Source organism: Pseudoalteromonas gelatinilytica, assembly GCF_001641615.1.
GTDB lineage: Bacteria > Pseudomonadota > Gammaproteobacteria > Enterobacterales > Alteromonadaceae > Pseudoalteromonas > Pseudoalteromonas gelatinilytica.
On sequence record NZ_LRRU01000022.1, the window covers coordinates 489,581 to 547,251 of the forward strand.

The 57,671-nt window shown below is 40.9% G+C and carries 39 protein-coding genes and 13 tRNA genes (1 of these 52 cut by a window edge); 21 read left to right on the forward strand and 31 right to left on the reverse strand.

Annotated elements, in window-relative coordinates:
• Nucleotides 1-100: 100 nt before the first annotated feature.
• From NH153_RS19580 to NH153_RS19595, 4 genes are all read right to left on the reverse strand, one after another.
• A tRNA-Val gene (locus tag NH153_RS19580) sits at nucleotides 101-176 on the reverse strand.
• A 38-nt stretch (nucleotides 177-214) separates the two neighbouring features.
• Nucleotides 215-290 (reverse strand) — tRNA-Val (locus NH153_RS19585).
• Nucleotides 291-316: 26 nt separating this feature from the next.
• Nucleotides 317-392 (reverse strand) — tRNA-Val (locus NH153_RS19590).
• A 36-nt stretch (nucleotides 393-428) separates the two neighbouring features.
• Nucleotides 429-504, reverse strand: a tRNA-Val gene (locus tag NH153_RS19595).
• 642 nt (nucleotides 505-1,146) lie between these two features.
• Between NH153_RS19595 and NH153_RS19600 the strand changes: the two genes are divergently transcribed.
• The 10 genes from NH153_RS19600 (at nucleotide 1,147) to NH153_RS19645 (ending at nucleotide 8,735) form a co-directional block, all read left to right on the forward strand.
• Nucleotides 1,147-1,222 (forward strand) — tRNA-Ala (locus NH153_RS19600).
• A gap of 39 nt (nucleotides 1,223-1,261) precedes the next feature.
• Nucleotides 1,262-1,337, forward strand: a tRNA-Glu gene (locus tag NH153_RS19605).
• A gap of 130 nt (nucleotides 1,338-1,467) precedes the next feature.
• A tRNA-Glu gene (locus NH153_RS19610) sits at nucleotides 1,468-1,543 on the forward strand.
• A 169-nt stretch (nucleotides 1,544-1,712) separates the two neighbouring features.
• Nucleotides 1,713-1,788: transfer RNA gene (locus tag NH153_RS19615), tRNA-Glu, on the forward strand.
• Nucleotides 1,789-1,955: 167 nt separating this feature from the next.
• Nucleotides 1,956-2,031, forward strand: a tRNA-Glu gene (locus NH153_RS19620).
• A 216-nt stretch (nucleotides 2,032-2,247) separates the two neighbouring features.
• The gene (locus NH153_RS19625; protein ID WP_063707014.1) at nucleotides 2,248-3,195 is read left to right on the forward strand and encodes an HlyD family secretion protein; all 948 of its coding nucleotides are present in this window, start codon (nucleotides 2,248-2,250) and stop codon (nucleotides 3,193-3,195) included.
• Nucleotides 3,192-4,118: an ABC transporter ATP-binding protein gene (locus NH153_RS19630; RefSeq protein ID WP_062567026.1), complete on the forward strand. Its 927-nt coding sequence runs from the start codon at nucleotides 3,192-3,194 to the stop codon at nucleotides 4,116-4,118. The genes NH153_RS19625 and NH153_RS19630 overlap by 4 nt, the downstream gene beginning before the upstream one ends.
• A gap of 2 nt (nucleotides 4,119-4,120) precedes the next feature.
• Nucleotides 4,121-5,269 (forward strand): ABC transporter permease, encoded by a 1,149-nt coding sequence (locus NH153_RS19635; RefSeq protein WP_105181625.1) that lies wholly within the window; start codon nucleotides 4,121-4,123, stop codon nucleotides 5,267-5,269.
• Nucleotides 5,270-5,337: 68 nt separating this feature from the next.
• A complete protein-coding gene (locus tag NH153_RS19640; RefSeq protein WP_063707016.1) occupies nucleotides 5,338-6,501 on the forward strand; it encodes a sugar ABC transporter substrate-binding protein in 1,164 nt (387 codons plus the stop codon).
• Entirely contained in the window at nucleotides 6,498-8,735 is a 2,238-nt protein-coding gene (locus NH153_RS19645; RefSeq protein ID WP_063707026.1) for an ATP-binding protein, read from the forward strand. The genes NH153_RS19640 and NH153_RS19645 overlap by 4 nt, the downstream gene beginning before the upstream one ends.
• A gap of 10 nt (nucleotides 8,736-8,745) precedes the next feature.
• On the opposite strand, the gene gloA is transcribed toward NH153_RS19645, so the two are convergent.
• Both gloA and NH153_RS19655 read right to left on the reverse strand, forming a co-directional pair.
• Entirely contained in the window at nucleotides 8,746-9,144 is a 399-nt protein-coding gene (gene gloA / locus NH153_RS19650; RefSeq protein ID WP_063707028.1) for a lactoylglutathione lyase, read from the reverse strand.
• Nucleotides 9,145-9,363: 219 nt separating this feature from the next.
• Entirely contained in the window at nucleotides 9,364-11,271 is a 1,908-nt protein-coding gene (locus NH153_RS19655) for an aminotransferase class V-fold PLP-dependent enzyme (RefSeq protein WP_054553700.1), read from the reverse strand.
• A gap of 241 nt (nucleotides 11,272-11,512) precedes the next feature.
• Between NH153_RS19655 and NH153_RS19660 the strand changes: the two genes are divergently transcribed.
• A complete protein-coding gene (locus tag NH153_RS19660) occupies nucleotides 11,513-13,048 on the forward strand; it encodes a S10 family peptidase (protein WP_063707032.1) in 1,536 nt (511 codons plus the stop codon).
• Between the two features lie 99 nt (nucleotides 13,049-13,147).
• On the opposite strand, the gene nth is transcribed toward NH153_RS19660, so the two are convergent.
• The 12 genes from nth to NH153_RS19720 form a co-directional block, all read right to left on the reverse strand.
• Nucleotides 13,148-13,780 carry an endonuclease III gene (gene nth, locus NH153_RS19665; RefSeq protein WP_054553695.1) on the reverse strand — a complete coding sequence of 211 codons (633 nt, stop codon included), beginning with the start codon at nucleotides 13,778-13,780 and terminating at the stop codon, nucleotides 13,148-13,150.
• A 38-nt stretch (nucleotides 13,781-13,818) separates the two neighbouring features.
• Complete coding sequence (locus tag NH153_RS19670) at nucleotides 13,819-14,517, reverse strand: electron transport complex subunit E (protein WP_063707035.1); 699 nt, start codon at nucleotides 14,515-14,517, stop codon at nucleotides 13,819-13,821.
• Entirely contained in the window at nucleotides 14,517-15,152 is a 636-nt protein-coding gene (gene rsxG, locus NH153_RS19675; RefSeq protein ID WP_063707037.1) for an electron transport complex subunit RsxG, read from the reverse strand. Before rsxG ends, NH153_RS19670 begins: the two co-directional genes overlap by 1 nt.
• Nucleotides 15,152-16,207 (reverse strand): electron transport complex subunit RsxD, encoded by a 1,056-nt coding sequence (gene rsxD / locus NH153_RS19680; RefSeq protein WP_063707040.1) that lies wholly within the window; start codon nucleotides 16,205-16,207, stop codon nucleotides 15,152-15,154. Before rsxD ends, rsxG begins: the two co-directional genes overlap by 1 nt.
• Nucleotides 16,204-18,678, reverse strand: a complete 2,475-nt coding sequence (rsxC, locus tag NH153_RS19685) for an electron transport complex subunit RsxC (RefSeq protein WP_063707042.1) — start codon at nucleotides 18,676-18,678, stop codon at nucleotides 16,204-16,206. The genes rsxD and rsxC overlap by 4 nt, the downstream gene beginning before the upstream one ends.
• A gap of 8 nt (nucleotides 18,679-18,686) precedes the next feature.
• Nucleotides 18,687-19,241, reverse strand: coding sequence for an electron transport complex subunit RsxB (gene rsxB, locus NH153_RS19690; RefSeq protein ID WP_063707044.1), 555 nt, complete (start codon nucleotides 19,239-19,241; stop codon nucleotides 18,687-18,689).
• Nucleotide 19,242: 1 nt separating this feature from the next.
• The gene (gene rsxA, locus NH153_RS19695) at nucleotides 19,243-19,824 is read right to left on the reverse strand and encodes an electron transport complex subunit RsxA (protein WP_063707046.1); all 582 of its coding nucleotides are present in this window, start codon (nucleotides 19,822-19,824) and stop codon (nucleotides 19,243-19,245) included.
• Between the two features lie 439 nt (nucleotides 19,825-20,263).
• Nucleotides 20,264-22,207, reverse strand: coding sequence for an EAL domain-containing protein (locus NH153_RS19700; RefSeq protein WP_063707050.1), 1,944 nt, complete (start codon nucleotides 22,205-22,207; stop codon nucleotides 20,264-20,266).
• A 182-nt stretch (nucleotides 22,208-22,389) separates the two neighbouring features.
• Nucleotides 22,390-22,466, reverse strand: a tRNA-Asn gene (locus tag NH153_RS19705).
• 29 nt (nucleotides 22,467-22,495) lie between these two features.
• Nucleotides 22,496-22,572, reverse strand: a tRNA-Asn gene (locus tag NH153_RS19710).
• A 19-nt stretch (nucleotides 22,573-22,591) separates the two neighbouring features.
• A tRNA-Asn gene (locus NH153_RS19715) sits at nucleotides 22,592-22,668 on the reverse strand.
• A gap of 21 nt (nucleotides 22,669-22,689) precedes the next feature.
• Nucleotides 22,690-22,766 (reverse strand) — tRNA-Asn (locus NH153_RS19720).
• 1,063 nt (nucleotides 22,767-23,829) lie between these two features.
• Here NH153_RS19720 and NH153_RS19725 point away from each other — a divergent pair.
• Genes NH153_RS19725 through NH153_RS19740 form a run of 4 tightly spaced genes read left to right on the forward strand, consistent with a single transcriptional unit; the run spans nucleotide 23,830 to nucleotide 28,791 of the window.
• The gene (locus NH153_RS19725) at nucleotides 23,830-25,209 is read left to right on the forward strand and encodes an MATE family efflux transporter (protein ID WP_063707052.1); all 1,380 of its coding nucleotides are present in this window, start codon (nucleotides 23,830-23,832) and stop codon (nucleotides 25,207-25,209) included.
• Nucleotides 25,206-27,200 carry an excinuclease ABC subunit UvrB gene (gene uvrB, locus NH153_RS19730; RefSeq protein WP_063707054.1) on the forward strand — a complete coding sequence of 665 codons (1,995 nt, stop codon included), beginning with the start codon at nucleotides 25,206-25,208 and terminating at the stop codon, nucleotides 27,198-27,200. Before NH153_RS19725 ends, uvrB begins: the two co-directional genes overlap by 4 nt.
• Before the next feature lie 5 nt (nucleotides 27,201-27,205).
• Nucleotides 27,206-28,135: a class I SAM-dependent methyltransferase gene (locus NH153_RS19735; RefSeq protein WP_063707221.1), complete on the forward strand. Its 930-nt coding sequence runs from the start codon at nucleotides 27,206-27,208 to the stop codon at nucleotides 28,133-28,135.
• Nucleotides 28,135-28,791, forward strand: coding sequence for a tRNA (adenine(22)-N(1))-methyltransferase (locus tag NH153_RS19740; RefSeq protein WP_063707056.1), 657 nt, complete (start codon nucleotides 28,135-28,137; stop codon nucleotides 28,789-28,791). The genes NH153_RS19735 and NH153_RS19740 overlap by 1 nt, the downstream gene beginning before the upstream one ends.
• Before the next feature lie 15 nt (nucleotides 28,792-28,806).
• On the opposite strand, the gene NH153_RS19745 is transcribed toward NH153_RS19740, so the two are convergent.
• From NH153_RS19745 to NH153_RS19780, 9 genes are all read right to left on the reverse strand, one after another.
• Nucleotides 28,807-29,049 (reverse strand): hypothetical protein, encoded by a 243-nt coding sequence (locus tag NH153_RS19745; protein WP_058583760.1) that lies wholly within the window; start codon nucleotides 29,047-29,049, stop codon nucleotides 28,807-28,809.
• Between the two features lie 232 nt (nucleotides 29,050-29,281).
• Nucleotides 29,282-30,169 (reverse strand): DMT family transporter, encoded by an 888-nt coding sequence (locus NH153_RS19750; RefSeq protein ID WP_063707058.1) that lies wholly within the window; start codon nucleotides 30,167-30,169, stop codon nucleotides 29,282-29,284.
• A 72-nt stretch (nucleotides 30,170-30,241) separates the two neighbouring features.
• On the reverse strand, nucleotides 30,242-30,400 hold the full coding sequence (locus tag NH153_RS21685) for a YbaM family protein (RefSeq protein WP_082874113.1): 159 nt from the start codon (nucleotides 30,398-30,400) through the stop codon (nucleotides 30,242-30,244).
• A complete protein-coding gene (locus tag NH153_RS19755; protein WP_063707060.1) occupies nucleotides 30,397-30,669 on the reverse strand; it encodes a late competence development ComFB family protein in 273 nt (90 codons plus the stop codon). The genes NH153_RS21685 and NH153_RS19755 overlap by 4 nt, the downstream gene beginning before the upstream one ends.
• Nucleotides 30,670-30,715: 46 nt before the next feature.
• Nucleotides 30,716-31,609: a histone deacetylase family protein gene (locus NH153_RS19760; protein WP_205630238.1), complete on the reverse strand. Its 894-nt coding sequence runs from the start codon at nucleotides 31,607-31,609 to the stop codon at nucleotides 30,716-30,718.
• Nucleotides 31,606-32,214, reverse strand: coding sequence for a primosomal replication protein (locus NH153_RS19765; RefSeq protein ID WP_063707067.1), 609 nt, complete (start codon nucleotides 32,212-32,214; stop codon nucleotides 31,606-31,608). The genes NH153_RS19760 and NH153_RS19765 overlap by 4 nt, the downstream gene beginning before the upstream one ends.
• Nucleotides 32,215-32,991, reverse strand: a complete 777-nt coding sequence (locus NH153_RS19770; RefSeq protein WP_063707070.1) for a TSUP family transporter — start codon at nucleotides 32,989-32,991, stop codon at nucleotides 32,215-32,217. It lies immediately after the preceding gene.
• Nucleotides 32,991-35,066, reverse strand: a complete 2,076-nt coding sequence (gene dinG / locus NH153_RS19775; RefSeq protein WP_063707072.1) for an ATP-dependent DNA helicase DinG — start codon at nucleotides 35,064-35,066, stop codon at nucleotides 32,991-32,993. The genes NH153_RS19770 and dinG overlap by 1 nt, the downstream gene beginning before the upstream one ends.
• Nucleotides 35,067-35,151: 85 nt before the next feature.
• Nucleotides 35,152-36,867 (reverse strand): tetratricopeptide repeat-containing sulfotransferase family protein, encoded by a 1,716-nt coding sequence (locus NH153_RS19780; RefSeq protein WP_063707075.1) that lies wholly within the window; start codon nucleotides 36,865-36,867, stop codon nucleotides 35,152-35,154.
• 68 nt (nucleotides 36,868-36,935) lie between these two features.
• Between NH153_RS19780 and NH153_RS19785 the strand changes: the two genes are divergently transcribed.
• From NH153_RS19785 to NH153_RS19795, 3 genes are all read left to right on the forward strand, one after another.
• A complete protein-coding gene (locus NH153_RS19785) occupies nucleotides 36,936-39,284 on the forward strand; it encodes a DNA polymerase II (protein WP_063707077.1) in 2,349 nt (782 codons plus the stop codon).
• A 255-nt stretch (nucleotides 39,285-39,539) separates the two neighbouring features.
• Entirely contained in the window at nucleotides 39,540-42,398 is a 2,859-nt protein-coding gene (locus NH153_RS19790) for a TonB-dependent receptor domain-containing protein (protein ID WP_063707079.1), read from the forward strand.
• 75 nt (nucleotides 42,399-42,473) lie between these two features.
• Nucleotides 42,474-44,120, forward strand: a complete 1,647-nt coding sequence (locus NH153_RS19795) for a tetratricopeptide repeat-containing sulfotransferase family protein (protein WP_063707081.1) — start codon at nucleotides 42,474-42,476, stop codon at nucleotides 44,118-44,120.
• A 44-nt stretch (nucleotides 44,121-44,164) separates the two neighbouring features.
• Here the strand turns inward: NH153_RS19795 and NH153_RS19800 are convergent, their stop codons facing one another.
• The 4 genes from NH153_RS19800 to NH153_RS19815 all read right to left on the reverse strand — a co-directional run bounded on the left by NH153_RS19800 (nucleotide 44,165) and on the right by NH153_RS19815 (nucleotide 49,602).
• Nucleotides 44,165-45,955 carry a putative 2OG-Fe(II) oxygenase gene (locus NH153_RS19800; protein WP_063707083.1) on the reverse strand — a complete coding sequence of 597 codons (1,791 nt, stop codon included), beginning with the start codon at nucleotides 45,953-45,955 and terminating at the stop codon, nucleotides 44,165-44,167.
• Nucleotides 45,956-46,008: 53 nt separating this feature from the next.
• Nucleotides 46,009-47,154: a DUF547 domain-containing protein gene (locus tag NH153_RS19805; RefSeq protein WP_063707085.1), complete on the reverse strand. Its 1,146-nt coding sequence runs from the start codon at nucleotides 47,152-47,154 to the stop codon at nucleotides 46,009-46,011.
• Between the two features lie 62 nt (nucleotides 47,155-47,216).
• Nucleotides 47,217-48,368 carry a DUF547 domain-containing protein gene (locus NH153_RS19810; RefSeq protein ID WP_063707088.1) on the reverse strand — a complete coding sequence of 384 codons (1,152 nt, stop codon included), beginning with the start codon at nucleotides 48,366-48,368 and terminating at the stop codon, nucleotides 47,217-47,219.
• A 58-nt stretch (nucleotides 48,369-48,426) separates the two neighbouring features.
• Complete coding sequence (locus NH153_RS19815) at nucleotides 48,427-49,602, reverse strand: DUF547 domain-containing protein (RefSeq protein WP_063707090.1); 1,176 nt, start codon at nucleotides 49,600-49,602, stop codon at nucleotides 48,427-48,429.
• A gap of 640 nt (nucleotides 49,603-50,242) precedes the next feature.
• Here NH153_RS19815 and NH153_RS19820 point away from each other — a divergent pair.
• The 3 genes from NH153_RS19820 to NH153_RS19830 all read left to right on the forward strand — a co-directional run.
• Entirely contained in the window at nucleotides 50,243-52,906 is a 2,664-nt protein-coding gene (locus NH153_RS19820) for a TonB-dependent receptor (RefSeq protein WP_063707093.1), read from the forward strand.
• Nucleotides 52,907-53,021: 115 nt separating this feature from the next.
• Entirely contained in the window at nucleotides 53,022-54,962 is a 1,941-nt protein-coding gene (locus NH153_RS19825; RefSeq protein WP_082874115.1) for a S9 family peptidase, read from the forward strand.
• A gap of 291 nt (nucleotides 54,963-55,253) precedes the next feature.
• Nucleotides 55,254-57,671, forward strand: the 5' portion of a protein-coding gene (locus tag NH153_RS19830) for a TonB-dependent receptor (RefSeq protein WP_063707096.1). 249 nt of this gene lie beyond the right edge of the window; only the first 2,418 of its 2,667 coding nucleotides appear in the window; its start codon is at nucleotides 55,254-55,256; its stop codon lies off the right edge, out of view.

Below are 57,671 nucleotides of genomic sequence, written 5' to 3' on the forward strand. Positions count from 1 at the left end.
TGAACCAGTGACCCTCGCCTTGTAAGGGCGATGCTCTCCCAACTGAGCTAACGACCCGCGAAGAATAATCTAAATGAAAATACCATCAAAGTTTATTTAATGGTGGGTCGTACTGGACTTGAACCAGTGACCCTCGCCTTGTAAGGGCGATGCTCTCCCAACTGAGCTAACGACCCATTTAGATTTTTGTAATATGAAACACCACTTTAAAAAATGGTGGGTCGTACTGGACTTGAACCAGTGACCCTCGCCTTGTAAGGGCGATGCTCTCCCAACTGAGCTAACGACCCATATTACATACAGCAAATTTTCTTAATGGTGGGTCGTACTGGACTTGAACCAGTGACCCTCGCCTTGTAAGGGCGATGCTCTCCCAACTGAGCTAACGACCCATTAAGAATTTAGATATGAACACCATTAGGGAATAATGGTGGGTCGTACTGGACTTGAACCAGTGACCCTCGCCTTGTAAGGGCGATGCTCTCCCAACTGAGCTAACGACCCATATCTAAAACAACTCATTGCTGCGTTGTTGTGGGGCGCTATTATAGATAGAGTTGTAATTGTGTCAACACTTGAATGAGTAAAAATGTGTTAGATGCAGCTTTTATAAACAATGACATGGCATTTAAGCATTTTTTGACGAACAAATATGCAATTTATATTCATAAGCTTATATTCAGTGCTTGATCTATAGCTCTATGCCTGTGCAAATCATTCCAAAATGATATGAATACAGTAAATCTTTAAAACGGTTTTTCATATCAATAAATTTGCATCAGTTAATTGCACTCTAGTTAGCACGATTAAAAACAAAGTAGGGTAGGGCGAAGTTGTTTTATTTAAAGCTTTAGGTAACGAACTTTATTTTGCATATAAATGTATACCTTTTTTAAGGGAGTAAATTCAAAAGCAGAGAGCCTTTGATAACCAACCAGCAATGCAATTAGCCCAAAATAGCTAATTTGATAGCGCTTTGTATAAAATACCTCCGTAACGGATTGATATTTAGTCAGCTTGTTGAAATTTAAATCATTTAAATAAACTTAGATAAAAAACTGTTGACTTTATTTGGGGGGCTGCATAGAATGCGCCCCGCACTCAGCGATACACAACCAACATTAATTGGTGGTGTGTATGCAAGTCGGGGCTATAGCTCAGCTGGGAGAGCGCTTCGCTGGCAGCGAAGAGGTCTGCGGTTCGATCCCGCATAGCTCCACCAGATTTGCATAGTGTTTGTCCTAGGGTTGCAGTTTTCTGCGTCCCCATCGTCTAGAGGCCTAGGACACCGCCCTTTCACGGCGGTAACAGGGGTTCGAATCCCCTTGGGGACGCCATTTACTTTAAGTAAGTGAGCAATTGCCAAGAAAATAAATATGTTAGTCTCGAGTACTTACATGTTATTTTAGTAACCTTAACTCCGATATGAGTAAAACTATCATTTAATGTCCTAGTGACACATTTTGTGTCCCCATCGTCTAGAGGCCTAGGACACCGCCCTTTCACGGCGGTAACAGGGGTTCGAATCCCCTTGGGGACGCCACTTATTTAAGTAGGTTATGTGTAGTGGGGCGGTGAACACCGCGCAATCTATGCACGACGTTATCAAGAGTACGAATCTCTTGGGGACGCCACTTACTAAAAGTGCTGTGTTATTAAAAGCTCGTCTGAATCGAGTCTAACTATTCAGTTGTCCTAGTGACACACTTTGTGTCCCCATCGTCTAGAGGCCTAGGACACCGCCCTTTCACGGCGGTAACAGGGGTTCGAATCCCCTTGGGGACGCCACTTAGTTTAAGTGCTGTGTTATTAAAAGCTCGTCTGAATCGAGTCTAACTATTCAGTTGTCCTAGTGACACAGAAACTTTCTGTTTAAGCTAAGGCCATTCGCCTCGCAGGCTCGGTCTCATCTTACGCAGGAATAGCAAATCAGTGATTTGCAAACCAATTTCTGCGTCCCCATCGTCTAGAGGCCTAGGACACCGCCCTTTCACGGCGGTAACAGGGGTTCGAATCCCCTTGGGGACGCCACTTACATTAAGTAAGTTAATGTGTTGGAAAGACTATCTTTTAAATCATTTCAAATAGAACTAAGGTTTTTTGACTTAAGATTCCTTATTCTCATATATCTTTACGATATAGACTCCATATATTTATAAAACTTTAATTCCTATTGAACACTTTTACTGATCATTTTATTACTTTATAGTATTTAGCAACTCATCAGCTAACCATAAGGAAATTAAAATGTTAGCTAAACGTGTTGTACTCATACTAATTTCTTTAGTCATTACTGCTTGCTCTGACTCAAATGAGGGAGTAGCGCTAGGAACGCTTGAGCGTGAGCGTGTGATCCATCCTGCAACGACTAACGAAATACTGATTGATTTACCCGTCTCAGCAGGGCAGTTGGTCGAAAAAGGGCAGGTGATTGCAAAGTTTGATGCCGAACTACAACAAGCGATTGTTGCTAAAGCACAAGCTCAACTAGCTCAAGCCACTGCATTTCTTGAAAAAACCTTGAATGGTGCTCGCCCCGAAGAAGTTGCTTCCGCATCAGCCAAAGTAGCAGCTGCCAATGCCGCATATACGCAAAGCGAAGCTAATTTTCGCCGTGCAAAAACCTTAGTTAAAGATAAACTCGCAAGTCAAGAAACCTTAGACAGTGCTACCGCTGCACGAGATGAGACTTTTGCTAATTTAGAATCAGCAAAGCAGAACTTAAATGAGTTAACAAATGGTTCTCGGGTTGAAGATATTAATAGTGCGAAAGCGCAAGTTCAGGCGGCAGAAGCAGAACTAAAAGTACAGCAAAAATACCTCTCAGATCTGTCAATTAAAGCGATGCGTGCTGGCAGGGTCGATAATTTACCTTGGCACGTAGGTGAGCGAGTTACTAAAGGCAGCCCTGTCGTTATTATCCAAGCAAACAGCGCACCTTACGCACGCGTATATATCCCTGAACCATATCGTGCCAAGCTCAATCAGGGGATGACACTTACGGTTCGCGTCGATGGCATAGATAAAGATATTCAGGGTGAACTGACCTGGATTGCTACAGAGCCAGCGTTCACGCCTTTTTATGCCCTTAATCAGGAAGAGCGTGCGCGATTAATGTATCTTGCTGAGGTAACACTACCTGCAAGTGAAAATAATTTACCGACAGGCGTACCTGCTCAAGTGATTATGCCATGACTGAATCGGTAATCCATGCCAAAGGTTTGGTAAAACAATTTGGCGACTTAAAAGCGATTGATAACCTTGATCTAGACGTTGAGCAAGGGCAAATTTATGGCTTTTTGGGCCCTAATGGCTGTGGTAAGACGACCGCAATCCGTATGCTTACGGGGCTATTGAAGCCAACCTCAGGTGATATCAATGTGCTTGGCTTGAGTCTGCCAAAAGATGCTGAAAAGCTCAGAACACAACTCGGTTATATGACGCAAAAGTTTTCACTTTATAGTGACTTGACCGTACTTGAAAACCTAAAGTTCATGGCGGCGCTTTACCCGTTTAAAAAGCAGCAAAAACAACAAAGAATTGACGAATTGCTCCATACCTATGGCCTTGATCAAAGAGTCGATCAAATGGCCGGAAGTATGAGTGGGGGCCAACGGCAGCGCTTAGCATTGGCTGCTGCAGTGATTAATAAACCGAAAATTTTATTTCTTGATGAACCAACATCGGCTGTAGATCCACAAAATCGCCGTGACTTTTGGGAAACACTGTTTGATTTAAGTAATGCCGGTACCACGATATTAGTCACCACTCATTACATGGATGAAGCCGAGCGTTGTCATCGTTTAGCCATTTTAGAGTCTGGTATTAAACGCGCGGATGGCTCTCCAAAGCAATTAATGACAGACATGCACGCTCATGTTGTAGAAATCGCAGGGGCGCAAACCAGAGAATTAAAAAAACAACTCGCAACAATCGACCATGTTATCTCGGCAACTCAGCTAGGTGCACAGCTGCGAGTATTAGTAAAAAAAGATGTTCAAGACCCCGTTGAGTTCATAAAACAGCAATCATTCTGCCAGGATACATGGCAAGTAAATAGTGTGCGTCCAAGCCTTGAAGACGTGTTTGTTACCTGCACAGGGCAGGGCCGACAATGAGTATTGTGACTTCATTAAGCCGCATAAAAGCAATTGTAAGCAAAGAATTATTACAATTACGTCGCGATAGAATGACCTTTGCGATGGTGGTGATGATCCCCCTTATCCAACTGATTCTATTTGGTTACGCTATTAACACCAACGTTAAAGATATCCCTGTTGCAGTGGTCGATCATAGTCAAACTGCGCTCAGCCGCATTTTAGTACAAACAGTATCGGCGACAAATGTGGTTAAAGTGACTGATTATTACGACAGTATTGAACAGGCACAAACAGCAATCGCCAGTGCGAAAGTGCGGGCTGTGCTGTTTATACCCCACGATGTGGCAAACCGACTTGCTCAGCACCCAACCGTTGGTTTTGGTTTGCCTGATGGCAGTAATGAGTCGTTAGTCAGGCCAATTGCGCATTGGTTAGTTGATGGCTCCGATACAATGGTCGCGTCGAGCATAAAATCGCTGCGCAATATGCCGCTTGCAGAGCTTCTCGATAAACCTGCGAATCGAACTTACCCTACCTTTGAGACGACCTTATTTTATAACCCAGAGCAACGCTCTGCGGTGAATATTGTGCCAGGTCTAGCTGCTGTCATTTTAACCATGACGATGATTATGTTTACCTCTGCTGCCATTGTTAAAGAGCAAGAGCGAGGTAATATGGAGCTCTTAATCACCTTACCATTAAGCTCACTTGAATTAATGATTGGTAAAGTGGTGCCTTATATCTTCATTGGTTTTATTCAGTTATTTATTATATTAGGTATGGGTAAGCTATTGTTTCATATTCCTTTTGGAGGTGGTTTAGTCGCATTGGTTGTCGCAACCTTTGCCTTTATATGTGCCAGTTTAGTGCTTGGCTTAGTACTTTCGACAATCGCTAAAAACCAGCTTCAAGCAATGCAAATGACAATTTTCATTCTATTACCTTCTATTTTATTGTCAGGTTTTGTATTTCCCTATGAAGGTATGCCAAAGGCAGCGCAATGGCTTGCTGAGTGCCTGCCCGCAACGCATTACCTAAGATTAATACGCGGAATCGTGCTAAAAGATGTTAATTTAATAAGTATGAGCAGTGACTTACTTTGGCTTTTAGTTTTTACTATTTTGGGCTTGGCTGTGGCTGCATTTAGGTTTAAGAAAACCCTTGATTAGGCTGGGCAATTTAAGGCATATGTGCTTAACTAAAAAGTAATTTTAATTCATTTTGAGTAGACATTAGCGTGTGGCGAGTATTTTGGCTGGCGGTGCTATTAGTTACGTTTGATGGCTATGCAGCAACGATAAACCTAGCCCATACCATGAAGCATGAACATTTTAACCAATTGCTTAGTGAGTTTGCAGAGCAAAGCGGTTTAACGGTTAACTCTGTATTGGTTGACCAAAAGGCGCTAAAAGTCAGGCTGGTGCAAAATACCAGTACCAGCACCTCAACAGACGTTGTTATTGTACCCGCTGATCACTTAGGCCTTGATAAATATGCCAACTACAGCACCATTCCAGACTCACTCATAGCTGATACCACAGACAAGCGAACCTTAGAAACTGCAAAGTTAAACAATGAGCTCTTAGGTATACCCATCATTCAAGGGAATCACTTGCTACTTTTTTATAATAAGCAGTTTGTTAAAGAGCCAATAGAAAATTGGCAGGATATATACCAAATTCAACCAACATTGCCTGAAAAAATGAAACTCGTTACATGGAGTTTTATGGAGATGTATTGGTTTATCCCGTTCTTATCAGCTTTTAATGGCGACCTAATTGTAGATAATCAAGTTCAACTTAATACACCGGCTATGCAATCGGCTCTCAAATTTGTTTGGGGTTTAAATAAACAAAACCTGGTTGATAGGCAGTGCGATTACACTTGCTCAAATAATGCATTTAAAGCGCAGCAAGCCGCTTTCACCATTGATGGTGCATGGGCATTAAAAACTTATGAAGAGGCATTGGGTAATAATTTAGGAATACAACAATTACCGAAACTCAATGGTGAGTATATGCAGCCTTATTACTCAACCTTTGTGCTGGCATTTCCAAACCATGCTTTAAATGGCGCAAATAAAGAGAGCTTGATCAAATTTGCTAAATTGGTTCAAGCAGAAAAATTCCAAACACTGGTTTGGCAAAAGCTTCAAGATATCCCAGTTAACACTGAGGTTTTAAATAACCTTAAAGCACAACAAGGCACTGAGTTATCAACCTTAATTGATGCCATACAATTCACAAAGCCTATGCCTTCAACCGCATCTATGATCATCGTATGGGAAGTATTAAATAAAGGATTTATTCGCTATGGCAGTGGGGCCTTAACTGCTGAGCAAGCGGGGCTTTTTATGCAAGGGTTGGCAGAGCGTTCGATTGCCAATGAAGGGGATGAATGAGTAGTCCACGCTTTAGCCGCGCCTTATTTATCAGTGTATTACTACTGGTCATTATTCCCTTACTGATCCTTGCTGCTTTGATGATAGGGCGTTTCTATTTAAGCTCAATTGACCAAGCAAATACGAGTTTGCAATGGCAAGCTAGAAATAATGCAGCCAGTCTTGAACAACTCTTATTTAAGCTTGAGAAAAATAGCCAATTACTAAGTAGCACTAAGGCGATAACTGAGCTGCCAAATAAAGTGGTGTACTCACAGTTCGCGCTTGTGCAGCTACAAGAGTTTGTTGCCCAAAATCCACAAATAAAAGCCTCGATAGTAATTGATAAAAATGGGTTTATAGTTGAAGGGTATCCGATCACTTCTTTAAATTTGAATTTTAAACTCACTAAAAGCATTCTCGACAGCGCTCAAACATCAACAGAGCAAAACACAATTCAAATCATTGATAATCCACAAGTTACTGAGCTGCTAGCACCTTTACAGGCAAAACAAAATGCTTTACTGGCAATTACATCTACATTGCTACATGAGCAAGATTCTCTCAGTGAGCCAATAATTAAAACGGGCGTGTTAGTGTCTTTTGTGCCTTTATCAGAGGCGTTAAAGTGGCTTGCAATACACAATGAGCAACCGGTTTATCAAGCGGGTAAGCAGGTACAAATTACAGCACAAGATAACATTTTATATAGCGTGGGCGATGCTGGCGATAACGGCAAATTAATGGGGCAGGCCTCTATCAGTAATGTTTTTTTTGCAGGTAAGCCAACCAGTTTACAGTTCCAAATTAATGAAGCAAAAACCACCTACACCAGCGCTGTAAAGCAAACGGCTATATTGGCAGGCCTTTTAATTGTAGGACTCTCTATTATTTCATTTATCTTAGTGCGTTGGTTGACGGCACGACTCCATAACCCGCTAAATCGCATTACTGCTCTTAGTCGAGAATATGCATTAGGTAATTACAAACAAGATACCGACGATTTTCATTATCAAGAGTTTAAAGATATTGCAGATTCGCTTAGCAGCATGGCTGATACCATTGATATACAAATTACTTCATTACAATTAGAAAAACTTCGCGCTGAGCGCTCTGAGCAAGTTAAAAGCCAATTCTTAGCCAATATGAGCCATGAGATACGCACTCCGATGAATGGTATTGTGGGCTTTTTGCAGCTACTCAATAAAAGCACGCTAACACAAGAGCAAGCAGAGTTTGTAAGGCAAATTAATAACTGTAGTGATGTGTTATTAACCGTGATTAACGATATTCTCGACTTTTCAAAAATAGAGGCCAATAAAATAGAGCTCGAGTCGCGACAATGTGATTTAGTCGCGCTTTGCAAGGACCTTATCTTACTATTTAAACCGAGTTGTGATGCCAAAGGGGTTGGCTGCCGGCTTGAGGTCTCCTCATTACATTCGCTGAATGTAGAATGTGATGAAATACGTGTTAAACAAGTGCTGATTAACTTGCTCTCTAACGCCGTTAAGTTTACCAATCAAGGAGAGATAATTCTTTCGCTTACTCTGCAAAGCCGAGATGAACACCAGACAGCCGTCGTGTTATCGGTAAAAGATACAGGCATAGGTATCGCTGAAGATAAAATAACGGCCCTGTTTAATCCCTTTGTCCAAGCGCAAAATAGCACCACTCGTGAATATGGAGGGACCGGTCTTGGGCTTGCCATCAGTAAGGGGATGATTGATTTGATGGGAGGCACTATTGCTATCGACAGTGAGCTTGGCAAAGGCACCGAGTTTACCATTAATGTTAATTTTAAATCACTAAACCCACAGGATGCTAGCGCAAAAGTACTCCAATCAGATGAAGACACTCAGTTCGATTTTAAAGCCGTCGACAAGCCAATATTAATTGCCGAAGATAACCCGATTAATCAAATTGTTATCACTAAGTATTTAACTCAATTAGGTCTAAATTATGAATTGGCAGAAAACGGACAAATTGCCTGTGAGAAAACCCTAACACAAGATTACGCGCTGATTTTAATGGATATCCAAATGCCGGTGATGGATGGATTAACTGCCAGCGAAAACTTACTTGCAAGGCCAGATTTTGATACGCCGATTATTGCGGTTAGTGCTAATGCTATGAAAGACGACATCGAAACAAGCGCAAAAATTGGTATCAGTGACCATATCGCAAAGCCAATTAATTTTGCTGAACTTGAAAAAGCACTCGCAAAATGGCTATCTCAGCAATCGCTGAAATAGCCGGTATGAATCAAAAAGTGGTGTTATCTTTTTTCTGAATTAACTCAATCGCATAACCGTCAGGGTCTTTAACAAATGCAATTTCAGTTGTGCCGCCTTTTACAGGACCCGGCTCACGACTCACATTACCGCCAGCAGCTTTAATGTCTTTGCAGGCTTTATAAATATCATCAAACTCGATAGCAATATGACCGTATGCATTACCCAAATCATAGCTGTCAGTATCCCAGTTATAAGTAAGCTCAAGCACGGTCGAATCTTTTTCGTCACCATAACCGACAAAAGCAAGGGTGTAGCGGTACTCTTCGTTGTCTGCACGGCGCAGCTCTTTCATACCTAATACCTGCGTATAAAATTCAATTGATTTATCTAAATCAGCAACGCGAAGCATTGTGTGTAATAAGCGCATTATTAGCATCCTCTTTTTTGTCTTTAAATTCGCACAATTTCAATAACGCAGCATGGTTTAAGGCTGCGCATTAGAATTATCAAAAACGGATTATAAATTATTTCGATTGCATGCACAGTAGCATTGAGACAAAGTGTTTGATATGAAAAGGGTGATGTTATGCAGCAATAAATAGGGATTGCTGCATAACAATGAGGTATTTCAGGTTTAAACGTACGTTTAGCTTTTCACTTTACCTTTTAGTACATAAATTTCGCCATCAAAGCTCCCTTGAATTGTCAGGCCCTGACCCGCCAACTCTTTAAGATATTCGATATGCTCATTAGTGATATGTTGCCCCGGCACTAAAAGCGGGATACCAGGAGGATAAGGCGTCACTAATCCGGCACAAATTCGGTTGTTACTTTTGCTAATTGGTACAGATTCACGTTCGCCATAGAATGCATCACTAGGAATACAGGCTAAGTCTATAGCGGGTAGATTCTCTGGTAGGCGTGTGCGCCTCATTGAAGTGGCAAGTTTTACTTTACCGCTATCGAGTTTCTTCAGCGCATTGTAAAGGCGAATGATCTTTGAGCGTGTGCCACCAAGAGTTAGCAAAACTAAAATGGTGCTGTGTGTGTACTTTTCGATTTCAAGGCCAATTTCATCTAATAGAAATTTATGAATATCCTTTAATGAATACGGTAACTCACTAATATCGATGAGGATCTTCAGTGGGTCGTGACCCATGTTATCGCCACTAAAATGTGGGAATATATCCATGAAATCTTGCTTATCGAGTACTTTAATATGTTTTAGTGAAGCCATTTGTTGCTTAAACTCAGCAACGTGATTCAGCAGAGCATTCAGTAATTTATAACCTTCCATTTCTAATTGCTTTTGGCATACATCCAGCGATGCAATGAGCTGATATTTTGGCGAGGTACTGGCGTAAATACTGTAGATCTCACGGAAGAAATCGGCATCGAAATCCGGGTCGTTAACATGAATATAAGACGCCTGAGAGAACGCTGAAACCACTTTATGTGCCGAATGGGTAACATAATCTGCGCCAGCATTAATAGCCGAATAGTGTCGTAAGCTCGGGTGGAAAAGCGAGTAAGCAAACCACGCTTCGTCGATAAACACTTTAATACCGTGCTGATGTGCAAATTCCACTACTTGTTTTAAATCGCTAAGCAGACCATCGTAGGTACAGCCAGTTAAAACCAGTAATTTAGCATCGCTATTTTGTTCAATCGCCTGCTTGATGTCAGCCAGTGAAGGGGGCGCGAAGATACCATATTTAGGGTTTAAAATACTCGATAAGTAAATAGGTAAACTAGCCGATTGCAAAATGCCATAATGTACTGATTTATGGCAGTTTCGGTCGATGATCACCTTATCGCCTTTACGCAGTAAAGTTTGCAAAATAATCTTATTTGAAGTCGATGACCCATTGGTAACAAAGTAGGTATGTTTTACTTCAAATGTCGCCGCAGCTGATTCTTGAGAGCGGCCTATGGTGTTGGTGCTGTCAGACAGTGAGCCAAGCGAGTCGACAGAAACCGATAGGTCGCCAACAAATACGTTACGGCCATAAAACTGATAAAAGTCTTTAATATACGGAGAATTTCTAAAGCTAGCACCGCCACTGTGACCAGGCGTGTGCCATGAATCGTTCGATTCACCGACATAACGACGATAGGCGGTCCAAAATGGCGTTTCTGAACGGTCATCAAAGTCATTGATCATATAGCCCAAGATTGCTTCAGGGTCTGAAATGACCTCATCTTTGAAAAAGAAAGATTCAATTTCTTCTGACTCGTTAACGATTTCCAAGCCTTTCGTATCGTCACCAATAACATAAACAGGCAGCTCAAGGCGTATGCCTTTTAATTGCTCGATAAAACGGCTATAGGTGCGCTCGCCATTGTTCAGTACATCCCAACTAAGTACCACAGCTTGAATATCGCCATCTTCCTCTACATATTTCAACGCCTGCTTGAGCTCTATGCACTCAATAATGTCGATATCAACATCACTTCGCTCAAAATTAGGGATTGTTTTTTCTAGGTTCGTTGAAAGCTCTTTTAAGGTGGCAGGATCTTGTTCAATTAACAAGATACGAAGTAAAGGTAACATAGCAACTCATATAAAAAATTTCACATTACTCAACAGCATAACGAAAGGATGGAAGCTTGTGAAATGATTACGCTGATATTTTTTGTTCCGATACTGATTATACTTTTTTCGTGTTAATCGCAGATAGTTGAAATTACATGTTCTTACTGTAAAAGTAATGCTTAAGTAAAAGGTTAATTGAGCACTCAGCGATAAAACCACTCAAGCCAGATACAGATAAGCCTGCTAGGGAGAATAAAACATGGCGTATGTTGCCAATTTCAAAATTGTAGTCATCTCTACATTGTTTGCGTTTTGTACGAACGCAGTTAATGCAGATGAAGTCTCAGATTCAAACAATAAAAAGTCGATACCCGAAGCCACTAAATTTGTGACCCAGCATAAAGGCACCTTTAATGGTACAAAGCTGAAATACAAAGCTGTAGCCGGTGAAACTTATTTGTTAAACAAAAACGAAGAGCCTAAAGCTGCTATCTTTTCGTTTGATTACCTAGCCGCAGATGACAACAAGAACAGACCCGTCACATTTATCTGGAATGGTGGCCCGGGCTCATCGTCTAATTGGTTACATATGGGCGCTTATGGTCCGAAACGAGTCGTGGTACCAAGCGATGCAACGGCTCCTGGATTGGCTCCTTACGAATTAAAAGATGCGCCTGAGACGATACTTGATGTGACTGATATGGTGTTTGTGGACCCTGTTGGTACAGGTTACTCGCGCGCTTTAGGTGACACTGAGAGCAAAGCATTTTGGGGCTTGAAAGAAGATGCATTTTCTATCGCTGATTTTATTGCCCAGTGGCTAACAAAAGAAAATCGCTGGAATGCACCCGTATTTTTATTGGGAGAGAGCTATGGAACAACTCGAGCTGCTGCGGTTTCTAAAGTGCTTATGGATAAACACTTGATTAATGTAAATGGCATTATTTTTGTGTCACAAGCTTTAGACTATCAAGGTTCAAGCCCTTATGTTGATGACAACATCATTTCTTACATCACCTACATACCCACACTTGCTGCAACTGCTTGGTATCATAAAAAAGTAGACACATCAGGAAATTTTGAAGCGTTTATAGATGCGAGCCGACAATTTGCAGTTGATGAATTACTACCAGCATTATTTAAGGGTAATGCCCTTAGTAAAGCTGACAGAACGCGAATTGTTGACGGTCTTCACCGTTATACAGGGCTAAGCAAACAATATATTGAGCAGGTTGATTTACGCATTAACGCTTTTAGATTCGCTAAAGAGTTATTTCGTGATGAGGGTGTCGCAGTAGGCTTTCTTGATGGACGTTATAAGCTTGATGAAAGAGACGATTTAACCGCGGCTCCTAAGCAAGATGCGTCAAAAGTGATAGGGCCGGCATATAAAGCGGCACTGATGAAATACATGCGTACAGATTTAAACGTACAGTGGAAAAGAAAATACTTAAACCCAGGTGACCCTGAGCTATCAGATAACTGGCGCTGGCGCACAGCGCCTGATGGACAAGGCTGGGAGCCAACTTACGTCAACACTGCGCCGGATTTATCTTATGTGCTTCGCAGCAACCCACAAATGAAAGTGATGGTTGCCTCAGGGTATTACGATATTGTCACGCCATTTTTTGATGCTGAATATACTTTAAATAGACACGGTATATACGCTGATAAAATTGACTATCACTATTATCACGGCGGTCACATGATGTATGTTCACGAACCAGCAAGAGTGGCGCTGTTAAGAGATACGCGAGAATTTATTAAAAAGCAGGTGAGCCAAAACCAGCGATAATAGCTAGGCTATGTGTGCCAAACTCTGTTTTTGGCACATTTAGAAAATGAGATTATGGTGTGATGGGGGAAGGTGAAGAGCATCACCTTTAGATTTTAACTACTCAGTCTTTTCCTTAAACTCACATAAGTCTTCGATAATACAACTGCCGCATTTAGGTTTACGAGCAGTACACACATAGCGGCCATGCAGGATTAACCAGTGGTGTACATCGACCTTAAACTCTTTAGGTACCACTTTTTCTAATTTTTGTTCTACAGCCACCACATCTTTACCCATAGCAAACTTAGTGCGGTTAGATACGCGGAAAATATGCGTATCAACAGCAATAGTCGGCCAGCCAAAGGCACAGTTTAAAACAACATTTGCAGTCTTTCTGCCAACACCGGGTAATGCTTCAAGTGCTTCACGATTTTCTGGTACTTCTGAGTTATGTTTATTGACCAGAATCTCACACATTTTATAGACATTGTTGGCTTTAGAATTAAACAAACCAATGGTCTTGATGTAATCGCGAAGGCCTTCAAGGCCTAAATCAAGAATCGCTTGAGGCGTGTTAGCAACAGGGAATAACTTACGGGTTGCCTTATTAACACCCACATCTGTTGCCTGTGCTGATAAGGTAACCGCAACTAGTAACTCAAACGGGCTTGAGTATTCAAGCTCTGTTTCTGGGTGCGGGTTTTGCTCACGTAGACGAGATAAGATCTCATAGCGTTTTTCTTTATTCATGGTGGCGTAAAGCACGCAGTGACGGTGCGTGCTCTCCTTTAAGTTAAACTTGTTACTCGGGCTCTTGGGCCTTTTTCTACTTCTGGAGTAACAATTTGCTTAGATTTTATTTGTGTATCAATGACATTTTTTGCAGCAATCAGTAAACCAAGTCCTAAAAAGGCACCCGGTGGTAAAATTGCCAATAAAAATTGGTTATCAAAACTAAATACTTCAATTCGAAGTGCAGCAGCCCATGGCCCTAATAATAAATCAGCACCATCAAACAGCGTACCTTGACCAATAAGCTCACGCATTGCCCCTAGCACCACTAAAACTAACATAAAGCCAAGTCCCATCATCAGTCCGTCAAAGGCTGAAAGTGGCACGGTATTTTTAGAGGCGAATGCTTCTGCGCGGCCGATAATGGCGCAATTGGTAACAATTAGTGGAATAAAAATCCCCAATGATTGATAAAGCCCAAATGTATAGGCATTCATCATTAGCTGAACTATCGTTACAAAGCCTGCGATGATCATCACAAAAACAGGAATACGAATATCTTTAGGCACCCAGTTACGCACAATCGATACGGTGACGTTAGAACCAACCAGTACTAATAACGTTGCTAAACCTAGGCCTAATGCATTGGTAATCGTAGAAGTAACAGCAAGTAGCGGGCATAAGCCTAATAACTGCACAAGGGCAGGGTTATTAGCCCACATACCATCTTTAAATAAGGTTTTAACTTGGCTCATTACTTGGCTCCTTGACAGGTGTTTGGTGCAGCAAACAGATTATCAAATTCAGCTTGGGCAAACAGCACAGCTTGTTTTACTGAGCCGACAACGGCACGCGGTGTAATGGTTGCACCTGTAAATTGATCAAATTGGCCACCATCTTTTTTAACAGCCCAGCGGCTGTCATCTTCAGAAAGTACACTTTGGCCTTTGAAAAGGGTGATCCAGTCTGATTTTTTGACCTCAACTTTATCGCCAAGGCCCGGTGTTTCTTCGTGCTTAGTGACACGAACACCCGCTATTTCACCATTGGCAAAAACCGCCGTTAATAAGTTGATATCGCCGCTATAACCACTTGGTGTTACATGGCGCATTACTAAAGCATACGGCTTATTATCTTTGTAGGCGCGGTAGATTATTTGCTCTGGACGTGGCCCAAGGCGCTCATCGGTGATCACGACACAATCTTTGTATAGTTGATTGTCATAATGATGGGCATCAAGTACTTGTTGCAGCTGCTCTGCAAGTTGTTGCTTTTCTTGCTCTTCAATACGCTCAGCAGTCAGGCTATGAGTCAGGGCCACAGTGCCTGTGGTAATGAGCGCAAATGCTGTAAGAATAGCGCCGTTTTTAGTCATTGAGGAAAGGATCATTATTTCACCCCATGGCCGTAAGTACGTGGTTTCGTGTAGTAATCAATTAAAGGTACCGCCATATTTAACAGCAATACACTAAATGCCACAGCATCAGGATAACCACCGAAAGTACGAATTAAGTAAACAAGTAGACCAATTAACGCACCGTAAATTAAACGGCCTCTATTCGTTGTTGATGCAGAAACAGGATCGGTAGCAATAAAGAATGCCCCTAACATGGTTGCACCACTGAATAAATGAAATACCACGCCTGGCTCTGTGCCAGGAGCTGCAATATAACCAATACCACTGCACACGGCCAATGAGGCTAAAAAGCTAACAGGGATATGCCAATTAATGATGTTAGCTTTTAATAAATAAAGCCCACCCACTAAAAAGCCGAGGTTAACCCAGCCCCAGCCAAGACCAAACCAGCCATTAAAAAGAGGCTTACTCATGCTCTCAGCCACCGTTAGGTGATGGGCGACATCTGTTTTTACGGTATCAAGCGGTGTTGCCATGGTTGTGCCATCAATCGCTACACGTAATTGATCAACACTAAAACCAGCGCTGGTAAAGCCATTGAAAATAACAGACAGTTGCTGTGAGAAGCTTATCGGAGATGCAAGTAAATCACTAACAGGTAACCAGCTTGTCATTTGCACCGGAAACGATACAAGTAGTAATACATAAGCTGCCATAGCAGGGTTAAATAAATTAAAGCCAAGGCCGCCATAAAGCTGCTTTACAATAACAATTGCAAACATACAGCCAATTACGATAATCCACCAAGGCGCTAAAGGCGGAATACTCAACGCCAGTAATACGCCAGTTAACCACGCACTACCATCACTGAGTGTTGGCCAAACTTTGCGTTTACGAAGTTGTAAAACAGCGGCTTCACAGGCGCTAACTGTAATTAGCGCGAGAACAAGCTGAATTAACACAGCGCTACCAAAGAAGAAAACCTGCGCGATTAAGCCTGGAATACACGCAGCAATCACTGTCATCATTAATCGGCTTAATGATTTATGGCTATGATTATGCGGCGAACTCGCCATGGTTAGTTTCATGACTTATCGTTTCCTTCTTGTTGTAACTTTTTCGCTTTAGCTCTTGCAATGGCACGAGCGACCGCTGCTTTTTTCTTATCTTCGCTAGACTCAGGTTCATCAACCTGCGGTTTTGAATCATCCGTATCGCTTGAATCATCAAGTTGTTCTGATGATTCGTCACTCTGCGCTTGCTCTTTAGCGGCTTTTTTCGCTTTGGCGCGAGCGATAGCGGCAGCAACGGCAGCTTTTTTGTCATCAACTGGCGCGCTATCTTCTTCAGCTTCAGTTTGATTCTCAGCAGCTTGTGCTGCTTTTTTCGCTTTAGCACGGGCGATAGCAGCTGCAACAGCAGCTTTTTTGTCATCAACTGGCGCGCTATCTTCTTCAGCTTCAGTTTGATTCTCAGCAGCTTGTGCTGCTTTTTTCGCTTTAGCACGCGCGATTGCAGCAGCAACAGCAGCTTTTTTGTCATCGACCGGTGCGCTATCTTCTTTAGCTTCAGTTTGATTCTCAGCAGCTTGCGCTGCTTTTTTCGCTTTAGCACGCGCGATAGCAGCTGCAACAGCGGCTTTTTTGTCATCTACCGGTGCGCTATCTGCTTCAGCTACAGTTTGACTCTCAGCAGCTTGTGCTGCTTTTTTCGCTTTAGCACGGGCGATAGCCGCGGCAACAGCGGCTTTTTTGTCATCAACTGGTGCTGCTTCTTCAGCTTCAGCTTGACTCTCAGTAGCCTGTGCCGCTTTTTTCGCTTTAGCACGGGCAATAGCGGCAGCAACCGCAGACTTTTTATCGTCTTTATCGACGCTTTCTTCACCTTGCTCTAATGCTTTCTGTTCTTTGTATTTACGCGCCTGTTCTTTACGCGCTGCACGTTCTTTAGCTACTTCAGAGTTATCAGGCTCAAGCTCTGCACCTTGCTTTTTCGCTTTTGCACGGGCAATAGCTGCGGCTACGGCTGATTTGCTGTCTGTATCATCAGATTTAGCTTTAACTCGGGCGAGTGCATCGGCCACTTTTTGTTTTTCGTCATCTGACTTAGCAGCCGGCTTACGTTTGTGGCGGTTTTGACGCTCTTCTTGTTCGCGCTCTAAACGCTCTTTACGCGCTTCAAAACGCTCTTTTGCTCGCTCTGCTTTGATTTGCTCTGCTTGCTGCTCTTTAATTTCGGCTTTGGCAACGCGATAGTACTGTACCAAGGGGATTTCACTTGGGCATACATAAGCACAGGCACCGCATTCAATACAATCGAATAAGTTGTGCTCGTTGAGTTTGTCGTATTCTTTTGACTTAGCGAACCATTGTAATTGCTGAGGTAACAATGAAGCAGGGCAGGCGTCAGCACAGGCGCTACAACGAATACAGGCTTTTTCATCACCCGGCTCAGCAAGTTCTTGGTGATCTGGCGCTAAAATACAGTTCGTTGTTTTAACCACACCAATGCGCACGGTAGGTAGAGTAAAGCCCATCATTGGACCGCCCATGACCACACGTTGTTGTGGAGCCGGTGAAAAGCCTTGGCAGTCTAATAAATGTTTAATTTCGGTGCCTAGTAAAGCCCACACATTACCTTGTTTGTGAATGGTGTTACCGGTTACCGTTACTACACGCTCTATAAGAGGTTTACCTTCATATACGGCTTGATTTACCGCAAACAAGGTACCGACATTTTGCACCAGCATACCAATATCGGCAGGAATACTGCCACTTGGGACTTCTTTGCCCGTTAGCAGTTTAATTAGCTGTTTTTCACCGCCAGAAGGGTAAATCGTTGGTACTGTTTGCACTATGATGCTGTCGTTATGTTGTGCAGCTTGTTTCATGGCTGCAATGGCATCGGGTTTATTATCTTCAATACCAATAATTGTCAGCTGTGGACTTAACAGCTGCTGCATTAATTCAATACCGGCAACTATGCCATCGGCATGTTCGCGCATTAGCATGTCATCAGCGGTAATATAAGGCTCACACTCAACGGCATTAACAATTAAAAACTCAATGGCTTTACGTGTATCTGCTTTTACATAGGTTGGGAAACCTGCGCCGCCCATACCGGCAATACCGCTTTGATGAATAACATCAACAAGTTCATCATGCGACAGTGCTTTGGCATCAGTCACAGGGTTAAGCTCGCACCAGTTATCCTCACCATCGGGTTCAATAATAACGCTAAGCTCAGGCAACGCTGATGGATGAGCTGACGGCATTGGACAAATATCGCTGATCAGCCCAGATGTTGGCGCGTGCACAGGCACAGACCAATTGCCGCTTGGTTTAGTTAATGCTTGACCTTTAAGAACCTGCTGGCCTTTTTCAACAATCAGCTTACCGTTAGCACCAATGTGTTGTTTTAGTGATACAACAAGTTTGTCTGGTAGCGGCAGTCTTGCAATGGCTTGCGTTGTTGATTGTTGTTTTTGACCCGGTGGGTGAATACCACCAGGAAATGGCCACACTTTACCTTGTTTAATTTGATCTATTAGCTTTTCCATCTGTGCTCCTAATCTACCTGAGTCACAGGGATTGCGTTTAATTGCCATTTCCAGGTTTGTTTGGTTTCTTTAACAGGCAGCATATCAATACAGTCTACAGGGCATGGTTCAACACATAAGTCACAACCGGTACATTCATCGATTAATACAGTGTGCATTTGGCGGGTTGCGCCGACAATGGCATCAACAGGGCAGGCTTGAATACATTTGGTACAGCCAATACATTCATCTTCTCGAATATAGGCAACTGTTTTAATTGGCTCTGCTTGCTCACCGCCAGCCAGCGGTTTTGCCTCAACACCCATTAAATCAGCGAGTTTTTTTACCGTGGCTTCGCCGCCTGGTGGGCACTTATTGATTTCGTCACCATTGGCAATCGCTTCTGCATAGGGACGACAACCAGGGTAACCACATTGGCCACATTGTGTTTGCGGTAAAATGGTATCAATTTGGTCAACAATAGGGTTGCTCTCAACGCGAAAACGCACGGCAGCAAAACCTAAAATTAAACCAAATATAAGCGCTAATGAACCTAACGCTATCAAAGCATAAAACAAGGTCATATTAAAACTTCACTAATCCTGTAAAACCCATAAAGGCCATCGACATAAGGCCTGCGGTGATCATCGCAATTGAAGCACCCTTAAAAGGAGCAGGGACATCAGCCGCGGCTAAGCGCTCACGTAATGCGGCAAACAGTATTAACACCATAGAGAAGCCGACAGCGGCACCAAAGCCGTATACAGCAGATTGTAAAAATGAGTGGTCTTCTTTGATATTAAGTAGGGCAACACCTAATACCGCACAGTTGGTGGTGATAAGCGGTAAGAAAATCCCTAATAAGCGATAAAGTGTCGGGCTGGTTTTTCTCACCACCATTTCGGTAAATTGCACGACAACAGCAATCACTAAAATAAAGCTCATGGTACGTAAAAACGCGATATCCAGCGGGATCAAAATATAATGATTCACCAGATAACTGGTCACGGAGGCAAGTGTAAGTACAAAGGTTGTGGCTAAAGACATACCAATCGCGGTATCTAACTTACCCGATACACCCATAAAAGGGCATAAACCTAAGAATTGAACTAAAACGAAGTTGTTGACTAGCACAGTGCCAATCAATAACAAGACATACTCTGTCATGCGTGCCTCACGAGAATAAAAACGGCTCTATTATCCTTTTTTATGGGGGCTGACACAACACATGAGGGACGAATAGCTAAAATTAACAAAGCTGTTTACGATTAAAGTGTTAAAGCAAAGTTAATATACCCAAACCACCTCAAGATGCGAGTTTCAGTTGGAATTAAAAGCGATTTAGGCAAGGCATTGATTGCAAATAATAGTGGTTCTATTGTTAAAATCAATAACGCAGTATAAATCGCTTTTAAACCAACCCTTTGGGCGTTTCACAGGCACTTACTCTCATCGTTGTTACTTCTTAAAAGGGACTACCATTGTTGCAAAGTAACGCCTTGATATTAAGCACCTGTGAAACGCTGAATTCTGCATCTTGAGGTGGCTTGGGTATAGCTGGAATAGGCCCAAAAACAGTAAGGTTTTTTGGGCCTTTAAGAGGGGGCTAAATGTCTTTTGGCTTTTCGATGTAATAACCTTGCACACCATCAAGACACAGTGTTTCGATAATATGCTTTTCTTCTTGGCTTTCGACACCTTCAGCGAATACACTCACACCAATGCGGTGAGCTAAATCCACCATTAAGCGCATGAAGTATTGGTTATTTTTATCTTCTTCAAGGCCGCGAGTATAGCTTGCGTCCATTTTGATAAAGTCTGGTTTTAAGTCTCTAAAGAATTTAAATGACGTTAATCCCACACCAAAACGTTCTACAGTGATGCGTGCACCAACACGGTGAACCATATCGATAAAGCGCTTACTTGCTTTAATGTTTTGTTGTAAACCAAACTCACTGACTTCAAATACCAGTTTTGAGGCAATATTGCTGTCTTTTAAAAGTCGACGTTCTAGCCAGATCACAAATTGATCATTGTGAGCACTTGAAGCTGTAACATTAATACCGAAGAATTTTTCAGAGAAGTTACGCGTTTTGACCTTTTCCAGAGTGCTATCGATAATTAAGCGGTCAATTTCCATTGCCATTTCTAATTTTTCAGCCATAGCCAGGAAAGAGGCGGTCGGTAGCATTTGGTTTTCTGCGCTTTTAAAACGCACTTGGATCTCAGCATAAGCTTTAACACTTTTACCTATCGGCATAATGTTTTGCATCACTAAGTGTACACGTTTTGATTCTATTACTTCGTTAATCACTTTGCGCCAGTTTTGATTACCAAAACCAGCACTGGCATTATTAACTAAGTCAGTTTCACGCTGTACATGCCATGCGTTCGCTTGTTTTGATTGCGCCATGCTCATTGCGTTATCAACAATCGATAACAATTCACCAAGCGGCTTACCTTTTTCGTAACCGACAATACCCGTATTGGCTACTGAGCTTAATTCTTGGTTTTGCTGATACTGTGTAAAGCGTGATTGTAAGTTGTCACCGAAACGCTCTGCTTCTTTAAGTGGGGTATTTGGCAATACCACTGCAAAATCTGAGCTATTTAAACGAAAAACCTGACTGCCAGTGTATGTGCCACTGATATGTTTAATAATATCGGCCACACCTTTTACGTATTCATCACCTTTTTGGTAACCACGGGTTTGGTTTATGGTTTGCAATTCGCTACAACGCACCATGGCAAGTGACCCAAAGGTACTTTTTTCTGCGTTTTCAATATTCTTCTCGTAGTACTCAACAAACATATTACGGTTGCCAAGGTTTGTGACTACATCTTTATACGCTTCTTTTTTAATGCTTAGCGCATTGTTTTGAATATCATCATGTTTAGTTTGTAAGAAATGCGATAGACGATTGAAAGAAGGAATTAAATCTTTGCTTAGTTTTTTTAGACGCGTGGTGTCCATTGCTTGTTCAAGGTCGCCATTAACTTGATTTTGGTTAATGTAAATGTCAACGATATCCGAAATCGTGGTGCTAATTTTACGATTAAGGCGGCGAAACATGCTCTTCATATAAATAATAGGAAGTAGGGCGATAAGGCCTGAAATCAAAATGACAATGAATAAAGACTCTTGTAAGAGGCTAGCAAGATTATGCGCATTAATCGTGAATTCGACTTTAATGTCGGATGTTTGGTTTACGGCAAACTGAGGACGAATTGAATTAAAACTATTATTAACTATTTCTGCAAACAAGGGCAGGGACTGGCTTGATTCAACCATGCCTACCACTTGACCCGATTGATCACGGATCACAAGCTTAGAAAAGGTACTGCCATCGGCAAATGCTTTTTGAATTTTCTCTGGTGCAAGTTGTTCAATTGTTTGCGTATTTATATATGCGTTTACGACACGCTGTGCTTTTTGCTGAGCATCACTGACTGCGCTATCAAAGCTTAGTGTAATAAAGTAACCGCCCAAAAGTGCAAACAGCAACCAAGATATAAGTTGTATGAAAATTAGTTTTTTAAAGCCAGCCATGTTCTTATCTTTTAAAAGCCTAAAGGAAGGAATCAATTCCTTGATTGATTGCTTTAAGTATAGTCGTTGTATTCTAAAGCATAATACAGAATAAACTAAAATTAGGTTAGATTATAAGTGCTTTAAAGTCTAATACAATCGACGAATAGTAGTAGATAAAAAGTTTAATGGATTCGTGGAGTTGGCTCCCCCTCCCCGACTCGAACGGGGGACCTGCGGATTAACAGTCCGTCGCTCTAACCAACTGAGCTAAGGGGGAACTAAATAGAGTAGTGTGGTGCTATGATTTGGCTCCCCCTCCCCGACTCGAACGGGGGACCTGCGGATTAACAGTCCGTCGCTCTAACCAACTGAGCTAAGGGGGAACAATCATATTCATAAACTTGGCTCCCCCTCCCCGACTCGAACGGGGGACCTGCGGATTAACAGTCCGTCGCTCTAACCAACTGAGCTAAGGGGGAAACGTTTATGATTGAAAAACTTGGCTCCCCCTCCCCGACTCGAACGGGGGACCTGCGGATTAACAGTCCGTCGCTCTAACCAACTGAGCTAAGGGGGAAGCGTCATGCCTTTCAACGGGGCGAAATATTAATGACAGCATTGCAAAGTGTCAACATAAAAACTTCATAAATTCAAAAAAGAAGCTTATTCGATGTTTTTATGTTCGATCTGAGCAAAATGTAGCTGAAAAGCTCAACATTTTTTGCTTAGCAGCGGGGGATCTATGTCGAAAGCTTGGCTTTTTTGCATGCTTTTTGAGCAGCGGTACGTTTTTTAAAAATATAAAAAAGTTTCTTTGCATAGATATTCTTTACCAAATCGAGGAAATTACTATTAATGCAATGTTTTTTTCTCATCGTCAAAATCAAATCTAATTCTTTTTATTAGGGATCAACAGTCGCCGTTTTTTTCGAACAATTGACTTTATTGGGCATGCAAAAGTCCGTGTAATTTTTTAGGAAAAGTGAAATATACCCTTCACGGCATTGCTGGAATTTTATTTTTAATAATTTATATCAATGGGTTAGTATCCTAAGCCGTTCTAATCTTTTCTTGTCATAGTTAACTTTGCATAGCGGTAGAACAATTTTTGCGCGTTCTTTTCGAGAAACTTATAAAAGGGTTAAAACAACAGGCTTTGGTATTCTTTGTATTAAGTGATAAACACCCGCCTTAAAAGCCTTTATATTTGCGGCTTCTAGAGAGTTATCCACGGTTTCTGTGGATAACTCTGTTTATTAAACTTTAAGAACAGCTATGGTGCTAGGATTTTCGAGGGCTACAGCAATTTCAAGTATTTAATTCATTTTTTTTAATTAATTAAAAATCAAAGGGTTATTGTTTTTATCTGAAGCCTTGCTGAATTGATGAGTAAATTTATTCGTGACGATGAAATGGCGCTATTTATTGTGTAAAAAAACAGCGATAGCTGCCTTTTAATTGTAACAAAGCTATTAAACTTGTTTTTATATTGTTTTTTATAGGGGTTGGCCGTTATTTTTATGTCAAAGCGTCAAAAGTAATAGTTTTGTGTATGAATTTTGATTCTGTTAATAAAGCATAGCTTGCAAGGGAAGGATGCTTTAAACTTACAGGTTCAGAAAAAGAGGCAAAGTATTCCCATGAGCGTGAAACCGCAGAGCAAAACTAAACCTGATCTTTTAAACTCACCCATTCTGCCAACCTTGAAAAAAATGACCATTCCTATGATCTTCGGAATGATCACTCTGATGATGTTTAATTTGGTTGATACCTTCTTCATTAGTTTATTAGGCACCGAACCTCTTGCTGCTGTCAGTTTTACCTTTCCTGTAACCTTTACTGTAATTAGCCTTGCAATCGGCTTAGGGATAGGCACTTCAGCCGTGATAGCCAGAGCTCTCGGTAGCGATAAATTAGATGAAGCACGCTTTGATGCTAGCATGTCGTTACTGGTGTCGGTGGTGATGGTGTTTAGTCTTTCTGTGGTGGGCTATCTATTAATAGAGCCAATCTTTAAGTTATTAGGTGCAGGTGAACAAGTCTTGCCGCTTATCCACGACTATATGAGTGTGTGGTTCTTAGGGAGTGTATTTTTAATTACCCCTATGGTTGGCAACTCAGTGCTCAGAGCCAGTGGTGATACCAAAACACCGAGTATTGTCATGGGGGGAGCGGGGCTCATTAATGCCATCTTAGACCCTATGCTTATTTTTGGATTTGGGCCTATTCCTGCCCTAGGTATTCAAGGTGCTGCGATTGCCAGTGTTATTGCATGGTCAGTTGCGGTGGTTATTATTTTATACATTCTTGCGGTAAAAAATGGCTTATTAAGCCTGCATTCTGGTATGCAAACACCGCTTAGTTCGATTCGTAAAATTCTTAAAATTGGTTTGCCTGCGGCTGGTGCAAATATGCTGACACCTATTGCCATGGCGGTCATGACAGCATTAGTGGCTAAACATGGTCCTGAAGCGGTTGCGGCGTTTGGTGTAGGTAGTCGCATTGAATCTATCGCAAGCCTTGTGGTGCTTGCGTTATCAATGACCTTACCGCCATTTGTGAGTCAAAACTTTGGGGCAGGTAAGTTTGAACGAGTGAAAGAAGCCTACACAAAAACCCTGAAATTTGTGATGATTTGGCAGTTCGCTATTTATATAGTGTTGCTATTAGCCTCAGGCTTTATTGCTGATGTGTTTGGTAAAGAGCAAGCGGTAATGGATGTGATTAAGTTGTTCATCTATATCTTACCGCTAAGCTATGGCTTACAAGGGGTGATTATTTTATCTAATTCTTCATTTAATGCCCTGCATAAACCAATGAATGCACTGATTTTAAGTGTGGTACGCCTGTTTATTTTTTATGTTCCTTTTGCCTATATAGGCAGTGAATTTGCAGGCTTGAATGGTTTATTTATTGGCGCTGCGATTGGTAACTTATTTACTGCAACCTTGGCTTATAAGTGGTTTATTAAAGAAGTTGATGGATTAAGCGAGTCATATATGAAGGAGTGCCATTCATGAGCGACCATTTCCAACTGGTTTCAAAATTTCAGCCAAATGGCGACCAGCCAACGGCCATTGCACAGTTAAAAGAAGGGTTAGAGGCCGGCCTTGCGCATCAAACATTATTAGGGGCTACGGGGACGGGTAAAACCTTCACCATGGCAAATATCATTAATGATTTGAATCGACCAACCATTATCATGGCACACAACAAAACGCTCGCTGCACAGCTTTATGGTGAGATGAAGGAATTTTTTCCTCATAATGCGGTTGAGTATTTTGTATCTTATTACGATTATTATCAGCCAGAAGCTTATGTTGTAGCCAGCGACACCTTCATTGAAAAAGACGCCTCTATCAATGAACACATTGAGCAAATGCGTTTAAGTGCCACCAAAGCGCTACTTGAACGACGTGATACCATTATTGTGGCATCGGTGTCTGCTATTTATGGTTTGGGCGACCCTGACTCATATATGAAGATGATGCTATTGCTGAAAGTGGGTGAAACCGTTAATCAGCGCGATATGCTGCGTCGTCTTGCTGAGCTGCAATATACACGCAACGATATTGAATTTAGCCGCGGTACTTACCGTGTACGTGGCGAAGTGGTCGATATATTTCCTGCTGAATCGGATACTTACGCAGTTCGTGTCGAGATGTTCGACGATGAAATTGAGCGCTTAAGTATTTTTGACCCGCTTACAGGGGCTGTTGAAAAGCACATTGTACGCGCGACCATTTATCCGAAAACGCACTATGTAACACCCCGTGAAAAAATTCTCGATGCCATTGATAAAATTAAAGATGAGCTTAAAGACCGCCGAGCTCAGTTACTCAGTGCCAACAAGCTTGTAGAAGAGCAACGTATTGCTCAGCGCACCCAATACGATATTGAAATGATGACCGAACTTGGTTATTGCTCAGGCATCGAAAACTACTCGCGTTACTTATCGGGTAGAACACCGGGCGATCCGCCGCCGACATTGCTTGATTACTTACCCGATGATGCATTGATGATTATTGATGAATCACACGTTACTGTGTCGCAAATTGGTGCCATGTATAAAGGCGATAGAAGCCGTAAAGAAAACCTTGTTGAGTATGGCTTTCGTTTGCCATCGGCATTAGATAACCGCCCATTACGCTTTGAAGAATTTGAAGCCATCGCACCGCAAACTATTTATGTGTCGGCAACGCCAGGTGACTTTGAGCTTGAGCGCTCATCAGGTGAGGTTGCAGAGCAGGTCATTCGTCCAACCGGGCTTATTGACCCAGAAATCGAAGTGCGCCCTGTGGGCAGCCAAGTTGATGACTTACTTTCTGAGATCTATAAACGAGTTGAAGTGAACGAGCGGGTACTTGTGACCACTTTAACTAAGCGTATGGCCGAGGATTTAACCGACTATCTCAACGACCATGACGTAAAAGTGCGCTATTTGCACTCAGACATCGACACTGTTGAACGGGTTGAAATTATCCGTGATTTACGTGCTGGTGTGTTTGATGTGTTAGTGGGCATTAACTTATTGCGAGAAGGTCTCGACATGCCAGAAGTGTCACTGGTGGCGATACTTGATGCCGATAAAGAAGGTTTCTTACGTTCGACTCGTTCGCTTATACAAACAATAGGACGTGCCGCTCGTCACTTAAATGGTAAAGCAATTCTGTATGGCGACCGCATCACTAATTCAATGCGACAAGCCATTGATGAAACAGACCGCCGCCGTGAAAAACAACAAGCTTATAACCTTGAACATGGTATAGAGCCACAAGCACTGGTGAAAAGCATCACCGACATTATGGATGTCGGCGAAGAAGCAAGTCCTAAAGACAACCTTAAAGTGGTGCGTAAAGAGTCTAAGAAAGTGCTCAGTGCAAAAGATATTGCCAGCCAAATCAAAGCCCTTGAAGCGAAAATGCATGCCTATGCCAGCGATCTTGAATTTGAAAAAGCGGCGTCTGTGCGTGATGAAATTCACGAATTACAACAACAGTTAATTAATTAAAGATGATGACAAACGATTATTCTGCCATTTTAAATGCCTTATCAGAGGCTCCTCTTGCTGCAAATGAACTATGTCGTGTATTTCATGGCCGTGGCCACTCAGTGGCTGAGCTGAGTCACATTAACGTAGACTTTTATCCGCCAGCACTCTTTTTAGTTTCGTACGAAGAAATAGATGATCAGATACTTGCACAGTTAACGGATACCCTGTGGCAATGGGCACAAGAGAATGCCCCAGAGCTTGTGAGTGCATTGGTTTACCAGCAACGCAGCGGTATTAATACCCGTAATACCCTTATGTTTGGTGAATTGCCGCAAGAGCATTTAGTGAGTGAAAATGGCATTAAGTTTAAAGTCGATTTATTGAGTCGCCAAAATACCGGGATTTTCCCTGATATGCGCCGTGGCCGTGAGTTTGTTCAAGCCAATAGTAAAAATGCAAAAGTGCTCAACCTATTTTCATATACATGTGGCTTCTCTGTTGCAGCAATGCAGGGTGGGGCAGACCAAGTTATTAATATGGATATGAATAAAGGTGTGCTGCGCACGGGTAAACAAAATCATCAGCTAAATGGTTTTGAGCAAGGTGTGAGTTATTTCCCGCACGATATTTTAAAATCATTTGGTAAACTAAAAAAATCAGCGCCCTATGAATTGATCATCGTTGATCCACCTAGCTTCCAAAAGGGCAGCTTTATATTGACTAAGGATTATCAAAAAATTCTACGTCGTTTACCTGAGCTGTTGAATGAAAACACCCAGTTATTACTGTGTGCCAATAGCCCTGAGCTTTCAGAGCAGGCGTTTAAAGATCTCATTACCGAGCATACACAAGGTGCAATTAGTTTTGTTGAGCGACTAGCTCCTACTGATGGCTTTGTTGAGGTAGACAGTGATCGCAGCTTAAAAGCGTTAGTTTATAAAACAGCAAACTAATGGCACTGAGTAAACGGCTTTCAGCCATCGTTGATGTGGTTGATTCAGATTATGATGAGATCTGGGATTGTTGCTGCGATCACGGTTTGTTAGGGATTGAGCTTTTACAGCAAGATAAAGCACCGCTTATACATTTTGTCGATATTGTGCCTGAGTTGATGCAGGCACTAAGTGATAAACTCGAACGTTTTGCTACAAGTGAGCAACGCGGTCGTTGGCAGGTACATTGCCAAGATGTGGCAATGATTACACCAGACCCACAAAAACGCCACCTAGTTATTATTGCTGGGGTGGGCGGAGAGTTGTTAGTGCAGTTCTTAGCGAAGATTGTCAGTCAACAGCCAAATACGCATATCGACTTTATTGTTTGCCCGGTGCATCACAGTTATCAAGTTCGCAGCTATTTACAAACACTGCCATTGGGGCTCATCTCTGAGCAGTTGGTGTGTGAAAACAAACGCTTTTATGAAATCATTGCCATGAGTGCGTCATCTTCGCAGCCGATCACGCGAGTCGGGCAGCAAATGTGGCAGCTGACAAGTAAAGAGCACCAAACGTATTTAAAGCAGTTATGTGCTCATTACCAACGCATGTTAAATCAAGACGCCGATTATTATCAGCCTGTGCTTGAACAATACAGGGCAATATTGTCTTAATTAGAGTTAACTTAATTAAAGTTTATTAATCTCTTGTTTTACGTTGTAGCTAGAGTCAGTAACAATGGCTTCGAGGGTTTGCACACGTTCTCTTAGCTCTTGTAGCTCTTTTGTTACTTCGGCTACATGCTCGTTTGCTTCTTTTGAATTTTTTAAAGTCCGTGATTTAAACTCAAGGTGTTTTTTATACATATCATAAATTACCCCAGAGCCAACTGATATCAGCACGATTAACACCACCATGGTAGTACCTGACATACACTTCTCCTTCCATTTTTAGTACCCAATACCAATTCACTATAATACTTAATCATTTTGAGGGATTAAACCTGTCGTTAACTGCGTTAAAAATTTCTCATTTAGAACAACTAAATAACGAAATTTTTGCCTTGTTATCAACGAGGTTTTATTGCCTCAAAATAGACTACTTAATTAAGCGAATTGGTATAATAGAGTATAGATTGTATTTAAAAATGCAATTTGCATTCTGTTACAAGGTGTTTCGTTTTAGAAACGGCTTGATACGAATAAAGCCTGTAACGAGCATGGTACCTGCGATAACACAGAGTGCGCCAACCAAGGTATTGGGACCAATTTGCTCATCTAAAATTAGATTACCCCATACTATGCCAAAAAGTGGAATCAAAAAAGTAACAGTCAGCGCTGAGGTTGGGCCAATGTCATCAATCAAACGAAAGAACAAGATATACGCTATCGCTGTACACAGTACACCGAGTGCGAGTACCCCAAGCATAACCTCGTTACTTGGCATTTCTCTGGCAGGAATAACAAAAATAAGCGGCAGTACCATAATACTCGCCGCCCACATACTGCCATGGGCATTATCAAAAGCTGATAACTTTGGTGCATGTTTGGTGTAATGAGATGCGATGGCATAGCTAAGTGAAGCACACAGTGCTGCAACAATGGCAGTGATGGCTTGGCTGTCGATAGTCAGGCTATTTTGTCCTACCAAAATGGCCACGCCCGTTAAACCTAACAGTAAGCCAAGCAACATACTTTTAGTGGGCTTCGTTTTAGTCCATATAATACCTACGATGGCGCCCCAAATTGGGGTTGTTGAGTTTAATATGGATAAGGTAGATGCATTAATTGTTTGTGCTGCAAAGGCAAACAATAAAAAGGGAATGGCGGAATTAAGCGCGCCAATAATGAAAAAATGCTTTTTGTGGGTCGTGAAAGCCAGTTTCTTGCGTAAGTACAGCGCAAAAATAAACAGTGTTATTGCTGCAAAGCCGACTCTTAACTCAATTAATACTGCAGGGCCTAAGCTATTCGCTGCCATGCGCATAAATAAGAAGGAAGCGCCCCAAATAGCAGCAAGGATGAATAAGCGTAATAAACTTGGCAATGACATGGTTTTACATTCTTAAATTATAAAACCTGAGCATAACAAATTTATGCCCCAATACTCGCCATTTTCGGACTATTAATCAGTTGATTGGGGAAGTTTCTTTTCAAAGTCAGATTTAACGATTTCTAGAGCGGCTAATACGTCTTCGGCAGGTACGTCGTTTTGTTCTAAGAGCATAATGAGATCAACAGCAATCTTGATGTAGTTAGGCGCGCTATCTAACTCATTACTCATTTTTGCAGTTCCTTTTTCTTAGCAACTTGGCTGATCGCTACATCGATGGCCGTTTGCACTTGTTGCTCCATTCTAATACGTTCTGTTTGCGGTAAATAAAATTCCATATCGACATCGTAACGGATGTAACGGGCAGGCAGTTGGTTTAATACGGTGCAGCATAAATCTGCCATAATATCATCACTGTAAGTCGATTCTAAGTTGCGTTTAGTGATGTCTTCGACAACTAATTTTTCATAGTAGTTGTGAATGTCGTCATGCATTTTCATACAAAATAAGCCTAATTAAACAGTCACTTTTAGTGTATACCAAGCTTTAAAATAAATCGACAGCCGCCCTAAAAAGCTGACCATGAACATCAACCAAACGGCTTACATTTCGTTGATAGCCACCGCCCATGGCTGCAAACACTGGGATTTCTGCTTGCTTTGCTTGGCTTAATACAAAATGGTCACGCTGGTACACGCCTTCTAAAGTCACTTGAAAGTGTCCTAATTCGTCATCCGAAGCGATGTCTGCGCCAGCGTTATACAAAATGATGTCTGGCTGGTGGAGTCTAATTGTTAGGGCTAAAGCTTGTTTTACTGTTTCAAGGTATTCAGTATCTGTAGTGCCATGCTCTAAAGCAAAATCGTAGTTTGATTGCTGTTTAATTCGCGTGAAGTTTTGCTGACAATGAATAGAGCAGCTAATGATCTGGGGATGTACTTGTGTAACTTCGGCTGTGCCATCACCTTGGTGAACGTCACAGTCAAAGATTAATACGGTGTCGGCTTGCTCTGTATCAATTAAGTGTGCTGCGGCTATCGCCAAGTCATTGAATATACAAAAACCACTACCATAGCTTGTAAAAGCATGATGATAACCACCACTTAGATTAAAAGCCGCACCCTGTTGCAAAGCAAACTCAGCGCCTTGAATACTCGCGCCAACAGAGTAAAGTGTTCGTTCAACCAATTGAGTGGACCAAGGAAAGCCCATTTTTTTAATTGCTTTGCTATCAAGACTGCCAGTTAAAAAAGCGTCGACATAGTCGGGGTTATGGCACAGAGTAAGCTGCGCTTTAGTGGCTTGTTGTGGGGTAATGAAGTGCTGATCATCAATAAAGTTGCTGACAAGCTGTTTTAACAAGCGATATTTATCAATGGGAAAGCGGTGACGCTTTGGTAAAGCTAACGCTGAATAACTTGGATGATAGTAAAACATTATCTCAGCTGCTGTTTCTCGACCTGTTGAATTTTGTCTTCAGTGGCAGAAATGGCTTTACGACAACGACCAAGTCTTGCATGTAAAGCTAATATTTCTTTATTAATTTCAGTTGCTTGTTGTGAATTTGCTGCGTCGAGCTTAAGCTTTCGCTCTTCGATCATCAAAACTAAGCGGCGTTCAAACTCATGGTTTTGCTTGAGTTCGTCATACAATTCATGAGATGACTGCATGATTTTTTGCACGGCTTGCTTATAAACCTGTGGCTTTACTTTTGGTTTAAAGCTGTATTTATTTTCTTTAGCCCAAACCGGGGTTGATTTGATCACATTAAACACCGCCTCTACCTGAAGGGTAATGCGCTCAAGCGCATATTGATAGGCATGGCGATGCTCAGCTGGCGGCAGGCTGTTAAGCTCATCTTCAATTTCGGTTACATAGTCGGCCAGCTTCATACTTTTTGTGCTAAACACGGCTTTATCAAACAAACTTGGTTGGGCTTGCATGTAGCGATTTTTCGCAAATAAATTACCTTTATCAAATTGCATGGCTAATTGTTTTAGCCGTTCAATTTGTGACCGTAGTTTATCAAAAGCAGTTGATTGCATTTATAAATAAGCCTCATAGATTAACTTTAATGCTAACACTATAACCACAGTGTTAAACACTGGGCGGATCATTTTACCACCAAACTTAATTGCTGAATGTGCACCTAACCATGCACCTAGCATTAAGAAAAAGCCCATTGTGATGCCCAGTAAAAAGTTCACATGACCAAGCGCGACGAAGGTGATCAATGAAATAAAGTTTGAAACAAAATTCATTGAACGGGCAAGGCCACAGTTAAGCAATAAGCTCATTTTATATAATAGGCTATTTGATGCGGTCCAAAAGGTACCAGTACCTGGGCCTGCTAAGCCATCAAAAAAACCAAGTCCGAGACCTTGCAGCCATTGTTTAACTTTAGTTTTACCATCAAGCTCAGGTAACTCGTTATGCTCAATTGTGCTTAAACTGCCAAATAAACTGTAACAAGCGACTAAAATAATCACCACCGGTAGTAATTTATTTAAAAATTCAATACTTAAGTAATCAACCACTAAAGTACCTATGAGTGCACCAATGGCTGTTGCAACAATGGAAGCAGCCCAAAACCGTGGGTTGAACAACTTTTTACGAAAATACGTTACGCTGGCCGTCAATGAACCAAAACTTGCTGCAAGTTTATTGGTCCCTAAGGTGAGGTGGGGCGGTAAGCCTGCGGTTAATAGCGCGGGTACTGTTAACATGCCACCACCGCCTGCAATTGCATCGATAAAGCCCGCTGCTAGTGCGACTGCGCATAATAGTGCCCAGGTTGTTGGGTCTAAAGCTAATTCAAACATTAATAATCAATTTGTCTTTTAAAAGGTGGCAAGGTATCGAGCATGGCTTTGCCATATCGCTTGGTCACTAGTCGGCGATCAAGGATAGTAATGCGACCCTGATCATTTTCTTTGCGCAGCAGTCTACCACAGCTTTGTACTAATTTCTTTGCCGCATCAGGTACGGTTATCGAAAGAAACGGGTTGCCACCTTTACTTTGCACAAACTCAGCCTGAGCTTCTTCTATTGGTGAGGTAGGCACCGCAAATGGAATTTTTGTTATTACCAGGTTTTCTAAGTACTTACCTGGTAAATCAAGACCTTCAGATAAACTTTGAGTGCCAAATAAATAGCTAGCACGGCCTAAATCTACATTGGCTTTATGTTTTTTCAACAGTGTTTCACGAGACATTTCACCTTGCACTAAGATCTCAATTCCTTTGCTACGCAGCGCTTTAACAACATGATCCATTTGCCAATAAGAGGCAAACAACACTAAATTAGCTTTTTTATCATCAAGGAACTTAGGTAATTGCTCAGCCAAGTGGTCGCTAAACGCTTTATCGGTCGGCTCAATATGACTTGCAGGAATATGCAACGTCGCTTGTTTTGGGTAATCAAACGGAGAAGGGACTTTTATGTATTTTACGCCTTCTTCTTTGGCAAGACCGCATTCATAGGCAAAGTGATCAAATGAACCCAATGCAGTTAAGGTGGCTGAACAAAGTACGGCACCCGCACATTGATTCCATAATTTATCTTTTAGGTAATAGCCAACTTCAATAGGGCAATCACTGAGTAAATGGTCGTGATGGTTCTTATATTCCAAGCGTTTTATCCATCGCGCATGGGGAATACCTTCGCCTTTTGTGGCGTAGCTAAACCACAGCTTGTTCAATAACTCTAAGCGATTAATGTACTGACCACTTTCAGCCAAGATTGGATCAGCCACATAAGGTTTTATATCGCCATCACTTACGTCTTGAACTAAGGTGTCATGCATCTTGTTGAGTGCTCTTAGGGCATCAAGGGTGGCATCGCTAATATCTTTTGCTTTGGCATGTAAAGAAGCAGGGATTTCACCATGTTCAAAACGATAGGTGTCATCACTGTTATAATTAAAGTCTGCGTTATCAAGAATATCACGCACCACTTTTAAGTTTTTACCAGCATCATTGATACTGTCACTGAGCTTAAAATTTTGCCCAATCGCTTTTTGACCTACGAGCACATTAGCCATTTTACCAGCAAATTTAACCAGCTTGTCGAGCCAATCTATGGTGCCTTTAATGGTTGCTGCAGCAGAAGAAAAATCGCGGGTGATGTGCGCTAAATGGTGCGCTTCATCGATTACATAAATCGTATCGTCAGGTTCAGGTAGAATTTTACCGCCACCCAAATCAAGATCAGCCAGTAATAGAGAATGGTTGATCACTAGCACATCCATTTGCATCAGACGCTGACGCGCCATATGAAAAGGGCAGAGCTGATGAGCGCGCATTTGTCGTTGGCATGAGTGCTTATCACAGGCAATTAAATTCCACACTTTATCAGGAATAGTATCAGCCCAGCTATCGCGGTCGCCTTGCCATTGCTTTTTTGAATAAGCATCATAAAGTTGCTTTAAGCATTTGGTTTCCATATCTGAAAGCGGCGATGATAGGGTCGGCATAAACTCCATTTGCGTTTGACTGTCGCCATTTACAGCAGCACTGAGTTTTTGTGCGCAGATATAACGCTGTCGACCTTTCACTAAATCAAACTTAATGTCGAGGCCAGAGTGCTCTTTAAAAAAAGGCAGCTCCTTACTAATTAACTGCTCTTGAAGGGCAACGGTTGCCGTCGAAATCACTAATTTCTTTTTCTTGGCCATCGCCAAAGGCAATGCCCCTAGACAATACGCCAGCGACTTGCCGGTGCCGGTGCCTGCTTCAATAACACAAATTCGTTGGCTCTTGTGATATTCGCCAGCCAGCGTTTTTGCAATTTCGGCAACTAAATAGTTCTGGCTGCTTCGAGGGCGGTAATCGGTGAGGTTATCAGCAACATGCTTATGAATTTGCCGAATTGTTTTTTTTAAAGAGTCAGAAAGCATGCCCAGAAAACCTAAAGTATGTATATAATTACAGTAATGAATTTTAGAGATTTAACTGGGCAACTACAAGCGACTTGTTCGATTATTATTTTAGAAGCTTTAACAGGGGCTCGAGGTGAACTTTATAGTTTGACCACTGAGTTAGAGCATCTTTGTAAATCGGTTGCCTTACTTGTTCAGAACTTGGCGTCATTATTGGACGTTGGTGATTATAAAAATTAATACAGTTTTCATGCATCTCTAAATTGCAATGACGTAGTAATTCAGCCACCGTATTGGAAAAATCATTAACCAAGTTTTGATAATCGACTGTATAAATTTCGCCAGCATAGAGCGTGTCCCAGTGTGACATTAAGTCTGTATAATCATTTATGTATTGTGCAAGGGATGTGAAATCGTAGCTATAAGCATGTCCCTCTGAAAAAGAGTGTTTGTATAAACTCCATGCTGTTGCGGCTTTATCTCGCGTAACTTCGAGTATTTTAGCGTTCGGGAATAGGGTTTTTATCAATGCAATATGATGGAAGTTTGTGGGTTGTTTATCGATAAATAGCTTATTTTCTCCGCGTAACGGGGCAATAAAGTTCATGTATCTTGCGGCATAATGTGCTTTATCCTTATCAGAAAGTTCATCAAGCCCATAAGGCATAGCTGAGCGCTTTTTACTCTCGAGCTCGCGCGCAATTGCATTAATTTCAGTTAGTTCATAACTTGCATCAACATCAGGGTGACTTGCTAAAATTTGCTCAACTAAGGTAGAGCCACTACGCGGTAAGCTGACGATAAAAATCAGTTGTACAGAGTCATCAGAGTTATTGTTAGCAACTGGTTTTTCCGTTAGGTGTTTTTTGCAGCGAGAGTAGAAATCGCTAGGCTTGTATGGCGTTAATGACTTTTGTATACGGTTTGCTTTATCTAACATTGCAAATGATAAGCTGAAGTTTCCTTGTTGCTCATACGCTTTTGCAAGCGAAAAGTAGAATTGGGCACTATTTAGGTGTGGTTTAGCAGCTTGTGTGAGCTGCTCTAGGTTACTGATATCTTCGTTGTCAAAAACGTATGTCTTTAAGTTTGCCAAATTCCAATAAGCCTCACCTAGTTTATTATCTAGTTGCAGCGATTGTTTATAGTGATTAATTGCAAGCTCAGTATTACCTTTTATTTTTTCTATGTTGCCAATGCGAAGGTGGCATTGGGCTGGGTAATAATTTGCATCGAGTAACTTGTTATAGATGGCTGAGGCTTGATCAAACTGCATCAATTTTACATGAGCGATCGCTAATAAGCTCTCTATATATAATGTCGGTGAAGGAATCGACGAGCGGTAAAAAGAGATTAGCTCATTAAATTGTTTGGTAGTCAGTAAGGCTTGACAGTAGTTTTCTATAACAGCTTGTTTTTGCGAGTTGTTTTCAAGGTTATGCTTTGATATTGCCAAGTGCGCTTTACTATCACCTACTTTAAAGGCAATGTCAGCTAGCGTTTCAAGTGCTCTATATTCATTAGGTACTAATTGTAATAATTGCTGGATGATTTGCTGTGCTTGCTGAGGGTTTTGATTGTTTAACTGTTGTTTCGCAGTTTCTAGTTGTTTATTAAACCAATAGATCATTTCATACTGTTTTAATGCACTTTGCTGTTGTTCATGCTCTTGAAGTCGTTTGTGAATATCAGCGAGTAAGGCCCAGCCATCATGGTATTCAGGATGTTGATTAAGTATTTCTAGCAACATTGCCTTGGCTTTATCTGGTTCTGTAGCAACGAGTGTTTTTGCGGTATTAATCGCATCAATAGGGCTCATAATTGGCTCTTATAATTTTATGTTGTTAGGGTGTACTATACCCCTTCCGTGATAGATATTTGAAGTAAATGGTTACAGATACAGGTTTTATCCTTTCTAAAGAAGCGTTTGATAGCTCATCAGGGGTTAGTTTCGTGTTTTGGCTTTGGTGTGAGCATGGCCCTTTAAAAGTGCATGTTGAGCATCAAGAAGTGGTTTTCTTCATTCCTGAAAATCAAGTGTCTGCAGCAACGCGGTTATTAAAAAGTCAAAACATTCATGTTCGTTTTGCCGATGCAAAGTTAAGAAACTTCCAAAATCAATCGGTGATCTGTTGTTATTTCAAATCATTAAAAGACTACTACCGTGCCATTAAGATTTTAAAAAGTTCACACATATTGCTGTTTGAAGATGATGTCAGGCCAATTGACAGATTTTTGATGGAACGTTTCATTAAAGGATCAGTTTGGGTTAAAGGGGAAGTTCAAACTCGCCGTGGCTATAGATTGTTAACAAACGCAAAATTAAAACCAAACAATGAATTTAGGCCTTATTTTAAACATATTTCTATTGATATTGAGTGTAATGGGGAAGGCGTACTATTTTCTATTGGCTTAGTCGGAGACGGCATAGACAAAGTGTTAATGATAGGGCGCCCAGAGCCTACCCCAGATCTAGATTATCAAATTAACTGGTGTGAAGATGAAATAGACCTGCTTTCTCAATTTGAGACTGAGATCCAGCGAATTGACCCTGACGTATTGATTGGCTGGAACGTGATTGAGTTTGACTTTCGTGTCCTTCACGCAAGAGCTGAGGCACTTGGCCTTTCGTTAAAGCTCGGACGCAATAAAGAAAAGCTACGTGTACGGGAAGGAAATATCACCCGCATAACAATACCTGGTCGCGTAGTTGTTGATGGTATTGATACACTAAAAAACGCCACTTATCATTACGACAGTTTTAGCCTTGCTAATGTAGCAAGTATTGAGCTTGGCGAAGAAAAGCTGATCAGCACAGATAATCGCCTAGAAGAAATTATTCGCCAGTTTAATGAAGACAAACTGTCTCTTGCTAATTACAACAGACAAGACTGTATTTTAGTTCTGCAGATTTTTGAGAAATTAAAGTTACTCGATTTTGCCGTTGTAAGAAGCCAACTCACCGGACTTGAGTTAGAAAGAATGGGTGGCTCAGTAGCGGCCTTTACTAACCTTTATTTGCCGCTCTTACATAGAAGTGGCTTTGTCGCCCCTAATTTAGGCGATCATGGGTTAAGTTTTGACAGTCCAGGTGGTTATGTCATGTCATCGCAACCTGGTCTGTATAAAAATATCTTGGTGCTTGATTATAAAAGTCTGTATCCATCAATAATGCGCACATTTTGTATCGACCCACTTGGCCTTATTGAAGGGTTAAAAAAACCACAGAGTGCGATAGAGGGATTTAATCAGGCGCTGTTCTCACGAACTGAACATCACCTTCCTGAATTGATAAGAGAGCTTGCTGCAACGAGACAAATTGCAAAAGACGATAACAACCCTATGTTATCGCAAGCGATCAAAATTATTATGAATAGTTTATATGGTGTACTTGGTTCAAAAGGCTGCCGCTTCTATGACCCTCGATTGTCGAGTTCTATTACCCTTCGTGGCCATGAAATCATGCAAACAACGAAAAAATGGATAGAAGAGTGGGGTTATGAAGTCATTTATGGTGATACTGATTCGACGTTTGTGAAGCTTGATGATGATCTAAACTCACTAAACTGTAATGAAATCGGTACGAAACTGGCAGGAAAAATTAACAAACGCTGGCAGCTCGTTTTGCAGCAAGACTATAAAATAGACAGTTTCTTAGAAATTGAGTACGAAACCCACTACAGCCCATTTTTTATGCCCACAATTAGAGGCAAAACAATGGGTTCAAAAAAGCGCTATGTAGGAAAAGTCGAAAAAAATGGCACTTCAGAATTGGTCTTCAAAGGTATGGAAACTGTTCGAAGTGATTGGACTGAACTTGCCCATAAGTTTCAAACAGAATTATTTGAGATTTTATTCGGCGAAAATTATAGCCAAGAATTAATAATTCAAACCTTTGATAAATATGTTAAAAAACTCTATGCGGGTGAATTCGACGCCATGTTAGTTTACCGAAAACGCTTAGGTCAGCATTTAACTGATTATCAAAAAAATATCCCTCCCCATGTAAAAGCAGCGAAACAACATTTAGCTGATAATCCCCATCTTACCTTTCAACGCGGTCAGATAATTGAATATGTTTACACCGCTACTGGCGCTGAGTACTACAACGGGCAACATAATTACGATTATGGCATTTATGTTAATAAGCAATTATTGCCAATAGCTGAAATGATTGTTGTTAATTTAGGTACTAAGATTGCGCCGCTAAGTGACCGTCAGATACAGCTTTTTTAGAAAAATTAACATTTTTTTGACTGTTTATTGCGATGAATGATCGATAAGCTCGGTTTAAACGCTTATTTGTGTGTTTTTTGTTCATAAAACAAGAAAAAGTAAACTTTTTGGTGCTTCATTAAAAAATTGTAAATAAAGGGCTGGATATTTTGTTTTATTTGTTTATTATTTGTTTGTCGCAGTCCTGATGCGATACAAATAATAAACAAGCTTATGCTAAATATAGCCACAATATAGTGGTCCAGGGAGAATCAAATGTTAAATAATAAAGTTTCAAAAGCAGTTCGCTTAGCGCTTGCTTTTGGTACAGCTTCTACAGCTGCGTTTTCTGTAAACTCTTATGCTGCTGAAGAAGAAGCAGTAGAAAAAGTTGAACGTATTGAAGTAACAGGTTCACGTATCAAACGTACTGATATCGAAACTGCAAGCCCAGTACAAGTTACAACAGCTGAAGAAATCGAAGTAGCTGGTTTCACTCGTGTTGAAGACATGATGAACAGCTTGCCTCAACTTGAAGCTTCAAGCACTGCATTCCAATCAAATGGTGCTTCTGGTACTGCTACGCTTAACTTACGTGGTATGGGTTCACAACGTACCCTAGTACTTATCAATGGTCGTCGTATGCAAGCGGGTGGTATCTATAGCCAATCTGCGGATATCAACCAAATCCCAGCTGCACTTATCAAACGTGTTGACGTAATGACTGGTGGTGGTTCATCAACTTACGGTGCTGACGCGGTAGCGGGTGTTGTAAACTTCGTGATGGACGATCAGTTCGAAGGTTTTGAAGTGAACATCGGTTCAACTGCATACCAACACGACAACGACAATGAATACATCCAAGGTCTAATGGATGACCGTGACTTTGAATACCCTTCAGGTAGCTCAGGTTTTGACGGTTCATCGTTTGACTTCTCAGCTACTTTAGGTGGCTCATTCGACAGCGGTAAAGGCCACGCGGTTGGTTACTTTACTTACAACAAACAAAACGAACTACGTCAAGGTGCTCGTGACTACTCATCTTGTGCATTAAATGCAGCAGGTACTGCATGTGGTGGTTCTGGTAACGCTGTAAACCCTAACTTCTACATCGCAGGTGTTACTGATTCTGGTGCATTTGACTGGGATGATTACGATTACTGGACACTAGGAACTGACAGCAGCTTCATTCCTTCAAGCGGTAACGTTTACAACTATGCGCCTGTTAACCACTTCATGCGTCCGGATGAGCGTCACACGTTAGGTTTATTCGCAAACTACGAAATCAATGACAACTTCCAACCGTTCATTGAAGCTATGTTCATGCGTGACCGTACTTCTGCACAAATCGCAGAATCAGGTACGTTCTTCGATACAAACTATGTAATCGATTACGATAGCCCGCTATTAACAGACGCACAACGTCAAAACCTAACTGACCGTTTCGGTTTAACATCAGGTGACCAGTTCGCTACTTACATCGGTAAGCGTAACGTAGAAGGTGGCCCACGTGTTAACCAATTAGAGCACAACTCTTTCCGCCTAGTATTAGGTAGTAAAGGTGAAATCAGTGACACTTGGTCATACGAAGCGTTTGTTCAATACGGTTCAACATCTTCATCTTCGGCATACGAAAATGACTTCTTCGGCCCACGTATCATCACTGCACTTTCTGCAAATGGTGAAGACTGTGCGTCAACTGATGGCTGTATTCCTTACGAAGTATTCACATACCAAGGTGTTTCTACTGAATCAGCAGCTGCTCTAACTGGTACAGCTATTCTTAACGGTGTAACAGAACAGTTCATCGTAAGTGGTTTCGTAACTGGTGAGTTTGACTTTGGTCTTCCTTCGTCAGACTACCCAATCGCTGCAGTATTCGGTGCTGAATACCGTGAAGAAACATTCGGTCGTACAGCTGACGAAGTTTATGCGCAAGGTCTATTACTTGGTCAAGGTGGTCCTACTAAGAGCCTTAACGGTGAGTATGATGTAACTGAGTACTTCGGTGAGTTAAGCTTACCAATCGTTGAAGGTTTACCTGGCGTTGAAAGCTTATTAATCGACTTAGGTTATCGTTGGTCTGATTACAGCACATCAGGTTCAGAGCCTACTTATAAAGTAGCAATGAACTGGGACGTAACTGAAAACTGGAAGATCCGTTCAAGCTACAACCGTGCAGTACGTGCAGCGAACAATGGTGAGCTATTCGCTCAACAAAGCCAAGGTTTATGGGCTGGTTCAGATCCATGTGCTACAGCAACTCCTTCACTTACCCAAGCTGAGTGTGCGAACACAGGTGTTTCAGCTTCTCAATACGGTAACGTAGGTAAGAGCCCAGCGGACCAATACAATGGTTTCTTCGGTGGTAACCCAGAGCTTAGCCCTGAGATTGCAGATACAATCACTCTAGGTGTTGTAGGTAACCCGTTTGAAGACTTCAACTTCTCAATCGACTACTGGGATATCGACTTAGAAGATGCAATCGGCAACATCGACCCTGAGCTTATCGTTGAGCAATGTGGTAAAACGGGTGATGCACTATTCTGTGATAACGTACAACGTACACCAGGTAGCGGTAGCCTTTGGATCGGTTCTGGTCAAGTTATCGCAACGAACACGAACTTAGGTAACATCCACTATGAAGGTATCGACTTAAGTGCAAACTACGACATCGAAGTTGGTGGCGGTACGCTTTCTACAAGCTTAATCGGTACTTACATGATGACTAAGGAATTTGAAGATATTCCTGGTGTAAGTGAAGTTTACGACTGTGTTGATACACTAGATAACGGCTGTTTCCCACAACCAGAATGGCGTCATGTTCTTAGCGCAAGCTACGACACAGGCAGCTGGTGGAAAGCAACAGCTAAATGGCGTTACTTCAGTGCAGTTAATGACTACACAGGTTCAGACACTTTAGTTCAAGATGGTATTGGTTCACAAAGTTACCTTGACCTTAAAGGTTCATTCACAATCAATGACTACACACGTGTTCTTGTTGGTGTGAACAACGTATTAGATAAAGAGCCACCACTAGTAGGCGGTACATTATCTACAAATGGTAACGCAGTTGCTGGTTACTACGACACGCTAGGTCGTTACTTCCACGCAAGCGTTTCATTAAAATTCTAATTTGAATTAATTAATGTATGATAAAGCGAGCTTCGGCTCGCTTTTTTTATGGGAAAGCTTTTTTATGGGGAAACAATGACATCAGAACAATACGCGTTTACCCAAGCTGTTGCTTTACTTCAGCAAGGTAAAGTTAGCCAGGGGATAGAATTATTAAAACCGTTAACATATAACAGTGAATTAGCTGAAAAAGCGTTACAGATCCTTTTCAAAGTTGCTATGCAGCAACAAGACACTGAAACAGCCATTGCTTATTGCCAGCAACTGGTATCCATTGCTCCAACAAAATTTGATTACGTACTGACCCTAGTGCAAATAAGTTTAAGTTGTGGTGAGTTCGAAATTGCAAAAAACGCGCTATTACCTTTATATACAGCAAATCCGCAGCAAGCTGATATCTGTTTTCAGCTAGGTAATATAGAACGAAAGCTTGGTAACGCCGATGCAGCGATACGCTTTCTCGAGCAAGCCCTCACATTATCTGAGCAGTTTAAAGTACCCGCTTTAATTGAAATTGCTTATGTGCATAATGAACAATTACATCAACCGAGTGTTGCAATACAGTATTTAGAACAAGCGATTAGTCATGATAATAAGAGTCTGCAAGCCAACTTTGCATTGGCAAATATTCATGAACAACTCGGTAATAAAGATAAAGCGAAAAAAGGCTTTCAACAGGTTTTAAAGATAGATGCATTTAACGCGATGGCACAAGCAAGGATGGCTGACATCGAGACATTTTCTGAACAAGATGCGACTAACTACGAACAAGCATGCCTAGCTATATTGCAACGAGAGTTAGATGATATTGCCTGTGCTGATCTTTATTATGCACTTGGTAAAGTGTTTAATGATTGCAAAAATTATCAGAAAGCTTGGCACTATTATGTAAAAGCAAATCAATACAATAAAAAGTATTTACCAGTTTATGATCGCCAGTCTATTGAAGCGGTAACCGACTACACCTTAGCGCGTAATATCACTCTTCAAGCAGCGAACACCTCTATTACGCCTATCATTATTTGCGGTATGTTTCGTTCTGGCTCAACACTGATTGAACAAATTATCAGCTCTAACGAGCAAATAGCAGCAGGTGGTGAGATTGCCTATTTACATTCATCGCTATTCAATTTAATTAGTGATGAAAAGGCGCTTGCAAATAAGGCTAAAGATCCTGAGTTTATAAATGGTTATAACGGGCAACTAACTCTTCGAGCCGAAGGTGCTCTTTACGTTACAGATAAACGCCCAGAAAATTACCTTTATTTAGACGTTATTAAGCAGCTATATCCAAATGCGAAGATCATTTGGACTGAGCGAGATATCAAAGATAATAGCTTATCAGCTTATTTCCAACATTTAGGCCCGAGCTTAAACTACGCAGTGTCTCTGAATGACACTTTGCATCACTATGAGCAGCAGCAACGCATTAAGTCACATTGGCAGTCGCGCTTTAGTAATGATATTTTTACGATGAATTATGATTTACTTGTTGCGTCACCTGAGCAGGTGTTAGAGCCGCTGTTTAGTTTTTTAGGGTTAGAATACACTGATGAAGCCCAGCGATTTCATCATAAAACTGGCACGGTAAGTACAGCAAGTGTATGGCAAGTAAGAAAACCTCTTTATAAATCATCATCAGGACGATTTGAAAATTACCTAGAGCATATACAGGGCAGTGAACAATCCTATCTGGATGCAAAAGCACTGTTAAATAAATAGCGATTAGTTACAGGAAAAGACCATCATGAAGATGGTCTTTTTAATTATTTTAACGGCATGATATCACAAGGAATCGTTAGCCTTGGGCTATCGCTCTTAAGTTGATATGTCCCGTGCCATATATAGCTTGGAAATATAATAATTTGACCTTCCTCTGGGCATATTTCACGAGCAATTGATTCTCGCTCTCCTAAGTTAAGACTGGTTTCTCCTAGCTTTAGCCAGCCATTTTTAGTGGCATCATCTTTACTCATCTCAGCAGGAATAGAAATATAACTCGGCGCGGATAACCAGCCTTGAGGGTGGATATGATTAGCATGAAAACCACCTTCTTCTAGCTTTACAGACCAACTACCTCTGGCAACAAAGCGCTTGTGGTTTCGTGCTAACAGAGGGTGGTTAACGTCCTCTGGAAGCTGCGTCAGGTATTGATTAATACATTGCGACATTGATGTCTTGAATAAATCAATAAGTTGATTAGAGCGCTGGAGTAAGTGACCTTGTGTTTGACTGCCACTTCGTACACTTTGATCTAATGGCTGCAGTTTATTGGTATGTAGGCTAATCATAAGCTCTTTTAACTGATGATTAAAATCAGCAAAGGTTTTAAAACCAGCCGGAGCAGGGAGCTCCATTACCTTCACGAATTTGTCGAGGTTAGTTAACCAATGGTATTTATCATTATTCGATAAGCGCCAAGCAATACTTAAATAAGCCCACAGCTCTTGGTTATTGGGATTAAATTTTACTGCCGTTTCTAAATGAGAAATCGCTGAGCTGTACTCGCCTTGTTGTATGTAAAAATTTGCTAAATCGATACTGTAGCGGGCATTGTGTGGTGCTTCTTTTACTAGCCGCTGAAGGAGTGAGAATGCCGTTTCTTCATCTCCCTTTCTATCTAAAATGATACTGTGTGCATGGAGTAGATCTAAGTTTTGCGGATAGCTCTGTGTTGCTTCAGAGCTTACTAATAAAGCTTCCTCAAGCTTATCGAGTTGCAATAGTTGGCCAATTTGAGAGTGGATCAGCACCGGATTCGCATCATAGTGTTTAAAAGTTTGGGTGTACGAGCTCATTAACTCGCTCTGTGCGTGTTCCCAGTACAATTTGTTAAGACTTTCATGAGCTGGTACGTAGTTAGGTGCCAGTTCCAAACATGCCTTTAGGTGCGCTTGTGCTTGTTCATATTGCTGCAAATCATAGTAAGTACAACCCACTATATAATGTAATTCGGCGCTGGGTTGCTGTTTTAAAAGCATTTGCAATAGGGCTAATGCTTCGGAAAATTTACCTAAATTACGATAATTACATGCCTGTTTATAAATGAAATGAAATTGCCCTTTTAGTTGCGCAGGTAATTCAGTGCGGAAATAATCTTCAATGTGCTTTAAATCCCCAAAGCGTTCGTAAAGCTCTAAAGTGAGCCAGTGGTACCGAATTAATGTGCTTTGCGAAGGAGATGTTTCTTTAATGAAGTGTTCGGCTTTGAGTAATTCATCTTGGTTAATTAGGCTTTCAATGTAATTGAGTCTTGGTTTTTCAAGTGACAAAGAATTTGTGTTGTATTCACAAAACTGAATACAATCCGCATACTTTTTTTGTTTACAAAGTAAGTTGGTGTAGTTATCCAAAAGCCCAACGTTTTTACTATGAAGACGCAAACCTTGCAAATAGCACTGCTCTGCATCGGTAATTCTATTTACAGCAGATAAACATAAGCTATTTAATGTATACCAATCAGCGGTTTTGTTTGTATGTGAAGAAAGGAGTTGAAGTGCGTGCATATACTGTTGTTGATTGAATGCCTGCAACGCTTTTTGCAATGAATTATTCACTCGTACACCTTGTTTTTGTTTTATGTTAACAGGGTGTACGCTAAAGTAAAATGTTACTCTTGATTTGCATCAAGGTCTTTGATTACTACAGTACCTTTAATGCGTTCTCTTTGTTTATAAAGCTTGCGAATTTTCTTCCAAACTTGTGGTGGGTATCGACCAAATTGAGCTAGCCGCTTCGTTAAGGGATCGGTGATATAGCTTCCGTCTGCTGCACGATATCCATATGTCATTCCTCCTTTACCCTCTAGCGCGGCCCTGTTAATAGCAGAAGAAGCGCCATAGGCTCTATGTGTGCGATATAAATCCACGATATGCCAGTCATCTATTGTAAGCTTAAACCCTTTAGATGACTCTACAGCATCTTTTAAAGAGCCATTAGTATAGTGTTCAATATGAGACTTTAAATCTTGCTCAAAGTCGTCAAACAAGGCTTCTGTTTGCTGGTAGTAGACGGATAGGTAAAGTCTATCTTTCCCTTTAATTTGCATACCTCGGTTAGAATTAACAAATTCCTCAGCATTGTCTGCTAGTTGGTAATACACTTTGCTTCCTACATAGGCCTCTGGGCGAAGATTTGGGCTGCCGATATTCCCTTGATGAAAGCCGTACATTACAATCGGTTTACTTTTGCCAAACTTTTTAAAGACAATGTTGTGTTGTATGTCATTCAAAGACAGGCTATGTCCCATAACAGTAATAAATTCCTCATCAAGTAATGAATTATCACCAAATAATAAATCTTCAGTACTAAAGATAGGGTAGTGCTCAATGAGTTTCTCTAATAATGCTGTGGTATATAAATTTAGCCAATAAGCCAGTTGCTCAGATAAAACGAGCTCATTAAGTGGGATTTGTTCAGGAACTTGTTCAAGGCTCAGACGTATTTTTTTAAAACCAGTTTTCAGGTTTGCTTTTACAACTTCTTCATAATAAAAACGATTTGCTTCTAAAGCTGTATCGTTATTTTTGTGTGCTCGCGTACGTGTGCCAATGCCTGATTGACCTTTTCGAAAACTTCGGTCTGAGCGGCCTAAGTCAATAACCGTGATTTTAAGTAACTGATCTAAATCACCATAAGATATTGTTAAATCACTATCTAAGCCGAAATCGGCAAATTCTTCAGGTAGCGTGTCTAGTTTTGCTGACGAATGTGCTGTAAAGAAAATTGCGGTAACTAATAAAATTCGTTTGATCATAGTGAACTCCCTGTTCAGAAAAAGCCATCCGTCACATTCTTTTGACGAGCGGCCTTATTTTGTTAATTGTTTGAATCAATGTCTTTGATCTTTACTGAACCTCTATTTTCCTTACGTTTGGTATTTAGTTGCTTTAACTTCTCCCAAACTTCAGGAGGGAATCGGCCAAACTCAACAGTTCGTTCCATAAACGCATCGGATATATAACTCGAATTCACTGCACCTACACCTACATCACCAGACGCACTGGCTACGGCATTAAGTAATGCTGCCCGATTTGTTGCTGTTGATGCGCCAAAAGTACGCTCTGTGCGATATAAGTCATTAATTCCCCAATCATCAATGCTTAATTGAAAATTATCAGCTAACTCAACTGAGTTCTTTAAATCTCCTTCGGTGTAATCTTCAATATGATTTTTTAATTGGTTTTCGAAATCGTCAAACAGTGCTTCGGTCTGTTTGTAATATAAGGATAAGTAAAGCTTATTTTTGCCCTTAACTTGCATTCCTCGATTTGAATTAACAAACTCCTCGCCATTTTCGACCAGTTGGTGATATACCTCTGGGCCTTTATAAGCCTCTTTTCTTAAATTTGGGCTGCCGATATTTCCTTGGTGAAATCCATACATAACAATCGGTTTATTTTTACCAAACTTTTTAAATACGATATTGTGTTGAATATCATTTAAAGACAACTGATAGCCCGCCACATGTATAAACTCTTCATCAAGTATTGATTGTTCTCCAAAGAGTAATTCTTGAGTATCTATAACAGGGTAGTGCTCTATCAGCTTTTCTAAGAGAGCTGTCGTGTATAAGTTTAGCCAATAGGCTAATTGTTCATCAAGGACAAGAGCATTGAGAGGCACTTGATCAGGCACTTTCTCAAGGCTAACGCGTACTTTATGAAAGCCTTCTTTTAGTTTGGATGTAGTAACCTCTTCATAGAAAAAGCGGTTAGCTTCTAGCGCAGTGTCGTTATTTTTATGTGCACGCATGCGAGTACCAATATTCGCTTTAGATTTACGAAACCGTCTATCGGAGCGGCCTAAATCAATTACTGTCATATCAAGCAGCATATCTAAATCATCGTAGGATATGGTGATATCACGATCTAAACTAAAATCAGAAAACTCTTCAGGCAATGTGTCTAGTTTTGCTGAGGTTTGTGTTGCAAAGCAAATCGCGCTGACTAATAGAAATTGTTTTAACATAACGAATTCCTTGTTAAAAAGGCCTCACGCACTTACATCTGACGAGCGGCCTTATTTTTTAATTGTTTGAATCAATGTCTTTAATTTCAACGGTTCCACTATTGTCTTGGCGTTTTAAGTTAAGCTTTTTGATTTTTTCTAACATTTCAGGAGAAAAACGACCAAAATCCATAGTGCGCATCATGATAGAGTCTGTAATGTGATTCACGTTAACAGCGCCTATACCTGCGCCACTTCCTTCAGGCCCAAGTGGAACAGCAGAGTTACTGACTACAGCATTTAGCATTGCTGCCGGGTTTGTTGACGCTGAACCGCCATAGTCACGGTCTGTGCCGTATAAATCAGTAATGTTCCAATCTTCAATGTCAATTTTAAAGCGCTTGGCGTACTTAACATCACTTTTCATTTGGCCTTCGGCATAATCGGCAAGGTGTTCACGTAAGTCACTTTCAAAATCTGAAAATAAAGACTCTGTTTGTTCATAATATTTAGAAACATAGAGGCGGTCCTTACGTTTTATTTGCATACCGCGGTTTGAATTTACAAACTCCTCACCATTTTCAACGAGTTGATGGTAAACCTTGCTGCCTTTATAAGCTTCATTACGCAAATTTGGACTGCCAATGTTACCTTGATAGAAGCCATACATAACGATAGGTTTCTTTTTACCAAACTTTTCAAAAACAATTTTATGTTGGATATCATTCAATGAGAGTTTGTAACCAGCAACCGTTAAAAACTCTTCATCTAGAATTGAGTCATCACCAAAAAGTAGATCTTCTGTGTCGCGAACAGGATAGTGATCAATCAACTTTTCAACCATCGCGGTATTATAAAGGTTAAGCCAATAAGCTAATTGCTCATCGAGACTTAAGTCATTTAGAGAAACCTCGCTTGGCACCTTCTCTAAGCTAACTCTGATTTTGTGAAAGCCGTCTTTGATTTCTGATTTTGTAACGCCTTCAAAGTAAAAGCGGTTTGCTTCAAGCGCAGTATCGTTGTTTTTGTGTGATTTCATGCGCGTGCCAATTGAAGCTTGGGATTTACGAGAGCTTCTGTCTGACATGCCCATGTCGATAACGGTCATTTCAAGTAAGTTATCAAGGTCTTCATAGGAGATTTTAATATCTCGATTAAGGCTAAAGTCAGAAAACTCTTTAGGTATTTCATTAATTTTTGCCTGCAAAGGAAGTGAGCAAAAAGTAAATATAATTAACAATAATTGTTTAAACATGATTTTTCCTTGTTGTTTTAACAATCTTACTATCAGCGATTGTTACAATTTTTTCAAGTTTAAACGTACCTAAAATAGCCTGTAACCATGTGAATATTCTAATAAATAAAGAGGCTTTGGGGTTTGGGGTTTTAAAAGGGGTTAGTCTAGTTGGTTAATAGAATGTTCATTCTATTAACTTTTGCATCATTCAGTCCTTTTTTTACATATCTTTACTATTTTGCCTATCTTTATTGTGGATTCGTCTTATTTGTAGGGTATTAAAATAGCATATTTTTATTTATTAAGATAAAAAATACCGGGAACTCCCGATGTTGTTTGTTGTATTTTTTGCAATAAGTTAACCTATCATATCCAGTACCTATATTAGTACTGAAAAATTAAATTCTTTTTTATCTTTGTAACTTGTTGTAAATGATGGTCCGGCCTTTGTATTTAAAGGTGTCCGATGGTGTTAATAAAGTTCTATTAATTGGTGTAATGTTTTATTTATTGTTAAAAGTTGGACTTTTGCGTTACTGAAGTGTTGACCTTGGAGAGTTGCGAGTATTATTATCAAAGCTCAAAATTACTGCGTAATATGCATTTTTTTTGAATAACTATAAATATTCCATGAATAACATGGTCCAGGGAGAATCAAATGTTAAATAATAAAGTTTCAAAAGCTGTTCGCTTAGCGATTGCTTTTGGTGCAGTTTCTACTGCTGCATTTTCTGCAAACACATTTGCTGCAGATGAAGAAAACGCAGAAAAAGTTGAGCGCATTCAAGTTACAGGTTCACGCATTAAACAAGTCGATCTTGAGAACAGCTCTCCAGTAACTGTTTTATCAGCGGCAGAAATCAGCCTTTCAGGTGAGCCTACAGTTGCTGACGTTTTAAATAACCTTGCTTCTAACTCTTTCGGTTCTTGGAAAGGTGTATCTGGTTACGGTGCAGGTGGTGCAGCTTCTTCTAACATCAACTTACGCGGCCTAGGTTCTGACGCAACACTTGTATTATTAGACGGTCGTCGTATGCCTGGTACAAGTTCATCTTCTGGTTCATCGGCTGATACATCAATCATCCCAATGGCTGTTGTTGAGCGTGTTGAAATCCTTCGCGATGGCGCATCAGCTGTTTATGGTTCATCTGCTGTTGCTGGTGTAATCAATATCATCACTAAGAAAGACTTTGATGGCGTAAGTGTTAAGTACGATTACGAAGTACCTAAAGTTGAAGGTGGCGAAAGCAAAACGTTCTCAATTACTTCAGGTTACACATCTGAAAAAGGTAACATCATCTTCACGTATGAAAACTCACGTGACAATGCAATCTTCGACAAAGAAATTTGGGCGATGGACGATCCTACGTACGGTGCGTACAGCGGTTATAGCCACGTTCCAAACTACAGAATTAATGGTTCAGGAAGCTACATCTCTAATCCTGAGCTTTGTGACCAAACAGCTGACGTAGTAAATGCTATGGATGAGAACGGCGTTGGTGGTTGTTTATATAACTACGGTAACGTAACAAAATTCTATCCAGACGTAGAAAATAACTCATTCTTAACAAACTTCAACTATGAACTGACTGACAACATTCGTCTTGTTGGTCGTGCAATGGCAAGCTTTAACGAAACAAACTCACGTTACGCAGGTACGCCAGTATCTACGGGTGCAGTTTGGATGGATGCTGATAACCAATATAACCCAGAAGATGAAGATATCCGTCTTTACATGCGTTCTGTGCCAATTGGTAACCGTGATACTAAAACAGAAGTTGTAACTACAGACATCGTATTAGGTCTTGAGGGTTTCACTGACATCGGTAATGGTCTTGATTGGGAAATCAACTATCAAAACAGCATTTCTAAAACAAACGTTTTTGGTAGCAACCTAGTTAATGACGTAATGCTACAAAATGCAATTAACACGGGTGAGTACGATATCCTAAATACTTCAGGTATGAGCTACGAAGAATGGAACACTCAATTAACTGAGTTATACCAATACGCAGCGCACACTGGTACTTACGAAGGTCGTTACGAAAGCCAACAAATTGATGGTTTAGTTTCTACAACGTTCATTGATAATGGTGACTTCGTTATTGCGGGTGTAGTGGGTGCTGAGTTTGAAGAAATTGATTTCACTCAAGTATCTGACCCTGAGTCTGCAAATGGTTTCATCTCTGGTGGTTCAGGCGGTGATGACGTATACGCAACTCGTGACCGTACTGCTGCTTACATGGAAATCCAAGCAAGCTTACCATACGAAATTGATGTAACAGTAGCTGGTCGTTATGAGAAATACGAACAGTCTGGTATGACAAACCTTGGTGAAAAGAGCACGACATTCGATAAAGTTGTTCCAAAAGTAGGTGTTACTTGGCGTCCAACTGAAACATTATTAATCCGTGGTTCTTGGGGTGAGTCTTTCCGTGCTCCTAACATGGGCGAAATGTTCCAATCTTATGCATTAAGCTTCCCAACTGTACGTGATACAGCATGGTGTGATGCTAACCCTGGTCAAGCATTAGAAGGTTACTGTTCTGACGCTGGTGAGCAAGTAGCGACTTGGTTCGGTGGTAATGCAAACCTTACTGAAGAAACGGGTGACTCTACAACGCTTGGTTTCGTATGGGATATCGTTGATGGCTTAGCAGTAGAATTAACTTACTATGATATCAGCTACGAGAACCGTATCGATGACGTAAGCACGACTGAACTTCTACGTATTGAACAAGAAGAAGGTGGTTTAGGTTCTACTCCAGACGCTATCGACCGTGCTAATGGTACTGGCCAAATTGATTACATCTACACAGGTTATATCAATAAAGCATCACTACAAACGTCTGGTTTCGATTTCTCAACTCGCTACAAGCATGAAACTAGCTTTGGTGACTTTGGCGTTATGCTAAACGTTTCTAAAGTTATGGAATTTGAAGAGAAAGCTGATAAAGATGCAGAACCGTTTGATTATGCTGGTCTTCAAGATTACCCAGATTGGAAAGCTGATTTAGGTGTTAGCTACTCTTATGAAGATTACAGTGCTTCTTGGACTATGTTCTACGTAGGCGCTCAAGAGTCAGGTAACGAAGAGTGGGGTGTTGATTACCTTGCTGATGTACCTTCATACTTCAAGCATAATGCTCAGTTCACATACACTGCACCAACAAATACTAAAATTTCTGTAGGTGTTAACAACGTATTTGATAAGAAAGCACCTTCTTGGTATGACGGCTTCCGTGATTACCGTGATTCAAGCTGGTCATTATACGATCAAACAGGTCGTTCAATGTACCTTCGTTTAGAACAAAAGTTCTAAGCTAAAATAATTAGTATAAGCTCTTAAAACCCTGCTGTAGCAGGGTTTTTTTGTGCGAAATACTAAGTTATAAATTACCTAAATATTTATCGTCATAATTAAATGGAATATTAAAATGAAAATAATATGGTTTTTATTTTTAAGTAGTTTGATCAGTGTATCAATGGATGTAAGTGCTAAAGCAAAGGACATCGCAATTGAAGACTTTTTTAAAACGCCTAAGTTTTCCAACTTGCAACTTTCTCCAAATGGAAAGTACCTTGCGGTTTTATCGCCGATCAACGAACGTAGAAATATAGTTGTAATGGAAGTTGATGGTTTTAAAAATGCGAGGCCTATTACAAAGTTTGATGAACAAGATATCAATAGTTTCTCTTGGGCGAATGATGATGACATTATTTTCACACTAGATAGTAATGGTAATGAAGCTTTTAGTATTTACGCCATTGATGCCCACAATAAACGGGCGAAGGTAATACAGTTAGTTGGATCTAAAGTGGGTGCATCTGGAATACGTTCAGCGTCAGTTGTACATTTATTACCAGACGATCCAAAGCATATTCTGGTGCAATATAATGGCCGAAATATCGTTGCTCCAGATTTGTATAAGCTACCACTTGATAGTCGTTGGGATCGTAAGCACGAGCGTAATTACAAAATGGACTTGATTGCAAAAAATCCAGGGAATGTTCAAGGTTGGATGCTTGATCACGATGGCGAGGTACGGGGTGCCTTAGCAATTGAAGGTTTAAAAGGTACTTTACTTTACAAAGGAAAAGGTGAAGAAAAATTTAAAGTACTCCGTGAATACAATGCCGAAGAAGCAAATATTGAACCATTGGCGTTTGATTTTGATAATAAAAAGTTGTTCGTTGCATCCGATCTAGACCGTGATACCAAAGCTATATTCTATTTTGATCCAGAAACGAACAAGTTAGGTGAACAAATATTTGCCCATGATAACGTCGATGTCACATCGCTGAGTTTTTCGCGAAAGCGTAAAAAACTAACGGCAATTAGTTATTTTGACAAATACCCTGAAGAAGTATATTTCGATGAACAGACTGCAAAAATGATGACCTCATTAAAGCAAGCATTTACCGATAAAGTTGTGACAATTACCAGTCGCTCTGATGATGAAGTGCTCAATATTGTTTATGCAGCGAGTGACACCGATCCAGGGCAGTATTATTTATTTAATCAAAATGACAATAGCTTAAAAGCATTATTGAGCCCAATGTCATGGATAGATCCCAAAGCGATGTCGCCAATGCAGCCGATCGAATTTAAAAGTAGGGATGGCTTAACATTAAATGGTTATCTAACAATCCCTAAAAACTCATCGGGTAAGGCGCTACCTCTCATCGTAAATCCACATGGTGGTCCCTTCGGAATTCGAGATTATTGGGGGTTTAATCCTGAAGCTCAGTTCTTTGCAAGTAGAGGCTATGCGACAGTCCAGGTTAACTTTAGAGGTTCAGGTGGTTATGGTCGAAAGTTTCAGCAAGCTGGCTATGGCGGCAAGTGGGGGGCAGAAATGCAAAATGATATTACAGACACTGTTAACTATCTGGTTTCTGAAGGAATTGTTGATGCAAATAAAGTCTGTATTTATGGTGCAAGTTACGGCGGCTATGCCACAGTTGCAGGCCTTGCGTTTACTCCTGAACTTTACAAATGTGGAATTGATTACGTTGGCGTAACAGATGTGTCTTTATTATTTGAAACATTGCCAAAGCATTGGGAATCGCAACGCGAAGTGCTGGAAATGCAAATAGGCGATCCATCTGATGAAGCCCTAATGAAACGAATGTCACCGTTGCAACATGTTGATAAAATTAAAGCGCCATTAATGATAGTACAAGGTGCGAAAGACCCCCGTGTAGTTAAGCAACATGCGACAGATCTACGCGATGCACTGGCAAAAAAAGGAGTAATTTTGTCTGATGATGAGTGGATAATGAAAGAAAATGAAGGCCATGGTTTTCAAAAGCAAGAAAATAAAGTTGAGCTTTATACAAAAATGGAAAAGTTTTTGGCTAGATATTTGAAATAATTAATTATCAAAAAAATATAAAAAGCCCAGAATTCAAGGTGTGGATCTTGTTCTGGGTTTTTTATTGTTTCGAATATATAAATTAATGTGAAATATATGTAATCAGATTTTTCTCTAATTTTATATACAGGTGAAACTTAAAATTTACATTGAAAAACAATGGTTAAAAAACTGTTGACCAAAAGTTGTCCCTAATATTAGTATTTAATCCCCTTATGAGGTACTAGTACCTTTTAAGGGGTTAAAATAAATTAATAAAGTCATAACATGGATATGACCAGGGAGAATCAAATGTTAAATAATCAAGTTTCAAAAGCAGTTCGCTTAGCGATTGCTTTTGGTGCAGCGTCAACTGCTGCATTTTCAGCTTCGTCTTTTGCTGCTGAAGAAGAAGGTGCAGAAAAAGTTGAGCGAATCGAAGTTACTGGTTCACGTATTAAACGTACAGATATCGAGGGTGCAAACCCTGTAGTTGTAATCGACCGTGCATCTTTAGATAATTCAGGTCAACTAAGTGTTGCAGACGTATTAAACCGCTCAACATTCAACTCATTTGGCTCAATTCAACCATCATCAGGTAGTACTGCGCAAAGCCAGGCAACAGTTAACTTACGTGGTTTAGGTTCTTCTAGAACACTAGTACTAATCAATGGTAAGAAAATGCCAGGTTCACCTGTTATGGGTGGTGGTGCAGCTGACTTAAATACCATTCCTTTTGCGGCTGTTGAACGCATTGAAGTGATGGGTGATGGTGCATCAGCTGTATACGGTTCTGATGCGATCGCTGGTGTAGTAAACATTATTTTAAGAAAAGACTTTGAAGGTGTTCAAGTTCAGGGTCGTATGGGTTCTCCAAGCCGTGATGGTGGTGGTGATGAATCATCATTCTCAATTATCACAGGCCTTAAATCTGAAAACTCAAACTTAGTATTCAGCTATGAGCATGACGAGCGTGATATCATTTTTGCTCGTGACCGTTGGTTCTCTCGTGCAACAGATGATGGTTCAGGTACATTCGCTGGTACAACAGGTCAAAGCTGGTACGGCCGTAACATCCTAGACATGCAAACATTTGAGTTTAATCCAATGATCACTGGTCAAGATTGTTCTCAATATGGTTCAGCATTTGCTTATCATAACGATGCTCCAGACTTCCCAGATGATGATGGCTGTCATTATGATTACACTGCGGTTGCTGCTGACGCTGCATCAACGAAGCGTGACTCAGTATTCGTAAACTTTGATTATGACATCAATGATGATCTAATTTTTAACTTCCGTTCATTACACTCGCGCAACGAGAGTTTTGGTCGTTTCGCACCTGCTGCGGGTTGGTTTACTTTCCCAATCGCGCTTGCTGAAGATACAACTAAAGGTTTAACGGCAGTTAACGAAGGCGACCGTGGTTATTACCGCTTTAATAACGTAGGTACTTCACGTGATACTTGGCAAGTTAGTAACATGGCTGATTGGAGTGCATCTCTAAATGGTATGGGTGACACGATCGACTGGCACGTTGATGCACACTATAACCGTTATGAAATGAACGAGTGGGGCCAAGGCTATGTTCACCGCCCAAGCGTAGAAAATGCAATTGTTGATGGTTGGGATCCTCGCGACCCTGATCAATCGGCATATGCTGAGCAATTAGCGAATATTGCTGCAAACAGTAACCGTCGTTCTGGTAGTACATTACGTGAAGTAACTGCAGGCGTTAGCTTCAATGAGTTAGCTACTTTACCAGGTGGTGAACTTGGCTTATACGTTGGTGCTAGCTACCGCGAAACTGATTACTTTGACCAAGCTGAAGCTCAAAACGAAGCGAAAAACATCATCGGTACTGCTGGTGGTTCAGCAGCAGGTGATCGTACAGAATCAGCTGTTTTTGCTGAAATGTTAATCCCTGTGATTGATACATTAGAGCTTAACTTAGCTGCACGATATGATGACTACAGCGATGTAGGTTCTTCATTTGTACCTAAAGTTTCACTTAAGTATCAACCATTTGATGAGTTAGTGTTACGTGCTGCTTGGGGTGAAGGTTTCCGTGCTCCAACGCTAGAAGATTTATATAAAGCACCACAAGAGTCAGCTTCATCAGCTAAAGACGTTGTGGTATGTTCATCAGCGGGTACATCACGCTCTGATTGTCGTACTCAACAACATACAACTTACTTCATTGGTACTGATTCCTTAAAGCCTGAAGAGTCAGAAAGTGTTAGCTTCGGTGTGGTTTATAACGTCACAGATAACATTGATATGTCAGTTGACTACTATGATATTAAAATCACAAACCAAGTTAGCTCTCTATCTACACAAGACGTATTTGACCTTGAGTTAGCGGGCCTTTTAGGTGACCCTGAAAATCCAAATGATAACGCAGCTGGTTATGACCAAGTATCTGTAGACCGTGGTGGTAATCCAACTGGTCGTTCATTACTTGTAACTGCGCCAATGGCTAACATCCCTGGTTTCTCTACAGATGGTTTAGACTTCAAACTAAACGCTGTATTTGACTTAGGTGGTGCAGGTCAACTTCGTTCTAAGTTTGCTTGGTCAGAAGTACTTAGCTATGAAGAACCAGATATCATCGGTTACCCGAACGTTGATAAAATTGGCCGTGCTGGTTTACCAGAAAGAAGAATTAGCTGGGGTTTAACATGGGATATCGAAGCTCACATGTTAAATGTAAACTGGAATCACATTGCT

Excerpts from the sequence above, each read along its gene's own strand:
- NH153_RS19625 (WP_063707014.1), top strand. The coding sequence starts at position 2,248 with ATGTTAGCTAAACGTGTTGTACTCATACTAATTTCTTTAGTCATTACT.
- NH153_RS19630 (WP_062567026.1), top strand. The coding sequence starts at position 3,192 with ATGACTGAATCGGTAATCCATGCCAAAGGTTTGGTAAAACAATTTGGC.
- NH153_RS19645 (WP_063707026.1), top strand. The coding sequence starts at position 6,498 with ATGAGTAGTCCACGCTTTAGCCGCGCCTTATTTATCAGTGTATTACTA.
- gloA (WP_063707028.1), bottom strand. The coding sequence starts at position 9,144 with ATGCGCTTATTACACACAATGCTTCGCGTTGCTGATTTAGATAAATCA.
- NH153_RS19655 (WP_054553700.1), bottom strand. The coding sequence starts at position 11,271 with ATGTTACCTTTACTTCGTATCTTGTTAATTGAACAAGATCCTGCCACC.
- NH153_RS19660 (WP_063707032.1), top strand. The coding sequence starts at position 11,513 with ATGGCGTATGTTGCCAATTTCAAAATTGTAGTCATCTCTACATTGTTT.
- nth (WP_054553695.1), bottom strand. The coding sequence starts at position 13,780 with ATGAATAAAGAAAAACGCTATGAGATCTTATCTCGTCTACGTGAGCAA.
- NH153_RS19670 (WP_063707035.1), bottom strand. The coding sequence starts at position 14,517 with ATGAGCCAAGTTAAAACCTTATTTAAAGATGGTATGTGGGCTAATAAC.
- rsxG (WP_063707037.1), bottom strand. The coding sequence starts at position 15,152 with ATGATCCTTTCCTCAATGACTAAAAACGGCGCTATTCTTACAGCATTT.
- rsxD (WP_063707040.1), bottom strand. The coding sequence starts at position 16,207 with ATGAAACTAACCATGGCGAGTTCGCCGCATAATCATAGCCATAAATCA.
- rsxC (WP_063707042.1), bottom strand. The coding sequence starts at position 18,678 with ATGGAAAAGCTAATAGATCAAATTAAACAAGGTAAAGTGTGGCCATTT.
- rsxB (WP_063707044.1), bottom strand. The coding sequence starts at position 19,241 with ATGACCTTGTTTTATGCTTTGATAGCGTTAGGTTCATTAGCGCTTATA.
- rsxA (WP_063707046.1), bottom strand. The coding sequence starts at position 19,824 with ATGACAGAGTATGTCTTGTTATTGATTGGCACTGTGCTAGTCAACAAC.
- NH153_RS19700 (WP_063707050.1), bottom strand. The coding sequence starts at position 22,207 with ATGGCTGGCTTTAAAAAACTAATTTTCATACAACTTATATCTTGGTTG.
- NH153_RS19725 (WP_063707052.1), top strand. The coding sequence starts at position 23,830 with ATGAGCGTGAAACCGCAGAGCAAAACTAAACCTGATCTTTTAAACTCA.
- uvrB (WP_063707054.1), top strand. The coding sequence starts at position 25,206 with ATGAGCGACCATTTCCAACTGGTTTCAAAATTTCAGCCAAATGGCGAC.
- NH153_RS19735 (WP_063707221.1), top strand. The coding sequence starts at position 27,206 with ATGACAAACGATTATTCTGCCATTTTAAATGCCTTATCAGAGGCTCCT.
- NH153_RS19740 (WP_063707056.1), top strand. The coding sequence starts at position 28,135 with ATGGCACTGAGTAAACGGCTTTCAGCCATCGTTGATGTGGTTGATTCA.
- NH153_RS19745 (WP_058583760.1), bottom strand. The coding sequence starts at position 29,049 with ATGTCAGGTACTACCATGGTGGTGTTAATCGTGCTGATATCAGTTGGC.
- NH153_RS19750 (WP_063707058.1), bottom strand. The coding sequence starts at position 30,169 with ATGTCATTGCCAAGTTTATTACGCTTATTCATCCTTGCTGCTATTTGG.
- NH153_RS21685 (WP_082874113.1), bottom strand. The coding sequence starts at position 30,400 with ATGAGTAATGAGTTAGATAGCGCGCCTAACTACATCAAGATTGCTGTT.
- NH153_RS19755 (WP_063707060.1), bottom strand. The coding sequence starts at position 30,669 with ATGAAAATGCATGACGACATTCACAACTACTATGAAAAATTAGTTGTC.
- NH153_RS19765 (WP_063707067.1), bottom strand. The coding sequence starts at position 32,214 with ATGCAATCAACTGCTTTTGATAAACTACGGTCACAAATTGAACGGCTA.
- NH153_RS19770 (WP_063707070.1), bottom strand. The coding sequence starts at position 32,991 with ATGTTTGAATTAGCTTTAGACCCAACAACCTGGGCACTATTATGCGCA.
- dinG (WP_063707072.1), bottom strand. The coding sequence starts at position 35,066 with ATGCTTTCTGACTCTTTAAAAAAAACAATTCGGCAAATTCATAAGCAT.
- NH153_RS19780 (WP_063707075.1), bottom strand. The coding sequence starts at position 36,867 with ATGAGCCCTATTGATGCGATTAATACCGCAAAAACACTCGTTGCTACA.
- NH153_RS19785 (WP_063707077.1), top strand. The coding sequence starts at position 36,936 with ATGGTTACAGATACAGGTTTTATCCTTTCTAAAGAAGCGTTTGATAGC.
- NH153_RS19790 (WP_063707079.1), top strand. The coding sequence starts at position 39,540 with ATGTTAAATAATAAAGTTTCAAAAGCAGTTCGCTTAGCGCTTGCTTTT.
- NH153_RS19795 (WP_063707081.1), top strand. The coding sequence starts at position 42,474 with ATGACATCAGAACAATACGCGTTTACCCAAGCTGTTGCTTTACTTCAG.
- NH153_RS19805 (WP_063707085.1), bottom strand. The coding sequence starts at position 47,154 with ATGATCAAACGAATTTTATTAGTTACCGCAATTTTCTTTACAGCACAT.
- NH153_RS19810 (WP_063707088.1), bottom strand. The coding sequence starts at position 48,368 with ATGTTAAAACAATTTCTATTAGTCAGCGCGATTTGCTTTGCAACACAA.
- NH153_RS19815 (WP_063707090.1), bottom strand. The coding sequence starts at position 49,602 with ATGTTTAAACAATTATTGTTAATTATATTTACTTTTTGCTCACTTCCT.
- NH153_RS19820 (WP_063707093.1), top strand. The coding sequence starts at position 50,243 with ATGTTAAATAATAAAGTTTCAAAAGCTGTTCGCTTAGCGATTGCTTTT.
- NH153_RS19825 (WP_082874115.1), top strand. The coding sequence starts at position 53,022 with ATGAAAATAATATGGTTTTTATTTTTAAGTAGTTTGATCAGTGTATCA.